The following is a 56196-nucleotide window of genomic DNA, read 5'->3' as shown; positions in this document are numbered from 1 at the left end:
GTGATGAGGTGCACGCCCGCGTCCACCGTCGTCCCGATGAGCACCGGGATGACCAGGATGTTGAGGTAGTTGAACTCCATGTGCAGCAGCGGCATCAGCCCCAGCACCGCGAACAGCGACACCACCGTGGGCATCAGGCACAGGAGCGCGGTGCGCAGGCCGCCCAGCGTCATCCACATGGCCAGCAGCACCATGAGCGTGGAGCCCAGCAGGATGAACGGCGCCTCGTGCGACACCATGTTGAAGATGTCCGCCTGCACCATGGCCTCACCGGCCACCACCGCCGGCCGGCCATCCGGCAGCGTCATGCCGCGGACCTCCTTCGCCAGCCGGCGCATGGCCTGTCCGTCGGACTGGTCCGCGGACGGATACACCAGCACGAAGCCGGTGCCCGGGCCGCCGCGTCCCTGGAACTGCTGGCGCACGCTGGAGGGCAGGTCCGCCTCCGTGAAGGGCTTCGAGCGCACCTGCCTGCGCAGCTCCGCCAGCTGCCCGCGCTGCTCCGGGGTGAGCTGCCCTTCGGGCACGTCCTCCACCAGCTTCCCGATGTCCTTCAGGATGGCCTGCTTCTCCGCCTGCCGCGGGGGCACCAGGCTCGCGAGCGCCGCGACGAAGTCCACCGTGGAGTCCTTGCCCCGCTCCCGCTTGCGCTCCTGGAGCTCCCGGACGACCGCGGCCTCCTCCGCGCGCGAGCGCGTGAGCACCACCAGCGGCACCTGCGAATAGCCGATGAGCTGGTTGACGGCGCGGTCCAGCACGAACGAGCTCAGCCGCTGGTCCTGAAGCGAGCCGATGTCGTAGTCGAACCGCAGGCGCGGCAGCTGCGTGAGCAGGCCCGCCACGACGAGCGCGGACACGGCGGTGAGCAGCCCTCGCCGGTGCATGATGACGCGGCCCAGCGGCGCCTCCGTCGTCTCCGTGGCGTTCGCGCGCGGCCTCCAGCGCCAGCGCGCCCCCAGCCCCAGCACCGCCGGCAGCACCAGCACGTACGCGAGGATGAGCACCAGCATGCCCACGCCCGCGATGACGCCGAACTCGCGGAACGCCGTGAGCTTGGACGTGCCCAGGACGAAGAAGGTGAGCGCCGCCACCAGCGCGGACACCAGCGCCGCGCCGCCCGTGTGCGTGAACGATTCCCGCGTGGCCTGCTCGGAGGTCCGGCCCTCGCCGCGCAGCGTGAGGTAGCGGCCCAACAGGTGGATGCCGTGCTCCACGCCCAGGCCGCCCAGGATGGCGCCCAGGAAGGCCGTGAGCAGGTTCACGCGGCCGTACGCCACGGCCACCAGCCCGTAGGTCCAGGCGAGGCCCGCGCCCACCGGCGCCAGCACCATCCCCACCGCGAGCGCGCTGCGGAAGTGCAGGAACAGGTAGAGCAGCACCAGCACCGTGGCCACCGTGGAGGACACCGCCACGTCGCGGGTGATCTGCGCCTGTTGATCCATCTTCTTCTGGAACGAACCGGTGATGGCCGTGTGGAAGCCGGGCCCGTACTTCGACAGGTCCTGCTGCCGCAGGACGCCCTGCACCTCCTCGACGATCTTCGTGGAGAAGGTGAGGTCCGCGGACGACACCTCCGGCTTGGCCAGCACCACCACGCGGCGCGCGGCGGGATCCAGGTAGTAGTCGCTGGGGTGGCTGGACAGGCGCGTCACCGCGTCGCCGCCGTACTTCTTCTCCAGGTCGGAGAAGTCCAGCGACGGGGGCGGGGCGTCATCCAGCGGCACGAAGAGCGGGTTGGCGCGCGCCTTCTCCCAGGTGAGGCGCGCGTCGATGCGGCGCTCCACCTCCTTCAGGTCCTCGGGCGACAGGAAGTAGAGCGCGTGGTCGCGGAAGAAGCTGCTGGGGCGGGTGATCTCCACGTAGCGGATGCCCGGCAGCGCCTCCAGCTTCGGCGCCAGGTCCTCCGCGAATCGCTGGAGCTGCGCCGGGTCCCCGTCCTCGCCCACCACCACCACCCACCCCTGGGCGCCGAAGCGCTCCTCCAGCGTGTGGATGGCCTGCACGCTTTCGAACGACCGGGGCAGCAGGTCCACCAGGTTCGCGTTGAGGGTCAGGTGTCGCGCGGACAGAAGCCCCACGACGGACAGCACGAGCGCGCAGACGAGCGCCGTGAAGGGCCGGCGGTGGTTGTGCGCGGCCAGCGCACCCATCGTGCGCTCCATCCGGAGCATCCACGTGCGCTCCGCTGCTGACGACGGGTTCGAGGCCATCGACCATGCCTCCCAGCGGCGCCTGCCTCCTGGCAGGGCCCATGTCGAAGCAGAAGCTGGCCATGCCGCGATCCTCCGACACGGCGGCCCGAGGGGTCGCTCCGCCCGTCCGCCAAGGCCGGAAGGGTGGGGCAAAATGCCTCAATCCCCAGAGGAGAAGCGGATCCCCTGGCGGGCTTCGCGCCCGGGCGGCATACATGGCGGCGTTTGTTGATGCGCCCCTTGTTCCCCATGCCGGGCATGCGGCCGGTGGAGGCCCCGGGCCGATGCCTGGACGCACGGTGGCCCGAGGCATATACGCGTGAGCGGCCCGGTTCGTTCGGGCTCAAGGTTGTCCCCGGCCGTCAGGCGCGGGCTTTCAGCAGGAAATCACATCCATGAGTGAGACGCGGTGGTCCGGACGGTTCGAGGCGGCGATGGGCTCCCTGGCGGCCCGCAGCCACCAGAGGCCCTGGGTGGCGTTGTTCGTGACGCTGGTCCTCACGGGCCTGGGCACCTTCTTCGCACGCGACCTGCGCCTCAACGCGGACCTGGCGAACCTGCTGCCCAAGTCGTTCCAGTCCGTCCAGGACCTGGAGAAGCTGCGCACGCGCTTCGGCGGCCAGGGCAACGTGGTGGTGGCCGGCATCGGCGCGGAGCCGGAGCAGCTCCAGCAGTTCGTGGATGACATGGCGCCGAAGCTGGCGACGCTGTCGGAGATCCGCTTCGTCAACGCGCAGCGGCCCAGCCAGTTCTTCGACGAGCGCGGCCTCTACTACGTGGACCTGCCGGACCTGAAGACCATCGAGCAGCGCATCGACGCACGCTTCGCGTGGGAGAAGGAGCAGGCCAACCCGCTCTTCGTGCGCCTGGAGGAAGAGGCGCCCCCGTCGCTGGACTTCAGCGACATCCAGAAGAAGTACACCGGCGGCGCGAACATGCGGCTCGCGGGGCAGGGGAGCACGTACTACCTGGATCCGCAGGAGCGCATGGTGGTGATGCTCCTCAAGGCCAGGGGCTCCTCCGCGGACCTGGGCTACTCCAAGACGGTCATCTCCCAGGTGGAGGACTACCTGGCGAAGCAGGACCTGTCGAAGTACGGCCCCGGCTTCCACACGGCCGTCACCGGCACGTTCAAGAAGAAGATCGACCAGCAGGCGGTCATCACCGGCGACCTGGCGCGCGCGTCCACGCTGGCGCTGGTGCTGCTGCTGGCCTACCTCATCTTCCACTTCCGCAGCGGCCTGTCCGTGGGCCTCACCATGGTGCCGGTGGTCGCGGGCCTCGCGTGGACCTACGGCTTCGTGGGCATCGCGTACGGGCAGGTGAACCTCCTGACGGGCTTCCTCGCGGCGGTGCTGGGCGGCCTGGGCGTGGAGCACGGCATCCACCTGTTGGGGCGGTGGGGCACGCTGCGCTCGGAGGGCATGACGTCCGAGGAGGCGGTGCGGGAGACGTTCCGGCACACGGGCTTCTCCGCGCTCATCTCCGCGCTGGTGGCGGCGCTCACGTTCCTCAGCCTGTCGTGGTCGGAGTTCAGGGCGTTCCACGAGTTCGGCGTCATCGCCGCGGTGGGCATGATGGTGAGCGTGGCGTCGTACCTGCTCATCCTGCCGGCGCTGCTGGGGCTGGTGTCGCGCTGGGGCTGGGTGCCGCGCGAGCACTCGTCGCAGTCCGGGCCCATGGCGATGCTCGCGCGCTTCCTGCCGCGCCACTACCGCGCGGTGGCCATCGTCATCGGCGTGGTGCTGGTGGGGCTCATCAGCCAGGCGTACCGGGTGAGCTTCAACTACGACTCCACGAAGCTGGATGACGTGTCGCTGCCGAGCGTGCGGCTGGACCGGCGCATCGACCACATCCTGGGCTATTCGGCGACGCCGGTGGTGGTGCTGACGGACTCGGAGTCGATGGAGCGCGAGGTGGTCAAGCAGCTCCAGGCGCGCAAGGAGAAGTTCGGCAAGGACTCCACCATCGACTTCGTGGGCGCGCTGGAGGACCTGGTGCCCCCGCAGCAGGCGGAGAAGCACGCGCTGCTCCAGTCCATCCACAAGAAGCTCCAGCGCATCGACCCGGAGCGCGTGGACAAGGCCCAGCGCGACGACCTGGTGCGCGCGGTGAAGATGACGGCCGCGCAGCCCTTCACGCGCGAGGACCTGCCGGTGGGCCTGCGACGCCAGTTCGAGCCCGCGGCCGGCCAGAAGGGCGGCGTGGTGCTCGTCTACGCGAACGTGAGCCTGTCGGACGGCGCGGGCACGCGGCGCTTCACCAAGGAGGTCCGCAACCTCCAGATGCCAGACGGCAGCCAGGTGTCCGCGGCGGGCGAGGCGCTCATCCTGGCGGACATCCTGGACATGGTGGCCTCCGAGGGCCCGCGCATCCTGGTGGCCGCGGTGGTCAGCGTCTTCCTGGCCATGTGGCTGACGCTGGGCTCCCTGCGCAACGCGGTCATCTGCATGCTGCCCACGCTGCTCTCCATCGCGGCGCTGGTGGGCCTGATGTCCCTCATGGGCCTGCAGTTCAACTACCTGAACATCGTCGTCATCCCGGTGCTCATCGGAACGACGGTGGACGCGGGCGTGCACCTGATTGAGCGCCTGGGCGAGCCGGGCGCGGACTTCGTCACCGTCTACGCGGAGACGGGCCGGGCCATCACGGGCGGCCTGCTCACGAGCGCCATCGGCTTCCTGGCGCTCGTGTTCGCCAAGCACCCGGGCCTCAACTCCATTGGCGACCTGGCCAACCTGGGCTTCGCGGTGAACATGGTCATCGTGCTGGTGGGCTTCCCCGCGCTGCTCCTGCTGGTGGACCGCTGGCGCAACAAGCACAGCAGCGCCACGTCCACCCCGGCGCCCGGCGGCGACGAGAGCCAGCGCCCCGCGGAGAGCTGATCCGCGCGAAGCAGGCCCGTGCAGGCAGGAAGGCCCCGGCATCGTACGCCGGGGCCTTTTTTCATGGCGTCCGGAGGGGCCGGGGCCGGTCCGCAAGCCGACACCGCGGAGGGACGGACGGGCATGGGCACCCGGCTGTCTCCGGCCCAATCTTCACCCGGTATGGGGCGCCCATACTTCAGGCATCAATCCGGCCGGATGTTCGAGAACGCCTTCATGGAGGCAGCCTCGAAGCTGCACCCGGCGGTTCCGGTCCTCCTCTACATCCCGCTCACGGTGGGCCTGCTCGCGTGGGGCCTCTGGGGGGGACGGACGACCGTGGGGATGAGCGTCCTGTTCATCCCGTTGGGCCTGCTGACGTGGATCGTCATGGAGTACGGCATCCACCGGTTCTTCTTCCATTGGGAGGGCAAGGGCCCGCTCACCCAGCGGGTGCATGAGATTGCCCACGGCTACCACCACAAGTACCCGGACGACGCCCAGCGGCTGGTGATGCCGCTCATCGTCACCGTCCCGCTGTCGTCCCTCATCGGGGTGTCGCTGTGGATGGTGGGGCGTCCGGCGCAGATGCTCCCGTACTTCGTGGGCATCGTCTGGGGCTACGTGACCTACGACACGCTCCACTGGGCCACGCACCACCGCACGCCGCGCACGGCCTGGGGCAAGGCGCTGCGAGCGCACCACATGGCGCACCACTTCGCGACGCCGGACCGCAACTTCGGCATCAGCAACCGGTGGATGGACTCGCTGATGGGGAGCGGCGGACGGCGGCCCGCGAACGAAGCGTCGCGCGGCGAAGCGCCTCCCAAGGACGGCGCCGGCGTGAGGCCCTGAGGCGGGGAGCCTAGGCGGCCTTCTCCGGCACGCCCGTCCACGCGGCCACGAAGTCCGCGAGCCCCCGCAGCTGCCGGTCGTTGAGGGTCGCCTGCCAGCGCGCGTGGCGCACCGCCCGGTACGCCTCCGGCGCGTCCCAGCCGCGTGCCACCATCACCGCCAGCCCCATCAGCGGCCCGCGTCCCACGCCGTGCTCGCAGTGCGCGTACAGCACGCCGCCCGCGTCCAGCCGGGGCAGCGCCCAGCGCACGCCTTGCGACAGCTGCTCCACGGACGGGGGATAGCGGTCCGTCACCGGCAGGTGGAGCAGCTCGATGCCCAGCGCCGCCAGCGCCTCGCGGTCGTCCCAGCGCTCCGCGCGCAGGTCGATGACGCAGGTGATGCCCCGGGCCTTCAACTCGCCGTAGCGCGCGCGGGACACGCTGCCGCCCACGTGCAGCCACGGGTTCACCTGGGACACGTTGAGGGCGCGCTTGCCGGGCAGCTTGGTGGTCCACTCCACCCCGCGCGCCACCACCCGCAGCACCTGCTTGCGCACGAACCCCCGGACCCCGGGGACGTGATGCACCGACCGCAGCAACGACTCGCTCACGCTGAAAACCCCTGCTCCGCTACTCGCCTTCCAACGTCACTTCCATCAGGCCGTCCACCGGCGCCTTGCCCGGACGCTCCATCACGCCCCGCAGCAGGTACGTCACCGGCGAGCCCACCACCGGCCGCACCAGCCCGCTCAGCACGCCCAGCGACTCCACCGGCGCGCTGCGCTGCAGAAGGGAGGTGCCGCGCAACGTCATCGCCGGCTTGCCGTCGCGGTCGGTGAGCTCCGCCCGCCACGTGCTCTTCTCCTTCGCTCCCGTCTGCGTGAGCGTGAAGGACTCCAGGAGCTTCGCGGCCCCCTTGTCCTCCCAGACGTACACGGGCGCGTAGTCGCCCTCCTGGCCCTCGCGCCCCAGCACCACCGCGTGCTGCGGCCCCTTGAGCGCACGGAAGCGCACCCAGCGCTTCGCGAGCTTCGCCGGCGCCACCGTGCTGCGCGAGTGGTCCGCGTACCCTCCGCCCGTCAGCACCACCGCCGCCGTCTTGGGCGCCTGGAGCGTCACCTTCACGGGGCTGCCGCCCAGCAGCACCTCGTGGCGGTAGCGGTCCTTGCCGTTCTCCACCACGGAGCCCTCCGGCGACCACGGCTCGGGCTTCTTCGCGTACTCCAGCGTCACCCGGCCGTTGTCCAACGCCGCGTCCACCGTCAGGCCCGTGTCCGTCGCCCGGGCGGAGCACGTGCCCAGCTTCAGCGTGTCGCTGTCCGGGTCGTAGCTCCACTCCTTCGCGCCCAGGCGCGTCTGCGGCGCCCAGGCCGCCTTGCCCGGCCGCAGCACCGTGGCGCGGCAGATGCCCGTGCGCGACCCCGGCCCGATGTTCGTCACCGACAGGTTCACCGTCACGTAGGTGCCGTCGTCCGCGTCCGCGACGAAGGAGAAGCTCTCCCCGTACCGATCGCTGGAGTCCAACGACACCTTCAACACGCCACCCGCCGCCGCCACCCCTGGGAGCGAAAGCAGGGCCCCCACCAGCAGGGCCCTCAAGCCGCGGGCGAGCGCGTCACGCCGCATGGGGCCGCTGCTCCAGGAGCTCGTCCGAGGTGTCGTTGAAGACGTAGTCGCGCTGCAGGGGCAGGTTCCACGCGAAGTACACGACGCCGCGCACCACCCACCAGCCCAGCGCGTACGCCAGCTGCGGGTGCAGCGTGAGCAGCGCCACGCCGCCCGCGTTGAGCAGGGCGCTGGTCGCGCTCACCAGCGTGTAGCGCGCCAGCTGCGGCGCCACCGCCCCCTGGCTGCGGAAGGTGATGAGCCGGTTGAGGGTGTAGTTCACCACGCCGCCCAGCACGCAGCCGGCCACCGTGGCCCACACCGGGGAGAGGCCTCCCCACTCCACCATGCCCAGCACCGCCACGAAGTCCACCGCCGTGGCGATGGCGCCCGCCGCCGCGTTGAAGCCGAACAGCGCCACGCCCGAGCGCTGCTTCACCGGCTTCTTGGGCGTCAGGGCCCGCACCAGCGTGCGGAAGCGCGACACCGCCGTGACGTTGCTCAGGATGGCCACGAAGACGAGGCCCGCCACCGCCAGCCAGTGCATGGGGTGCTTCTCCTGCGGCCAGAACAGCGCCTCCAGGATGGGGGACAGCGCCGTGCCCACGCCCAGGAACAGCACCCGCTCCAGCCGCTGCATCGCGCCGTCGCGCACGCTCACGCCCAGGCCTTCACCCTTGGCGCGCACGTACGGCACCAGCGAGGAGCCCATCAGCGCGCCCAGCGCGGGCAAGAGCACCCAGGTGTCCCGGTAGTACCAGGCCAGGCCCATCAGGATGGCGGAGTCCACGTAACGGTCCAGCACGGAGTCCAGCGCCGCGCCCGCGGGGTTCGCCTCCTTGCGGGTGCGCGCCACGCGGCCGTCCATCACGTCCAGCACGCCCGCGAAGAGGAACAGCCAGCCGCCCAGCGCGAAGCGGCCCGCCGCCACCGCCACGCCGGACGACACGCCCAGCAGGCCCGACAGCATGGACAGCGCGTTGGCCGGCAGGCCCGAGCGCAGGAGCACCGTCCACAGGGGCTGGATGACCCAGAAGAAGTAGTGGCGCAGGAAGAAGCCCACCAGCACCGATTTGCCGCGCGTCAGCGTCTCCGCGTCCCGGGGGATGCCCTTGATGGCACACCGGATACAGAAGAGCACCAGGCCCACGAGGAAGTACGCGACCGCGAACAGCGCGGGCGCGAGCGCGGTCCAGATGCGCGCCGAAGGGGACAGGTCTCCACTCAGCAAGGCCAGCATGTTGTCATGCACGGGTGTTCCCTCCAGACGGCAGGGTCACGGGCGCCACTCCAGGCGCTTCCATGGCCCGTCTTGCGAAGACAGCCCTCACGACGACGAAGGCCACGACCGCCGCGGTGGCTCCCGCGAGCACGTCGAGGACGTAGTGGTGCGTGAGATACACGGCGGAAAAAGCGACGAGCAGCGCGAACAAACCTGTGCCCACGCGCCACGCGGGGCCCTTGTGCCAGAGGACGAGCACCATCATCAGCGGGTAGGCCGCGTGCAGCGACGGCATGGCCCCGAAGACGTTGGGGTTGCGGCCGTAGAAGTTCGCGAAGTAGTGGATGCCGAAGAAGGCATCGAAGCGCGCGGTGCCCGCCGGACTGGGTGGCGCCGCCAGGTTCGCGAGCCCCGGCCCGTACTTCAGGATGTACCAGGGGGGAGCCGCGGGGTAGATGACGTAGGTGACCACGCCAATGGCGTTCACCAGGAAGAAGGCCCAGCACAACTGTTCGAACCGCGCGTCCTTCTTGAAGAAGAACCACAGCGCCACGAGGAAGACCTCGTAGATGTAGGCCGCGTAGGCCCAGCCGCACAAAAGGTCCAACGGGGTGTTGGGGTGACGCGACCACCACTCGGGCCAGTGCGTGCCGCCCGGGGCGGGGAACAGCAGCTTCTCCAGGTTCCACAGGTCGCCGGTGTGGATGGTGCCGCGCACCCCCAGCCACAGCGCCTGGCTGTCCAGGATCATGCCGGTGAGCCACAGCGGAAACGCGCCGCGGAGGAACCGCCGCGGGCCGGCGCCGGCCCAGGCCAGCACCACCAGCAGCAGGTCCGCCGCGACGTGCTCCCACCGGACCCTTCCGGTGGAGACGACCAGCGCGAAGTGGCCCGCCGCCATGACGGTGACGAGCCACTTGAACGCGGAGTCCTTCTTAGCGGGAGAGCGGGAGGTCATCCCCGTAGTAGTCCATCCCCAGGTGCGTGATGGGCTCTTCGCCCGCGACGACGCGCAGCGTGTTCTTCAGCTTGGTCAGCTGGATGAACAGGTCGTGCTCCACCGGCAGGCCCGGGTGGGCCATGGGGCTCTTGAAGTAGAAGGACATCCACTCCTGGATGCCCCGCCACTCCATCCGCTTCGCCAGGTCCAGGAACAGCGCGATGTCCAGCACGAGCGGCGCCGCCAGGATGGAGTCGCGGCAGAGGAAGTTGACCTTGATCTGCATCGGGTAGCCCAGCCACCCGGTGATGTCGATGTTGTCCCAACCCTCCTTCGCGTCGCCGCGGGGCGGGTAGTAGTGGATCGACACCTTGTGCGAGTACTTGTTGTACAGCTCCGGGTACAGGTCCGGCTGCAGGATGGTGTCGAGCACGCTCGACTTGGTCACTTCCTTGGCCTTGAAGGCCGCCGGATCATCCAGCACCTCGCCGTCACGGTTGCCCAGGATGTTGGTGGAGAACCACCCCTCCAGGCCCAGCATGCGCGCCTTGAGCGCGGGCGCGATGACCGTCTTCATCATCGTCTGGCCGCTCTTGAGGTCACGGCCCGCGACGGGCGCGCCCTCCAGCCTGGCCATCTCCTGCAGCGCGGGCGTGTCCACGGAGGCGTTCGGCGTCCCGTTGGCGAAGGGCACGCCTTCCTTGATGGCCGCGTAGGTGTAGAGCGCTGTGGGGTTGATGTCCGGGCTGTTGGCGTCCAGCGCCTTCTCGAAGTTGGCCAGCGACTGGAAGGCCTCCGGCAGTGGGCGGAAGGTCTCCACGCTGCTGCACACCACCATCACGGCGCGCTTGGCGTTGAGCTCCTTCTTGAAGTCCCGGATGTCCTGGCGGATGGCCTCGATGCTCTCGCGGTGCGTCTTGGTGGCCTTGATGTGGTTCGCGGCGATGCGGCGCACGAACTCCGGGTCGTGCACGCCCGGCTTGGGCTTGATGCCCTGGAGGAAGGGCTTCACCTGCTCCAGGTGCTTGTCCGTCAGCACGCCCGAGCGCACGGCCACCTGGTAGGCGTCCTCGCTGATGATGTCCCACGCGCCGAAGACGACGTCATCCAGGGTGGCCAGCGGCACCAGCTCGTTGAGCTTCACGGTGCGGCCGTCGGTGCGCTTGCCCAGACGGGCCGTGCCCATCTGCGTGAGCGAGCCGATGGGGGCGCCCTTGCCCTGCCGCGCCAGCTCCACACCCGCCATCAGCGTGGTGGAAACCGCGCCCAGGCCCGGGATGAGCACCGCCAGCTTGCCCTCGGGCTTCGCGACCTTCTTCTTGTTCTCCATCGTCCTGATTCCTTCGAAAGGCGGGAAATTCGCTCCGCCCGTAATGAGCGTCTCCGAGTCCGTCCATCCGGTGCCGGCAGGCTGCCGGACGGAAGGTGGAAAATCTCGAAAGCGGATGGTTGATACTCTAAACCGTCTGTCACTTCAACGTGATGTGTGGACGGTGTCCGGCTCGTACCACGGCGGCGCCCGGCTGCATGACTCGGGCCGGGGCCTCGCTACAAGCCAGGACGAACGGCGCTGTCAGAGAAACAGCGACCATGTGACAAAAGTCTCGCCCACCACGGCGGGCCCCCTCGGGTGCGCCTGCCGGGTGGGCTGGGGTGGTACGGGTCTGAGGCTGTCCTGCTTTCACACACCCCCTGACACACGTGTCAGGCTTTGAGAGCCTGGGAGCCGCCGGGTTTCCGGCGGCCCCTGTCCGGCGTCCCGTCAGTTGTGGCGGGGGGCGCCCCGGTCGAGCTTCTGGTTGTCGCCCGGGTGGTACTTGTCGCCGGTGAGGACGGCTTTCACGAACCCGACCAACTGGACCATCTTGCTGTTGGGCGTGTCCCAGTACTCGGCCTTCTCGACGGAGACGCGCAGCAGGGCCAGGTTCGGATCATCCAGCCCCTGGGGGAACCAGGCCTTGAGGGCGGGGTTCCACAGCTCCTTGGCCTTGGCCTTGTCGTGGATCAGCGCGCAGCGGCCGCTGACGGACACGTACCGGTCCCGCGTGGGGTCCGAGTAGGCGAGGCTGACATGGTGGTCCTTCTGCACCTCGTCCACCTTGTGGGTGTGGTCGTTGGTGAAGAACCACAGCTCCCCGTCGAAGTCCTTGTCATAGGTCCACATCGGCCGGCTGCGCAGGCTGCCGTCGGTGTCCACGGTCGTCATCATCGCGACCTTGATGCCGTGGATGAGCTTGCCCAGGTGCTCCACCACGTCCTGCGGACTCTTCGTCGTCGTCGTCATGTGCTCGCCTCCCTTGGCGGTTGAAGGTAGGCAGCGGTTGGAGAGCGAACATCGTCCGCACCGCCGGGTCGGCACCCCGGCAGCCGGGCGTGTGATAGGGGGCGTGCCGGGCCCGCTCGCTTGTTTCGTCCTTCGGAACGAGGCGTGACGGCCGGGAGCGACAAGGGATGCTGAAGACCGCGTGGAACGAGTGGAGCCTGAAGGCGCTGCAACTGGAGACGGCCCTGCTGGCGCTGGAGGAGATTGAGCTGCCGGACGCGATGCACGCGCTCCAGGACGCGGCCCAGCAGAAGCTGCTGGAGCTGGCGCGGGCGTGGCAGAAGACGCAGCCGGCGAAGGAGCCGCGCCAGTGGACGCGCGAGGAGAAGGCGGGCGGCGCGCCTCGCGACGAGGAGCTGGCGGACCTGGTGAAGGGCTTCCGCGAGGACGGCAAGACGTGGACGCTCTACCGGCTCACCAGCGACAAGAAGGAAGTGGTGGAGACGGTGGTCTCCGAAGGGCGCGCGTGCATGGCCGCGGGCGGCGAGTACTACCTGGGCCAGTGGGACGCGGAGGACAGCGTGCTGGAGGTGGGGCGCGACGACGAGGCCGGCGAGCCCGGCACCGGGCTGGTGCTGGAGCCGGGCGGGGAGCTGCGCTACTCGCCTTCACCGGAGCTGGCGGACCCGTAGTCAGGACTCGAGGAGCTTCACCATCCGCGCGCGGAGCTTCTCGTCCGGCAGCCGTCCGAAGCCCGCCTTCACGTTGTCCTCCAGGTGGGCGGGGTCGGACGTGGCGGGGATGGGGCAGTTCACTGCGGGGTGGCCCAGGATGAACTTGAGGAAGAACTGGGCCCAGCTCGTGCAGTCGAACTCCGCGGCCCAGTCCGGCAGGGGCTTCCCCTTCATCTTGCGGAAGAGGTTGCCCTTGTCGAAGGGCTCCATGACGAGCACGGCCACGCCGTGCTCCTTCGCCGCGGGCAGCAGGCGCGCCTCGGCGTCGCGCATCGCGAGCGAGTAGGGCAGCTGCACGAAGTCCAGCTTGCTGCCTTGGATGTGCTTCTCCAGGTCGTCGAAGGCGCCGCGCTGGTAGTGGGTGACGCCCAGGTAGCGGATCTTCTTCGCGGCCTTCATCTCCCGCAGCACGGGCAGGTGCACGTCCACGTCCAGCAGGTTGTGCACCTGCATCAGGTCCATGCGGCCGTGGCCCATCTTCTGGAGGGACGCCTGCATCTGCGCCGCCCCTTCCGCCTTGCCGCGCGTCCAGACCTTGGTGGCGAGGAACGGGGTCTGCTCCTGGCCGGACTGCTTCAGCAGGTCGCCCACGACGGCCTCGGAGCGGCCGTACATGGGGGACGAGTCGATGAGGCGCGCGCCCGAGGCGAAGAACTTCTGGAGGACCTGGGCCAGGGGCGCGCGTTCGTTCGCGGCGCCGCCGACGTCGAAGGTCTGCCAGGTGCCCATGCCGATGACGGGCAGGGCTTCGCCGGAGCTGGGGATGGGGCGGGTGAGCATGCGGGGACTCCGGGCAAGGGCGGAGAGGGGCGGCGCGAGCGCGGCGCCGATGCCCGCCACCAGGACCTCGCGGCGGGACGGGTGGGGAGGACGGGACGGGCGCATGGGGAGAGCGTAGCGGCCGGGGGCGCCGGACACCGGGCTTCGTAAGGGGGAAGACGGGCAGGTGACAGTTCTGGAGGGCCGCGGTGTTCCCTTCGCCGAATCCCTTTTTGAGGAAGGTCCAGGCGATGAAGCGCAAGGTCGCGGTGTGTGTCGGGGTGATGGTCGCGGTGGCGGCGGGAGCGGCCGGGGCCGAGGAGCGGAAGGAAGGAACCGCCACCCCTGAGTCGTACGCCGCTCCCGCGCAGGAGACACCGGCGCCCACGGTCGTCGCGGTCCCGGTGTCCGCGCTGTCTCCCGCGCCCCTCGTGGAGGCGGCGACGGGCGGTGAGCCCGCGCGGCCCGCGGCGGTGGCCCAGCAGCGCTCGGACACGGAGGAGATCCACGTCCCGGTGGTGCTGATGGCCCTTCCGCACGTGAGCACGGCGGGCACGGCCACGGAGCGGTTGGTGACCACGTTCGCGCTGGGGGCGCTCGCGACGCATGCGAAGCGGGTGGACGGCGCGGCCATGTCCCTGGGCGCGAACTGGGTGGGCGAGGACCTGTCCGGCGTGCAGCTCACGCTTGGGGCCAACGTGGTGCGCGGCACCGCGTCCGGCGCGCAGTTCGCCGTGGGCGGCAACATCGTCACGGGCGAGCTGGACGGCCTCCAGGCCTCGGTGGGCCTCAACGTGGTGAAGGGCTCGGCGGTGGCCGGTCAGTTCGCCGTGGGCGGCAACGTGGCCGGCGGCGAGCTGGCTGGCGGCCAGTTCTCCGTGGGCGCGAACATCGCGGGCTCGGGCGGCGTGGGGGGCCAGTTCTCCGTGGGCGCGAACATCGCGACCGCGTCGTTCAAGGGCGCGCAGTTCTCGGCGGGCGCGAACATCGCTTCGACGATGTCGGGCCTCCAGGCCTCCTCGGGGCTCAACTACGCGGGCCGGATGGAGGGCGCGCAGCTGTCGCTCCTCAACGTGGGCGGGGACGTGTCCGGCGCGCAGGTGGGGTTGATCAACGTCGCGGGCAAGGTGGATGGCCTCCAGCTGGGGTTGATCAACGTCGCGCGGGAGTCCCAGGGCGAGGCGCTGGGCCTGCTCAGCTTCATCGGCAATGGCCAGGCGAACCTGCAGCTGTGGGCCAGCGACATCGCGTACACCAACGTCGCGGTGAAGTTCGGCGGCCGGCACTTCCACACGCTGCTGACGCTGGGCTTCAACCCGGGGACGGACACGCACCGCCGCCGTTACGTGGGAGGCATGGGCTTTGGCGCGCACATCCCCGCGGGGCCATTGTTCTTCGACCTGGATGTCATTGGCAGCGGCGTGCACACGGACAACCTCTTTCGCGATGGCGACGGCTTGAACGTGCTGGGACAGTTGCGGCTGGTGGCGGGCTGGCAGGTGGCGAAGCGGTTCGCGCTCATCGGCGGCGTCACCGGCAACACGCTCGTGACCTGGGACAACGGGGACCGTTGGGAGGAGCTGGGCATCGGGCCCGAGTGGCGCAGCGTCTCCGACGGGGGACGCACCACCGTGCGTGTGTGGCCGGGCGTCCTGCTGGGCGTGCAGCTCTGACGCGGCATCTGATTCGAAGTACGGGAGGGGAACATGTGGAAGCGTTTGGGATGGGCCGCGCTCGCGGCGGGGCTGCTGTCCGGCTGCTACTTCACGGATGAAATCCAGGGCGACGGCAACACCGTCACGGAGTCGCGCGCGGCGACGGACTTCTCCACCGTGGAGAACCGGGGCTCGCTGGAGGTGGTGATTCGTGAAGGCGAGGTGCCGGACGTGAAGGTCACGCTGGATGAGAACCTCCAGCGCCACGTGCGCACCTTCGTGTCCTCCGGCAACACGCTGGTCATCGAGACGGACGGCTCGTTCGCGCCCCGGGGCCCGGCGCGCGTGGAGGTACTCGTGCCGCGCATGATTGGCGCGACGCAGGACGGCTCCGGCTCCCTGCGCGTGGAGGGCTTCGAGCACGTGAAGGAGGACGTGCGGCTGGTGGCGAAGGGCTCCGGCTCCCTGAGCTTCTGCGGCGGGGTGCGCACGCTGGATGCGAAGCTCAGCGGCTCCGGGAGCATGGAGCTGTGCGCGGCCGGTGAAGGCCTGGCCGAGTGGGTGGACCTGTCCCAGTCCGGCTCCGGCGACCTGAAGTTCGAGGGGTCCGCGAAGCAGGTGCGCTCCCGGGTGGACGGCTCCGGCTTCACGACGCTCAAGGGCGCCACCAACCGGCTCGACGCCTGGCTGGATGGCAGCGGTGGGCTCGGGGCCACGGGCCTCCGGGCCGTGGACGTGAACATCACGTCGCGGAGCTCGGGCGCCGTCACCGCGTACGTGGACGGGGGCGGGGTGACCGTCGTGCTCGACTCGTCGGGGAACGTGGACCTGTACGGCCACGCGCTGTCGACCCAGGTGCGGGCCAGCGGCAGCGGCCGGATCACCTGGCACTGACTAGCTTGTCTTCGACACCCGTGACGTGCGCGGGTGGGGAGGCAGGCGGGCCATGGCGGCGACCATGCGGGCGATGGTGCTCCACGCACCTGGACAGCGCCTGCGGCAGGAGGAGCGGCCCATTCCGGAGCCCGGGCCGGAGCAGGTGCTGTTGAAGGTGCAGGCCTGCGCGGTGTGCCGCACGGACCTGCACGTGGTGGACGGCGAGCTGACGCGCCCGAAGCTGCCGCTGGTGCCGGGCCACGAAATCGTGGCCACGGTGGTGGCGGCGGGCGCGCGGGTGGAGGGCTTCGCCCCCGGGCTGCGGGTGGGCGTGCCGTGGCTGGGGTGGAGCTGCGGGCAGTGCCGCTTCTGCCGCTCCGGCCGGGAGAACCTCTGCGACACGGCGCGCTTCACCGGCTACGACATCGACGGGGGCTTCGCGGAGTACACCGTCGCGGATGCGCGCTTCTGCTTCCCGCTACCGCCGTCGTACCGCGACGTGGAGGCCGCGCCGCTGATGTGCGCGGGGCTCATCGGCTTTCGCAGCCTGCGCATGGCGGGAGAGGGCCCCAGGTTGGGGCTGTATGGCTTTGGCGCCGCCGCGCACATCCTCATCCAGGTGGCGCGGCACCAGGGGCGCCGCGTGCATGCCTTCACGCGCGAGGGCGACGCGAAGGGCCAGGCGTTCGCGCGGGAGCTGGGCGCGGTATGGGCGGGAAGCTCGGACACGCTGCCGCCGGAGCCGCTGGACGCGGCCATCCTCTTCGCTCCGGTGGGCGCGCTGGTGCCCGCCGCGCTGAAGGCCGTGGACAAGGGCGGCGTGGTGGTGTGCGGCGGCATCCACATGAGTGACATCCCGTCGTTCCCCTATTCGGTGTTGTGGGAGGAGCGTGGGGTGCGCTCGGTGGCGAACCTCACGCGACAGGACGCCATGGACTTCCTGGCGTTGGCGCCGCGAGTGCCGGTGCGCACGGAGGTCCAGGTGTTTCCCCTGTCCGCCGCCAACGAGGCGCTCCAGGCCCTGCGCGAAGGCCGCGTGCGAGGGGCCGCGGTCCTGGACATGGCGCTTGCGGAGTAGGGCCGCGCTGGAGCGAGTGCCCGCGCGCCTGTCCGCCTGGATGCTTCGAACGCGAGGGAATGCACAGCTTTGGCGGCACGGAGGATGTGCACCCCATGAAAGCGATTCAGGAGACGGGACCGTTCGAAGGGTATGACCTGGAGAAGACGCACCCGCTGGGCTCGTACGCCATCTTGCTGGGGACCTTCAGCACGACGGTGCTGGGCTTCCTGGGCTGGATGGGGGCGTCGGGGCGGAGCCTCCCCGAGCGGTTCAGCGGCTCCGACCTCGCGCTGCTTGGCATCGCCACGCACGTCGTCACCCGGGTGGTGGCGGCGGACAAGGTCACGGCGGTGGTGCGCGCCCCGTTCACGCGGTTCAAGGGCAACGCCAGCGCGGGAGAGGTGAGTGAGCAGGCCCGTGGCACGGGGTTCCGTCGCGTGATGGGCGAGCTGCTGGACTGCCCCTTCTGCCTGAGCCCGTGGGTGGCCGCGTCCTTCCTCATGTCCGCCACGCTGCGTCCCCGTCAGACGCGGTTCGTGGCCTCCATCTTCGCGCTGAGCGGCGCGTCGTTCTACCTCCACCGGGCCTATGAATGGCTGGGCGAGAGCCTGCACCGCACCCGTTCGCAGGCGCAGATGCTGGCGAAGCGGCAGCAGCGCGAGGCCGAGGCCGACGCCGACGTGCAGCTCCCCGGGCGGGGACCGCAGGTGGTGGAGCCGGGCCGCGCGCCCATCCCGTCCCCGAGCTGACCTCCGGAAGGTGGACCGCGAGGATGTTTGGAGTTTGGATGCCGCGCGTCCGTGATGACTGTTTCGGTCCGACAGCGATTGTGGGAGCAGCTCCTGCTGCCGGGGCTGGTGCTGTCGTGGCTGGGCGTGGTGGTGATGCCGGTATGGCTTCAGGCCGCGCGCCTCTGCTTCGCGAGCTATGACCTGGGCATCTACACCCAGGCCCTGGCGCGTCTGTCCTTCCAGGAGCCGAATCCCTGGCTCAGCGTCCGGCAGGTCCACGTGTTCGCGGACCACTTCGACCCGGTGCTGTGGCTGGCCCGGCCGCTCGTCACGGTGCTGCCCGCGAAGTGGGCGGGGCTCGTGGCGGAAGCGGCCTTCGTCCTGCTGTCGCTCGCGCCGCTCGTGTGGCTCCAGGCGCGAGGGCTGCTGGACCGGACCTCCACCGCGCTCCTGGGCGCGCTGCTGCTGTTCAACCCGGGGACGACGGCCGCGCTCACCTTTCCCATCCATCCCACCACGTGGGCCATGCTGCCGTGGACGTGGCTCGCGGTGGCGTATGGCCTCAAGCGCACGGGGTGGATGCTGGGCGCGCTGGTGCTGCTGTTCGCGTGCAAGGAGGAGTTCCCCTTCGTGGGACTGGTGCTCGCCGGAGGCCTCTGGCTTCGCGGCGAACGGCGGGCCGCGCTGGCGGTGTTCGCGCTGTCCGCGGCGTGGCTCGCGTTCGTGTTCGTGGGGCGCTCGGGGTGGCTGGGGCAGACGGTGGACTACCGCTCGCGGCTGCTGCCGGAGCAGGGACAGGCGTGGGGCGCGTACCTGCGGGAGCGGCTGGCCGGAAAGCAGCTCTCGCGCATGGGCACGCTGCTGGTGGCCTTCGTCCCCTTGAGCCTCTGGGCATGGCGCCGCCAGTGGAGGCCGGATCCGCTGTGGCTGGTGCTGCTCCTGCCCATGCTGGCCATCCGCTTCATGGGCATGGCGTGGCGGTTCCAGTACGGCGCGCCCCTGATGGCCGCCGCGGTGATGCTGTTCCTGCCGCTCCTGCGCCAGCACCGTCCACCGGCCTGGGTGCTGCTGACGACGGGACTGCTGCTCTACACGACCAACGACAACACCGTGCGCTCCGCGTGGCGCACCACCTTCACGCCGGAGGTCTTCCCCGCGCACTGTCCGGCCACGGGCCCGCGCCTCGCGAGCGTCCAGCAGGCGCTGGACGTCCTGGCCGCGAATCCGGGAGGCCGGGTACTGCTGGAGGGCCAGTTCATCGCGGAGGTGGGTGCACGGGACGACGTCTTCGCGGTGGGCGGACCGCAGCTCGATGATCTCGTCTACGACCTGGTGCTGGTGGAGAAGCCCCCTGCTGGCAGCATCTGGCCGCTGCCCGCCGGACGCATGGAGGAGCTCATCGACGTGTGGCGCTCGGGGCCGGGCACCCAGGTGCTCATCGACGACGCGCACGTCTTCCTCGCGCGAGGACACTTCACCGCGAGTCGCTGAGGCCCGTTCGCAGGCAATGACCTCGTGGACCGTGCCGTAATGGGGACATGTCTCTTCCCCTGCTAGTGGGTGCCTTGCTGACGGCCGCGGCCCCCTCCCCGTACCTGGACTCGCGGACCACCGGCGCCGCGTATTGCTATGACCCGGAGAGCCCCTTGCTGCACGAGGCCTTCCGCCGGCCGAAGCCCACGCCCGACACGCGCGTGGACAGCGCCGCGCTGGCGGAGGACGTGCGCTTCCTGCACCAGCTCCTGCGCACCACGTACTCCGGCTGGCCGGAGCTGCTCGCGCACCGCGGCTTTGATCCGGATGCCTTCCTCCAGGACTGGAGCGCGAAGGTGGCCGCGTCCGGGCCCACCGTGTCCTTCCAGGACGGCGTCCTCACGCCCACCATCGCCATCCGCGAGGCGCTGACGGACAACCACTTCGGTCCGTCCGGCCTCCTGAGCCTGCTGCGCGAGGAGCCACGGCTCGCCTTCCGCGAGTACCAGGCCGACGCACCTCCGGGGCTCCCGCTCACGTCCTGCGACGCGAACACCGTGGCGGGCGCGCAGGTGGACACGCTGCGGGTGGCGCCGGTGCTGAAGCCGGAGGGCACCCGGGGACAGCGGCTCACGGTGTCCGCGCGAGGCGGGGGCGATGCACGGACGCTCCAGTGCGGTGACACGTCCGTGGCGCTCACGGTGCGCCCCGTGACTCCGTCTCTGACCTTCGAGCCGAAGGACACCTATACGTACGAACCGAAGGGCGACGTGGGCATCATCACGATCCGCCGCTTCTCAGGGCCGCCCGAGGCCGAAGCCGGGCTGCGCCGGTTCGTCGCGGACGCGCCAAGGCACCGCAAGCACAAGCTGCTGGTGTTCGACCTGCGCGGCAACAGCGGCGGCAACGACGGCTATGTGTACGAGTGGCTGGACGCGATGGTGCGCGGGCCGTGGTTCTCCTCGGGGGAGGTGTGGATGCACGGCGCCTTCTATCCCTGCTTCGAATGGAACTCGCGCGTGCAGCGGCAGGCCATGGATGGCCGGTTGGACACGCCGGAAGCGAAGGCCGAACGTGAAGCCCTCCGTGCGAAGTGGCCGGTGAAGCCAGAGCCCTCGCGGCCCGTGTTCGACAGCGGCCGCGTGGAGGGCCACGCGAAGACGCCCTTCACGGGGCGCATCGTGGTGCTGGTGGACCGGAACTCCGCGTCCTCGGGAGAGAGCGGAGCCTACGCCCTGCACCGCGCCACGGGCGCACCGATGGTGGGCGAGCGGACCGGAGGCTTCCTCACCTACGGCAACGCGCCAAGCTTCGTGCTGCCGCGCACGGGTTTCGCGTGGGTGGTGCCTACCAAGCGCAATTATTTCGCCGACCCCGTGGAGGGCGTGGGACACGCCGTGCAGGTGTACCTGGACGCGGAGGACCTGGGCCGGCCCGTGGCGGAGCTGCTGCCCCGCTTGCGCAAGCTGCCGTGAGTCAACGTGCCCCACGCACCGGGGCGCGTGTCCCGTCATGCCCCGGTGGATGGGGGCCGTTATAGGTATTTCCGTGGGCCCGGGACGTTGGCCGGGCTCATGCAATGCCTTGAATCCACACCGGCTCCAGAGCACGGAGCCCTACCCGAGGCGGACGATGAAGCGCGCACTGCGAATCACCTACCGGGGCATGGAGACGAGCGACACCCTCAACGAGCACATCCGCGACCAGGCGGAGAAGCTGGAGCAGTTCCACGACGGCATCACCGGCTGCAACGTGGTGGTGGAGGAACCCCACCGCCACCACGCCCAGGGGCACCGCTTCCACGTGCGCGTGGAGCTGCACGTGCCGGGCAGGGACATCATCGCGGACCGGGAGCCAGCGGAACTCGCGGCCCACGCGGATGCCTACCAGGCCGTCACCGACGCGTTCGAGGCCGCGCGACGCCAGTTGCAACACCACGCGGACCGCCAGCACGCGCACCACCGCTAGTCATCGCAGGCTGACCGTGGGGCCTCCGGGCTCCACGGCCGGCGCGCTCCTGCCGAGGGACAGCGCTCCTCGGAAGACGATGACCCACCGCGAAACACGGGCACCGGACACTGACCCGGCCCTGGAGGGCGCGATGGCGCCGGGGCGCTTGCCGGTAGCGTCACGGGGGACGGACACCTCCCAGGAGTCGCTCGGAATGAAGAGGCCTTCCAGCCGGGGCTGGCTGATGCTCGCGGGAGCGCTGTGGGTGGGCGGAATCGGCACGGGCGTCGTGGCGCTGGCCCGGTACTCGATGACGCCGGGCGCCGCGCCCGCGACGGCGGAGACGTGGCCCGAGGGAACGCGGCTGACGCGGCGGGCGGGACGTCCGGTGCTGGTGATGCTCGCGCATCCGAAGTGCACCTGCACGCGGGCGAGCCTGTCGGAGCTGGCGGAGGTGCTGACGCACGGGGAGGGACGCGCGGACGCCTTCGTCCTGTTCCTGCGTCCGGAGGGACTGGAGGATGGCTGGGAACAGGGCGACCTGTGGCGCACGGCCGCGAGCATCCCGGGCGTCACGGTGCTGAGCGACCCGGACGGCGTGGAGGCGAAGCGTTTCGGCGCGACGACCTCCGGGCACGTGGTGCTCTACGGCGCGGACGGGCGCCTGCGCTTCAGCGGAGGCATCACGGTGGCGCGAGGGCACGTGGGTGACAGCCCCGGACGCGAGGCGCTGGAGCGCGTGCTGCGAGAGGACGGCGAAGGTGGCGGCACGCCGGTGTATGGCTGCGCGCTGGAGGAGCGCCGGGAGCGCTGAAGCGCGCGGATGTCCTGCGTTGAGCGGTTGGACGCGGGAGCATGTCTGGCGTTGGACGTCCGGGGCAGGAGCGGTTGGCGTGGTGGAGGCGTCTGGGATTGGCTCCGCGCGCTTTCCCATCCCCGAGGAAGACCGCCCATGTCGCTCGACCACTACGTCACCCTGGGCCGCTCCGGCCTGCGCGTCAGTCCCTTCTGCCTGGGCGCCATGACGTTCGGCGAGGACCTGGGCTGGGGCAGCAGCGTGGAGACCTCCAACGCCATCCTGGACCGCTTCATCGAGCGGGGCGGGAACTTCATCGACACGGCGAACGTGTACACGTTCGGGCACGCGGAGAAGATCATCGGGGACCACATCGGGAAGCATCCGGCGAAGCGCGACCGGGTGGTCATCGCCACGAAGTTCTTCGGCAACCTCTTCGAGAGGGATCCGAACGGCGGCGGCGCGGGCCGCAAGTCGGTGATGGCGGCGTGCGATGAGTCGCTGCGCCGGCTTCAGACGGACTACATCGACCTGTACTGGATGCACGCCTGGGACGCGAACACGCCCATCGAGGAGACGATGCGGGCGCTGGACGACCTGGTGCGCTCCGGAAAGGTCCGCTACGTGGGCTTCTCCGACACGCCCGCGTGGAAGGTGGCGCAGGCGCAGGTGACGGCCTTCTTCCGGGGCTGGGCGCCGCTGGTGGCGTTGCAGATCGAGTACTCGCTGCTGGAGCGCACGGTGGAGGGCGAGCTCATCCCGATGGCACGGGAGCTGGGGCTGGGCGTGACGCCGTGGTCGCCGCTGCGCAGCGGCGTGCTGAGCGGCAAGTACACGCGGGAGAACGCGGGCAAGCAGAAGGCGGACCGGGGTGCGTGGGCGGAGGCGTCGCTCAACGAGAAGACCTACAGGCTCATCGACGTGCTCCAGCGCGTGGCGAAGGAGCAGAACACCTCGGTGGCGCGAGTGTCGCTGGCCTGGGTGCAGGGCCGGCCGGGCGTGGCGTCCACCATCCTGGGGGCGCGCACGCTGGAGCAGCTGGACAACAACCTGGGCGCGCTGGACGTGAAGCTGACGCCGGAGCAGGTGAAGGCGCTGGATGACGAATCCCAGCCCACGCTCAACTTCCCGGCGGCCTTCCTCCAGGGCGCGCCGTCCTTCATGCACGCGGGCCTGCGCGTGAACGGGGTCCAGGCCCCGCCCAGCAACCTGACGCCCAAGGCAGGCGCCCCCCGGTACTGATCATCTGGGGAAAGCCAGACCCTGTCGGCACACCGGCGCACAGTGTGGAGTGCGGGGCCTTACGTTTCGGGCCTCGCGCGGGGGCAAATGGCCGCTGAAGCGTTCACGGGCGGACGCTCGCGGTAGCGCGGACGGGGGTCGTTCCTAACATCGGCCCCCTGGCAGTGAGTCGGTGGTTGGGGCGGTCTGGCGCGGTACGGGCGGCGGGGAGGGTGGCGTGAGCGAGCTACTGACAGGTGATGTGTCTTCGCGGGCGCAGGTAGGCGGTTCGGATTTCTCCCGCGACCCCGAGACCTTCGAAGCCGAGCTGGATGCGTGCCTGGATCGCGCGCTCTCCTCCGAGACCTCCGAAGAAGAAGAGATCATCGTGCCGGAGTCCTTCGCGACCGGCCCGCTGCGCGCGCTGCTCGACCTGGCCTCCACCGAGGAGACCTGGCTCCAGTCGCTGCCGCCTCCCTCCAACGACGACGTCGAGCCCCAGCTCACGCTGTCCGCCGAGGCCGCGAACGTCGTCATCCCGGAGTGGCTGCGCGCGGACGAGTCCACGTCTGACGCCTCCTGCGGCGCCGTGACGTCGTGGGATGCCACGCCGCCGTCGCCCGCCTGGGCCACGCCCGGCTCTCCGGCCGAAGCCTACGCGCCGCAGCCGTGGATGCCGTACGCCCCCGTGGCGCCCGAGCCTCCTCCGCCCGCCATCGCCGATGCGTCCACGCGCATCCTCGGCATGAGCCCCATGTCCTTCGTCAGCGCCGTGGCGATGGGCGCGCTCGCCGCGGGTCTCCTCGTCGTCGCGGGCCTGCGGCTCACGTCGAAGGATGAGACGCAGCTCATGCCGCAAGCGCAGGTCCTGACTGGCACCGTGGCCGCGCCGGGCACGCAGGGCTCCGCTACGGGTCAGCAGGGCGCCATGTCCACGCAGGGCTTCTACGGTGTCCCCGGCATCCAGGCGGGTACGCAGGACCTCTCGCAGTCCATCGCGGGCGCCGTGAACACGCCCGCGCTGACGGACGCGCAGCGCGCTGCGCAGGCCCTCACTCCGAACACGCCTGTCCTGTCGGGCCCCGCGAGCGCGGGCCTGACCACCGGCCTGCACACGCTGGCCCCGGACCCCACGCCGTCCACGAAGCCCGCCGCGGTGACGCCGAAGAAGGCCCCCGTGGCCCAGCGAGCGGCCACGCTCGAAGCGCCCGAGGACACCGGCGAGGTCCGCGAGATGTCCTTCGGCAGCGAAATCTCCGAGGAGGAGATGGCCCTGGCCCGTCAGGCCGCCGCCGAAGCCGCGGCCGAAGAGGCCGCGCCGCCCGAATCCGAAATCGACGAGGACTTCGCCCGCGAGCTCGGCTTCACCGACGAAGCGGAGTCCCCGGAGGCCTCCGCCCCGAAGCAGGCCCAGGAGAAGACCGTCTACATCCCGCCGGCCCCGACCTCCGAGCGCGAGCAGCTCGCGCCCTCGGACATCACCAACGTGGTCGTCACGAACCAGCCCGCCATCGCCGCCTGCGTCCAGAACTTCAAGACCGGCACCGCCCTGGAGAACGGCGGCCGCTTCCAGCTGCGCTGGTCCGTGGACCCCGCCGGCACCGTCTCCGGCGTGTCCATGGAGACCGAGGCCCTGAAGGGCTCCCCGCTCGCCGGCTGCATCGAGGACCAGGTGCGCGGCTGGAAGTTCCCCGTGCACCGCGTCGCCATGAACGCCCCCGTGCACTACCCCTTCGTCTTCTAGCCCCCTGGACAATCAAAACATTCACGAATATGTATATACACGTCCATGAATGTTGACGTCTTCCAGACCCTGGCCGACCCCACGCGCCGCCGCATCGTCGAGGCGCTGAAGGGCGGCGAGCTGTCGGTGAACGACCTGGTGGCCCGGGTGGACATCCAGCAGTCGGGTGTCTCCCGTCACCTGGGGATCCTCCAGGAAGCGGGCTTCGTCCATGTCCGCCCCGAGGGCACGAAGCGGCTGTACTCGCTTCGCCCGGAGCCCTTTCAGGAGCTCGATGCCTGGGTCACCGGGTATCGCGGCCTCTGGGAGGCCCGCCTCGACCGGTTCGGTCAGGCGCTCGAGCGAAGACGCAAGGCACGCACGGACGCCCCCAAATCCGAGGAGGAACCCCCATGACGACCCAGGCCGAGACCACGAAGCGCAGCACCGTCACCTTCGAGCGCAGCTACACGGCGACGCTCGACGAGGTCTGGGAGCTGTGGACCACGAAGGACGGCTTCGAATCCTGGTGGGGCCCCGAGGGCTTCACCGTGAAGGTGCACGAACTGGACGCGCGTCCGGAAGGCCTGCTGCGCTACGACATGATCGCCACCGCGCCGGAGCAGGTCGCCTTCATGAAGCAGGCGGGCATGCCCCTCTCCAGCCCCAGCAGCCTCACGTACACGGAGCTGACGCCGAAGACACGGCTCGCGTACCGGCACGCGGTGGACTTCATCCCGGGCGTCACGCCGTACACCGTCTCCACGGTGGTGGACTTCGAGGCGAAGGGCGGCACCGTACGGATGACCGTCACGTCCGACGCCATGCACAGCGAGGAGTGGACGAAGCGGGCGTCCATGGGCATGCAGAGCCAGCTCAACAAGCTCGACAAGCGGTTCCAGCGTTAGATTGGCGCATGGCCGCGCGGGAGGACCCAGACCCCATCGAGTTGCACCTGTGTCACCGTTGCCTGATGCGGCTGCCGGTGGACGCGGGCGGGGTGGACCTTCCGCGCCGGGTGCGTGAAGCGCTCAAGGCCCACGGCCTGGCGGACAAGACGCAGCTCATCCCCGCGTCCTGTCTGGGTCACTGCCCCACGGGGAAGGTCACCGTGCTCGTGGTCCCCGACTCCACGGCGCGGGGCACGCACGCGAAGCTCATCGACCCGAAGGAGGACGGCGAGGATCTCGCGAAGCACCTGGAGTCACGGCTCGTCCGGGGCCCGTCGAAAGCCGGGCCGCCTTGAGCAGGGCCTCCATCATGGGCACGCAGCTCGCGGTCCCCGTGCCGGCAATCGCATAGGCGGTGCCGTGGTCCGGGGACGTGCGAGGCACCGGCAGGCCCAGCGTCACGTTCACCGTCCGCTCGAAGTCCAGCGCCTTGGCCGGGATGAGCCCCTGGTCGTGGTACATGGCCAGCACCACGTCGTACTTCGCGCCGACCTCATCAGGCCGCGCGAACAGTCCGTCCGCGGGGATGGGCCCCTGCGCATCCACCCGCTTCGCCCGCGCGAGGCGGACGGCGGGGCCAATCACCTCCACCTCCTCGCGCCCCAGCATCCCGCCCTCGCCCGCATGAGGGTTGAGCCCCAGCACGGCGATGCGCGGCTTGCGGCCCACCACCGGCTCCAGGCTGCGCGAGAGCAACTGAAGCTGCGCCACCAGCTTCTCCACCGTCAGCAGCTTCGGCAGCGCGGAGATGGGGACGTGGTTCGTCGCCAGCGCGATGCGCACGCGAGGCCCGTCCATCATCATCAACACGTCCACGCCGAACGCGTCCGCCAGGACCTCCGTGTGGCCCATGAACGGGATGCCCGCGCGCGAAATCTCCTCCTTCGACACGGGCGCGGTGCACAGCGCGTCCACCGTCCCGGCGCGCATCGCGTCGATGGCGGCCCGCACGTACGCGTACTGCGCCTTGCCACCTTCGCGCGAGGGCTTGCCCGGCACGCGGTGCTTCGGCGGAAGGTGCGTGACCTCCACCACCGCGGGCCCTGTCGTGCGGCCCAGGTCCTCCAGGGCCACGCGAGGCCAGCGGCGGAAGAGGGGAAAGCCCTCCAGCGTGGGCCCGTCCCCGAACACCACCGGCACCAGCGCGCGGCGCACCGCGGGCTTCGCCAGGGCCAGGGCCGTCACCTCCGGCCCGATGCCCGACACGTCCCCCAGCGAGATGCCCACGCGGGGGCGCGCGTCCGCCGTGGTCACCGGGCGCGGGCTCACATCTTCACTTCGACGTTGGCCTTCGAGCGCAGCTCCTGGACGTACTGGTCCAGGAACTTCTCCGTCTTTTCGTTGAGGAGCTTGGACTCCAGCTTGGGCTTCATCTCCTCGAAGGAGGCCACGGCGATGTTGCGGCGCTCCTCCACCTTGAGGATGTGCCAGCCGAAGTTGGTGCGGATGGGCTCGCTGACCTCACCCTCCTTGAGGTTGAAGGCGGCCTTCTCGAAGGCGGGCACCATCACGCCGCGCTTGAAGTAGCCCAGGTCACCGCCGTCCGACGCGCTGGGGCCCTCGCTGCGGGCGCGCGCCAGGGCCGCGAAGTCCATGCCCGGCCGGCGGGCCTCCTGCGCGATGCCCTCCGCCTTCTGCTTCGCGGCGGCCACCTGCTCCGGCGTGGCCTTGGCGTCCACCTGCACCAGGATGTGGCGGGCGTGCACCTCCACGTCCTCGCTCTCCATGCGCGTGTACTGCGTGTACGCGGCCTTCAGGTCCTCCTCGGTGACCTTCACCTTGGGGCCCACCTTCATGCGCAGGAGCTTGTCGCGCACCACGCGCTTGCGGAGCATGTCCTTGTAGCCGGCGAGCGTGAAGCCCTCGTTCTTGAGCAGCTGCTCGAACTGGCTCATGTCGCTGACGTTGTTCTGCTTGAGCACGTCCTGCACCAGCTCATCCACCTCCGCCTCGGTGGTGGTGATGCCCAGCTGCTGGGTCTCCGACTCCATCAGCTTCTCGCCGATGAGCGTGTCCAGCGCGGTCTTCATCAGCTGCGCGCGGGCCTCGGCGCGCTTGTGCGGGTCGATTTCGGAGTTCACGCGCTGGAGCTCCGGCGCGGCGCGCTGCTGCACCTCCGACAGCGGGATGATGTCGCGGTTCACCACCGCCGCCACCTTGTCCACCAGCTCCGCGCGGGCGGACGTCGCCCCCGTGAAGAGCATCACCGCCGCCAGGAACGCCACCAGGTTCTTCATCGCAACGACCCTCTTGAGACAAACGCCGGGAGCCCAACAGGCCCGCTCCCGGAAAAGTCCTTCACTTCGCCGCCTGCGGCGCCGGCCGCCCGCGGATGGTCTGCAGCGTGGCCTCGTTCACCACCACCTGGGCCTTGTCGCGCAGCTCCTTCTCGAAGGCCTCCTGCGCCGCCGCCCGCTTGGCCTCCAAGAGGCGCCCCTCCACCTTCGCGCGCACCTCCACCAGCTCCCGCTTCCTCGCCGACCTGCGCTCCAGCACCTTGAACAGGTGGTAGCCGTACTCCGTGGACACCACGTCCGAAACCTGCCCCACCCCCAGCTTGAATACCACCTCGTCGAAGGCCGGCGGCATCTGTCCCCGGGGGAAGAAGCCCAGGTCGCCCCCCACCTTGGCGTCCGCGCTGAGCGAGTAGCGCCGCGCGAGGTCGGAGAACTTCTTGCCCGCCTTGAGCTGGGCCTGGAGCCTGCGCGCCTCGTCCAGCCCCTTCACCACCATCTGCGCGGCGTGGACCTCCTCCGGCTCCTGGAAGTCCGCCTCGTGCGCCGCGTAGTACGCGCGCAGCTCCTCCTCCGTCACCGCCACGCGCGAGTAGACGTGGTGGGTGAAGAGCTTCTCGATGGTGAGCCGGCTCGCTTCCCGCGCGCGCAGCTCCGCCATGGACAGCTGCCCCTGGGCGAGCACCTCATTGAAGTTGCCCGCCGGGTAGTCGCCGGACAGCCGCAGCACGCCGCGGTCCACCTCTTCGGGGGTCACGGCGATGTTGTTCTGCTTCGCCGCCTGGAGCAGCAGCATGCGCTTCACGAGCGTGTCCACGAGCGCCCGCTTGAAGGGCTCCACCTCCTCGGGCGTGGGCTCCGGCCCCTCCGTGGTGGCCAGCTCCCGCGCCAGCTCCTGTTCGAAGTCCGTCCGGCTGAGCGACTCGCCGTTCACGGTGGCCACCACCGTGGGGTCCGGCCCCTCCTGGGCCTGCGGCCGGCAGCCCGTCAGCCCCAGGACTCCCAGGGCGAGCCCCAGGCTCAGGACGACGGACCGCGAAAGCAGGGAGGCGCGGAAGGAAGCGGGACGCATGCGCTGGGGCCTCGGGGGAGGGGACAGGGGACCTTCCACGGTGGAGCGGTGCCGCCGGGCTTTCAAGCGGGACATCACGGCCGGGATGGGAAGCGAACGGATGGGCCCATGGGACGGCCTCCCGGGTAGCACGCCGGGAGGGTCCGGACAACCCGCGCTCCGGGAGGGCGCTTCCCCTACAGCGGGGTGGCGTTGGAGGACAGGAAGGCCTCCACCTGGGGAAAGATTTCGTCCGGCGCCTTGCGGCCCAGAATCAGGTCCGCGTGGCCGTAGTCCGCCGCGAAGCCGTGGCCGCGCCCGGCGACCAGCATCTTCACGGGGCCGCCCAGGTGCTCCTTCGCCCGGGCCACCGCCAGGGGCGGCGCGAGCAGGTCCCGGCTGCCGGCGATGAGCAGGAAGGGAATCTTCACCCCGGCGAGCGGCTCGCGGTAGTCGAAGCTCCCGTCGAACGTCGTGAACTGGCTGGTGGTGATCCACCGGGCGAACTGCCGCCCCACGCCCCCGGCCACGTCCGCCGGCACGTTGGCCAGCGCCCAGCGCACCACCTGCGGATCCATGTTGTCCGCCAGCATCATGTACCGGGTGAGCGGCCCCGGCGGCGCCCCGAAGAACGCGATGCTGGTGACGCGCCGGGTGGGGATGACCTTGAGCTTGAGCACGGGCTCCACCCGCTGGACGAACGCCCGCAGGCCCGGCTGCACCGCGAAGGTAAAAGGTGCACCCAGGGACACCGCCGCCTTCACCGGCGCCTGGGGGTTCCGGGCCAGGTGGGCATAGAGCATCAGGCCGCCCTTGGAGTGGCCCACCCAGAGCACTTGCTGGGCACCGGTGGACATCACGGTGCGCAAAGCGGTTCTCACATCGTGTTCAGCCTGATCATCAAAATTCCAGTCCGCGCACGCCCCGGCCAGGCCCCGGCCGCGCAGCTCGATGACCCAGGTCTCGAACCCCGCCCGCGCCAGGTAGCGCGCCAGGCTGTACTGCTCGTTGAAGTCCATGTGGAAGCGGTTGGCTCCCAGCCCGTGGCACAGGAGGACCGGCTCCGCGAACCGGCGCTCCCCTCGAGGGTGGTAGCGCCCCAGCGCGATGGCCGCTCCGTCGTCCGTGGGCACCCGGTACAGCTCGTCCGGCTTGAACGTGAGGGTCAGCAACCCCTCCTTGCTCCTCTCCACCGCCTTGGTGAAGAGGTCCGCCATCCGGCTCAACCGGGGTGCTGATGCCTGTCGTGATGTCACATCTTCAGTCTACGCCCTACGCCCGGACGATGCCGGAGTGTCGCGGGCGGACTTTCGCGGGACGGCAGGACAGTTGCAGGGGATGTAAGTCCATCGCGGGGAGGTCGTGGAAATGGGGCAGGGCCGGGGTTTCAGGGAAGCGTTGTCGTCCTTCATCGCCACAGTTTTTCCCACAGACACACTGCTGGGTGCCTTGAAGGTGATGGAGCGGCACCACGTGCAGGTGGTGGGGGTGGTGGGGGCGGGGGGCAGTCTGGTGGGCGTGGTGCACGAAACGCAGGTCCTGGCGGGCTGGCGCACGGATCCGCTGGCGCAGGTGTCGGACGTGATGGCGCGCGTTCGCAAGACGCATGCGGTCCGCAGCCAGAAGCGGCGGCTGGCGCGGCTGCACGGCAGGCGTGGGGACAGGCAGAAGCTCTTCTGAGGGGCGGGGGCCAGGCGGTAGAGTGGGGCCCGACGTGTCGGAAGCCCCGCCCACCGCCTGGACCGTGTACATGCTGCGCTGCCGGGACGGCACGCTCTACACGGGTGCCACCAACAACCTGGAGCGCCGCCTGGCCACGCATGGCCGGGGCAAGGGCGCCGCGTACACGCGGGCCCGGCTGCCGGTGACGCTGGTGTGGAGCGAGCCCGCCCAGGACCGCGGTGCCGCCCTGCGCCGCGAGGCCGCCATCAAGCGGCTGACGCGCGCGGACAAGTTGCGGCTGTTCGCGCGGCGCCCGGGACGGCGGTGACGCACATGCCCCGGGCTTGTTTGCGCGAAGGGGTTGGCTTCACGACGCGGGATGCGCGCCGCGCGACAGTTGGCGCGGCGCTCGCGGGTGTTTCATCGCCTGCTGATGAGTCGGCCGGGGCCCCCGGGTGGGTGTACGGAACGCCGGGGGCCGAATTAGGGTGTGGCCGTTCCTAGCAGGGGGAAGTTCATGTCGCGTTCTCGCTCGTTCATGTTCGCTTTGCTTGCCTTGGGTCTGGGGAGCGTGGGGTGCGGCGCGCCCAACCACCAGCCCGTCATCACCGCCGGACCGCGCCCGCTGGGCTCACCGTCCACGCCGGGCGGCCTCAAGTTCGAGGAGGGCACTGTCATCCAGCTCCAGCTGGAGGTGACGGACGCGGACAACGACGAGATCTTCTACCGCTGGACGCAGAACCCCTCGAACGCGGGCGGCGTGTTCAGCGACCCCAACATCGCCACGCCCACCTGGACGGCGCCGGCGCCGCCGGAGAACCCCAACCAGCCCATCTACCTCTACGTGGAGGTGGAGGACCACAACGGGGGCGTGCTGCTGGGCCAGTCGCCCCCGCTCTACATCCTGCCGAAGCAGCAGTAGCGCGCCCCGGCTTCAGGCGGCGGTGGCCGCGGGCGGCGGAGAGCCCGGACGCTGCTTCGCGCGGCTCCGGGCGCGCACGGCGAAGAGGATGGCGGCCACCAGGCCCACGCCCGCGCCAATGGCCGCGCCCATCAGCTGCGAGTGCATCAGCGACGCCGTCACGCTGCGCACCACCTCCGGCAGGTTGCACATGGTCTGCGTGGCGAGCGGCGTGCTGTTGTTCCACTCGATGTAGGAGGGGGCCGCCAGCGACGCGACGAAGGTGCCCAGCAGGGTGCCGGCCAGGATGAAGATGAGGAACGTCTTGAGCATCGGCATGGTGGGGACCTCCTCGGAAGGTGGGCGGCGGGCCGTCCTTAGTATGTGCACGCCCGCCGCGAAAGGGGCGAAGGCGTGCTAAGGGGGCGGGTGTGCCGCTCCTGCCACTCGCCATCCTGTTCGGGGTCGTCTCGCTCGTGTGCGCGGCCCTCCTGCTGACGCACGCCTTCCGCCGCAGCGTGGGCACGGGCGTCATGGTGCTGCTCATCCCCTGCTACATGCTCGTCTACGCGTTCAGCCAGTTCGAGCACCCGCGCAAGAACCTCATCGTCGCGGGCTTCGTGGCCAGCACCGTGCTGACGGCGGTGTTCCTGGGCATGGGCGCGCACGGCATCGCGGCGGTGATGGCCCGCACGCCGCCCCCCGGCTTCTAGGTGACGCGCGGATGAGCGCGAGCCCCACGGGTGCCCGCTGTGGCCAGCACCCGGACGCGGCCGCGGTGGCCCTCTGCGCGCGCTGCGGCGGCTACCTGTGCGGCGCGTGCACGGAGGTGGTGGAGGCGACGGCGTACTGCGCGCCGTGCGCGGAGCGGCACCTGCGCCACACGCGTCCGTCGCGCGCGGTGCGGTGGGCGCTCCTGTCCAACGTGCTGGGGCTCCTGGCTCTTGGCGCGCCCCTGGTGCACGCAGGGTCGGCCTACCGGCGGTGGGCCGGAGGCTGGGGGATGATACTCGCGCTGGTGGCCACGCTGGCGGCGGCGGTGGCGGGCACCGTCATCGCCACGCGCAAGCTGCGGCGCCGCGAAGAGGTGGGCGACCGCGGGCTCGCCACCGTGTTGCGCGTCCTGGCCGCGCTGAACCTGCTGGGGCTGCTGCTGTATGGCGCGCTCACCGTCTTCGTGCTGGCCCTGGTGCGGCGGGAGCACTGAAGGCCGGGGGCCGCGTCACACGCCGCGCTCGTTGGGGTCCCAGAGGTACTTGTGCATCTGGAGCTGGAAGCGCACCGGCAGCCGGTCCTCGATGATCCACTCCGCCAACTGGCGCGGGTGGAGCTTGTCGAAGATGGTGGAGAACAGGACGCTGTAGGGCTTCCGTCCCAGCTGGTGCTCCTGCACGAGCGCGCGCGCCCACTCGTAGTCCACGCGTGAGCCGATGACGATCTTCAGCTCGTCGTTGGCGTTCATGGACGTGAGGTTGCGGTAGTCGTTGCGGTCGCACTCGCCGGACGACGGCGTCTTCATGTCCACGATTTTGTGGACGGCCGGGGGCACGAGCCGCACGTCGATGGCGCCGCTCGTCTCCAGCAGCACCTTGAGGCCCGCGTCCAGGAGCGCCTCCATCAGCGGGTACACGCCAGGCTGGAGCAGGGGCTCGCCGCCCGTCACCTCCACGGTGGGCGTGTTCCAGGCCAGCGCCTTCTCGACGATGTCGGGAATCTTCATGCGGCTGCCGCCGTGGAAGGCGAACTCGCTGTCGCAGTACGTGCAGCGCAGGTGGCAGCCGGTGAGGCGGATGAAGCCGCACAGCATGCCGGCGTGGGACGACTCGCCCTGGAGGGAGAGATAGAGTTCCTTCACCACGACGGAGTCAGCGGTGGGGACGCGGCGGGGCTCGATGTGCGGGCGTGCGGCAGGCATGGCGTGCGAAGGGGCGCATCAAGCGCACCCTTGGGGGGAGGGGGTCAAGTCCGGCGGGCCTTCACCCGGTCAATGAAGGTGTCGATGAGGTGGCGCGCGATGCTCAGGCGGGGCGGGATGCGCGGCAGGTCGTCCACGCCGAACCAGCGCGCCTCGGCGATCTCCTTGCCGTCCACGACGACGTCGCCGCCCGCGTACTCGGCCATGAAGCCCACCATCAGCGAGCGGCCGAAGGGCCACGGCTGGCTGCCGAAGTAGGTGACGTTCCTCAGGTCCACGCCCACCTCCTCCTTCACCTCGCGCAGCACGGTCTCCTCCAGCGACTCGCCAGGGTCCACGAAGCCCGCCACGGTGCTGAAGAAGGGCTCCGGGAAGGACGCGTTGCGCGCGAGCAGCATCTCGTCACCCCGGGTGATGAGGACGATGACCGCCGGAGCGATGCGCGGATAGAACGGCGTGTGGTCCACCGGGCAGCGGCGCGCGCGCTCGCCGGGCACCAGCTGCGTGGCCGTGCCGCACTTGCCGCAGAAGCGGTGGTTCAGGTCCCACTCGCAGATGGAGAGCGCGCGGCCCGCCACGGCGAAGGTTGCCTCGTCCACCTGCTTGTAGAGCGAGCGGGCGGGCACGAACTTCAGCCCCTCCGGCGGCGCGAAGTCCCCGGGCAGGGGCGCCGCGTAGCAGTCCGTGTCGTCGAGCATGCCCAGGAAGTGGGCGCTGGCCGAGACCTCCGGCAGGGCGGAAGCCCGGGGCAGGTCGAGGCGGCCGTCGCGCTCGGACACGAGCAGGTCCATGCCGCGCGCGGCGAACAGGAGCGCGGTGTCGCGCGGGCGAGCGGGCGGTTCTTGGCCGGGCTGGAAGCGTTTGAGGGGGCTCACGGGGCCACCTTAACGGACGGCGCGGCGGGGCGCCGCGCGCTATGCTCCAGCCGCCCGTCACCGGGCAATGCCCGCCTGGGAGCTTTCGACCGTGAACGCCCTCATCCTTCGCAGCGTCTGCGGACTGCTCTTCGCCGGAATGGTGCTGGGCGTGGTGTCCCATCCTCCGCAGGACCTCACGCAGGGGCTGGGCATGATGCTGCCCGCGACGATGCTGCTGGGCGTGGCGCTGAAGGGGCCGAAGGGGCGCTCCACGATTCCGAAGAAGCGCTCGCCTCCGGCGCCGCCGCTGTCCGGGGGCACGCCCGGCGTCTGAAGTCCACGCCGGGGCCCTCCGCGGGAGACGGCGTCAGAAGACGTTCATCAGCTCCACGTCGAAGACGAGCACGGCGTTGCTGGGGATGACGGGCGCGGAGCCGCGCGAGCCGTAGCCCAGGTCGGAAGGGATGACGAGCTTGCGCTTGCCACCCACGCGCATGCCGACGAGCCCCTCCTCCCAGCCCTTGATGACGTTGCCATTGCCCAGAACGAAGTCGATGGGCTCACCGCGCGCGCGGCTGTTGTCGAACATGGAGCCGTCCGGCAGCCAGCCCGCGTAGTGGACGTACACGTAGCTCTTGTTCACGGCCTCCTTGCCGGTGCCCACGACCAGGTCCTGCGTGTAGAGCCCGGACTCGCTCTTGTTCATCGCGGACAGGTCCACGCCCAGGGACTCGGCGTAGGTCACCTTCGCGGGGTCACCCGAGGACGATGAGTCGTCATCACCACAGCCGGCCAGGGCCAGCACCGCGCACAGCAGAAGGGAACGAAGCATGGCCCGCAGCCTGCCGCGCGCGAGCCCCGTGGGGAAGGGGGGCACGCATGGCCTGCCCGCCCGGACGGTGATGGGCGCGCACGTCCTGCTTGAAGCGCGTCCAGGCGGGGCATATCCGTTGCGCCGCCCGCCATGCAGACGCCCTCTGAACCCGCGCCTTCCGCTTCGCTTCGTCCCTCGCTCGTCTGGCTGATGGCGGTGGCCGGCGCCGTCACCGTCGCGAACCTCTATTACAACCAGCCCCTCCTGGGAGACATCGGCCGGACGTTGGGTGCGGACGGCAGCGCGCTGGGGCTGGTGCCCACGCTGACGCAGGTGGGCTACGCGGTGGGCATGCTGTTCCTGGTGCCGCTGGGGGACAGCCTGGAGCGCCGCAAGGTCATCCTCCTGTTGTGTGGCTGCGTGGGCGTGGCGCTGGTGGCCGCGGGGCTTGCTCCCAGCCTGCACGTGCTGGTGGCGGCGAGCTTCGCCATCGGCGTCACCACGGTGGTGCCGCAGATGCTCATCCCGTTCGCGGCGCAGCTCGCGGCGCCCTCGGAGCGCGGACGCGTGGTGGGCATGGTGATGAGCGGGCTGCTCATCGGCATCCTCCTGTCGCGCACGGCGGCGGGCTTCGTGGGCACGCACCTGGGCTGGCGCACCATGTTCTTCATGGCCGCGGGGCTGATGGGGGTGACGGGCGTGGTGCTGCGCTTCACGCTGCCCTCGGCGCCGCCGGTGGCCGCCATGCCCTATCCGCAGTTGATGCGGTCGCTCATCCACCTGGCCCGCACGGAGCCCGTGCTGCGGCTGCACGCGCTCCTGGGCGGACTGACCTTCGGCGCGTTCAGCGCCTTCTGGGCCACGCTGGCGCTCTATCTGCGCTCGCTGCCCGGGCACTACGACGCGCAGGTCGCGGGCCTCTTCGGCGTGGTGGGCGTGGCGGGCGCGGTCATCGCGCCGCTGGTGGGGCGCTTCGCGGACCGGGGCGCTGGCCGCCGCATCAACGCGCTGGCCATCGCCGTGCTGCTGGCGTCCTTTGGCGTGCTGTGGCTGTGGGGGCACTCGCTGTGGGGCATCGCGCTGGGCGTGGTGCTGCTGGACCTGGGCGCTCAGGCGAATCAGATCGCCAACCAGGCGCGGGTGTACTCGCTGCGGCCTGACGCCCGGAGCCGGCTCAACACCCTCTACATGGTGACGTACTTCGTGGGCGGCGCCGCGGGCGCGTGGGCGGGCATGTCGGCGTGGACGCGCGCGGGCTGGCCGGGCGTGTGCGCCGTGGGCGCGGCGATGTCGCTCACCGCGCTGGTGGCCGTGCTCTGGGGCGCGCGACGCCTGCCGGCGACCCACGCCCCCGCGACCTGAAGCCTCAGAGGTCGCGCTGCATGTGACGGTGGGGGATGCCCACCTCGACGAAGGGCTCGCCATACACGGCGTAGCCCAGCCGCTCGTAGAAGGGGACGACGGGGCCCCGCGCGTGCAGGTGCACGTGGCCGAACCCGCGCTTGCGCAGCTCGTCCTCCAGCGCGCGCACCAGCTTCGCGCCCAGGCCCTTGCCCTGCAGGGACGGCAGCACCGCCATCTGGAAGAGCCGGCCGCCGCGCGCGTCCTCCGGGTTGAAGAGCACGCAGCCCTGCACGACGCCGCCCGCGTGGGCCACCAGGTGGAGGCTCTCGTCCTCGAAGGGGAACTTCACGTCCTCGCGGGCATGGCCCAGCGGCTCGCGCAGCACGCGGAAGCGCAGCTCCAGCTCCCCCTCGTAGAGCGGGTGGCGGGGGTCGATGAAGTCGAAGCGGAGGTCATTCATGGCGCGGGAGTCTGTCAGAAGCTGCCGGTGAGCTGGAGGTTGAACGTGCGGCCGTACTGGGGCACGGGTCCCGCGGACACGTCATCGCTCACGACGAAGGCGTAGCGCGAGTCGAGCAGGTTGTTCACGCCCGCGAAGTAGCGCAGCCGGCCGTAGTCGCCGGACACGCCGAAGCCCACGAGCAGCGCCTCCCCGCTGGCCGCGCCGGCGACGCTCGGCACCCGGGCGCTCTGGTAGGTGGCCTGCGTGGCGATGCGCATGTCGCCGTTGCCCACGGGCAGCAGGAAGCGCCCGGAGGCCAGGTGCGCGGGCGCGGCCTCCACCACGTCCTGCGAGGCGTTGCGCAGCGTCACGTACGAATAGCTCAGGTCCACCAGCAGCCAGCGGCCCGGCTGCCAGTGCAGCCCGGCTTCCGCGCCCCACGCGAGCGTCTCGCCGGAGTTGTTCGCGTAGACGAGGCACTGGGTGGGCGCGCTCGCGGTGCCGCAAGCGGGCGTGGCCGCGGACTCGGTGGTGAGCGTGACGAGCTGGGAGATGCGGTTGTGGTAGCCCGCCACCGTCAGGCGCAGCTCGTGCGTCAGGTCGTGCGAGTGCTCCACCTCGAAGGTGGTGATGGTCTCCGGGTTCAGCTGCTTCGCGGGGCGCTGGGTGAGGAGGTTGTCCTCATAGAACAGCTCGTAGACGTTGGGGGCGCGGAACGCGCGGCCGATGACGAGCTTGGTGAGGCCCTGCTCATACGGCCGGCCAATGACCGCGAGCCGGGGCGTGAGCGGCAGCGAGTCCAGGTCGGAGTACTTGTCCACGCGGAAGCCCAGGGACAGGCTCAGGCGCGGGTGCAGGCGCCACTCGTCCAGCGCGTACACGGACACGAGCGAGCGCGTCCGCGAGCCCAGCGACGCGGCCACCGCGGGGCCCACGCTCTTCTGGTCCACGCGCAGCTGCGCCTGGCCCTCCACGCCCACGGTGAGGCGGTTGGCTTCGGACAGGACCGCCAGCAGGCGCGCCTCGCCGGTGAGCCAGTCCGCCGCGCCGGAGTCGGTGTTCGTCACCGCGTTGTCGCCGCCGTCGTAGTTCCAGTGGCCCTTGTAGCGGCTGAGGTCCAGCGCGCCGCGCAGGGACAGCACGAAGCGCTCGGACAGGGGGCGCTCGTACTTGGCCTCGGCGAAGCCGCGCACGTCCTGCACGCGCGTGCCCTGCGCGCCCACCACGGTGCCATAGGGCGCGGTGGGCACGTCCTTGCTGCGCCCGTGCAGCCGGGCCACCAGGGACAGGTTGCCCAGGCGCGCGCGCAGCGAACCGGTGCCGGCGCGCTCGCCGTCCAGGCCGGTGACGATGGGGCCCGAGTCGCCCAGGCGCGTGGTGTCCGCGCCGTGGGCCTTCATGCCCGCGAGGCTGAAGAGGACGGAGCGCTGCGGGTCCTCCCACGACGTGGTGGCGTGCACGCGCGTGGCGCCCAGCGCGCCCACGGCGCCGGTGACTTCCAGCCGCCGGTCCAGGCCCAGCGACTCGCGCGGCACCACGTTGATGACGCCGAAGAACGCGCCCGTGCCGTACAGCGCGCTGCCGGGGCCGCGCACCACTTCGATGCGCTCCACCTCTTCCAGGTCCACGCTGAGGTCGTGCGCCGCGTAGCCCTGGCCGGCCCACACGTCGTTCATCGCGTGGCCGTCCCAGAGGATGAGGATGCGCGTGTTGAGGTCGCCCGGCGGCGAGAAGCCGCGCACGCCCAGGTACGTGTACGTCCGGTCGTCGGTGAGGAAGAAGCCGCGCACGCCCGCCAGCGCCTCCGCCAGGGTGCGCCAGCCGAACGCGCGCAGCTCCTCCGGCGTGAGCACGGTGGTGGAGGCGGGGGCCTCGTCCACGGACAGGAGGCGCTTGGACGCCGCACGCACCGGGGGCGGCTCGTAGCGCAGGGTGGCGTGGACCTTCACCTCCTGGTCGGGGATGACGGTGACCTTCTGGCGCACGGGGCGCACGTCGCGGCTCTCCACCTCCAGCACGTGCTCGCCCTGCGGCAGGGTGACGACGGTGGGGGTGAAGCCCGCGGGCCGGCCGTCCACGCGCACGGTGGCGCCGTCGTGGTTGGCGGTGACGACGACGCGGCCGCTGGGCGCCGTCTGCGCGGTCAGCGTGACGGCGAGCGGCAGGGTGCCTTCCGCGGGCACGTCGATGACGTACTGGCCGGGCGCGTGGCCGGGCGCGCGCACGTGCAGCACGCGCTGACCCGGAGACAGCCGCAGCTTCGCGGGGATGCGGCCCAGCACCGGGCCGGTGGGGCTGTCACGCAGCTCCGCGCCCTCGGGGGAGCCGGTGATGTCCACCAGGCCGGTGATGAGGGCCAGGTCCAGGTCCACCGGCACCTCCCGGCCCCGGACGAGGGTGACGCTGGCCTCGGTGGGGCGGTAGCCGGACTTCTGGACCAGGACCTTGTGGCGGCCCGGCGACAGCGCGAGCGTCTGCGGCGAGCGGCCCCGGCTGCCCAGGTCCGCGCGGTCCACGAAGACCTCCGCGCCGCGGGGATTGGTGGTGACGCGCACCAGGGCGACCTTGGGACGCAGGCGCTCCAGGGAGCGGCTGACCTCCGACGCGTCCTCGGCCGGCAGGTCCTCGCCGAGCAGGTCGTTGTAGTAGCGGTACGCCTCGTTGAACTTGCCCAGCGCCTCGAAGCAGCGCGCGATGTTGAAGAGCACGTTGCGGTTGGGTACCAGCCGGTAGCTGGTGAAGTACGAGCGCAGCGCCTCCGTGTAGTTGCCGTGGGAGTACGCGTCGTTGCCCAGCTCGAAGGCGATGTCCGCCTCGTCCGCGTTGTTGTCCGCGAGCGCGGGACCGGCGGTGAGGAGCCAGAGGGACAGCAGCCAGGGGCCGAGGGCGGACGCACGCATGAGGACGCGTGCATTCTCGCCCCGATGCGGTGTCAGGTCCACGACACTGACCTCGCACGGACGGGCACCGCACGCCCGGCGTGAGTCAGCGGGCGAGCGCCGCCGCCAGCCGCCGGGCCGCGGCCTCCAGCGTTTCCGGCGGCAGGTGCTCCGCCGGGGCCGCGTCGAAGGCGCCCCGACCCCGGAGGTGGGCCGGGGTGTCCGCGAAGCGGGGGACGAGGTGCAGGTGGAAGTGGCGGAGCACGTCGCCAATGGCGAACGCGTAGACGTGCTCGGCGCCGAGCACCTCGCGCTGGGCGCGCATCACCCGGGCGGCGAACGGGCCCAATTCCCGCGCCGCCGCTTCGTCCAGGTCATACCAGCCGCGCACGTGCTGATCGCTGGTGAGCACCACCCAGCCCGGGACGGGGCTGGGGGACGCCACCCCGTGGAGGACCAGCCCGGGCGCCCGCGCGAGCACGCCACCCGGTGGGTGGACCGCTCCGCGAACGATGGCGCAGCCCAGGCAGGGGTCGTTGACGTCTGACATGGCGAGTCATCCTCTTTCAGGGCGCTTGGAAGCCCTTGGGTAGAATTCACCCCACCTTGACGGCGTGGGCCCGGGTCAGGGAGTGTCCGATTTCCGCCCTTTGGATGCAGCTGGGGCGTGAAAATTCCGTCATAAATTCAAGGTGGGGACGATGAAGAAGCATGTGCTGATGGCCGTGTTGCCGCTGCTGGCCTGGGGGTGCGGTGACGCGACTGACGCGGACAACGATGGTGTCGCGGACGGCATCCGTGATCCGAACAACGTGTCGGTGGTGGTGCCTTCCACGCCGAAGGGCACGGTGTCGGGCCAGGTGCTGAGCACGACGCTACAGCCGATGGCGGACGTGACGGTCGCGATGACGATCGGCAGCCAGCCGACGGGCAAGTCGGCGACGACGGACGCCAGCGGCAACTTCGTGATGACGGACGTGCCGGCGGCCGCGCAGGTGCTGCTGACGTTCAGCAAGACCGGCTACGCGACGCTGCGCGCGACCTCCACGGTGCCGGCGGCCGCGGGTACGGTCCCCATCAACAACGGCAACGCGAGCTTCGGTCCGGTGACGCTGGCGCAGCTGAACGGCTCGCTGGCCGTCACGGTGGTGACGCCGCAGGGCCGTCCGGCGGTGGGCGCGAAGGGCGTGCTCGAGGTGGACAAGGCCGGCTCGGTCATCCTGAGCAACTACGACTCCGTCGCCTCCGTCATCAGCAAGGTCTACGTGGAGGCCACGGCGGACTCCAATGGCGTGATGACCTTCAGCGGCATCCCCTCCGGCGTGGAGCTGGCGCGCCTGGGCGGCACGTACAACCTGTGGATCGCGCCGCTGGACACCAACGGTGACGGCCTGGCGGACACGGGCGGTTACACGAAGAGCTACTCGGGTGGCTCCATCGTGGGCACGCAGGCCACGACGCTCGCGCAGCTGAACTTCTCGAAGCCGTCGGGCGCGGGTGCGCTGACCATCGAGGGTGGCAACGTGTCCAGCCTGAAGGGCGCCGCGGAGGTGGATCCGCTCCGCAACATGGTGCGTCCTGGCGAGCCCATCTACGTGTACTTCAACCAGCCGGTGCAGCCGGGCTCGGTGTTCGTGCGCCTGACGGATGAGTACGCCAAGGAGTCGCTGCCGGTGACGGCCCAGGTGAACGTCGGCGGTTACTCGGCGACCATCAACCCGGGCAACGGCATCGTGCAGGAGGGCAAGGAGTACAACATCTTCGTGCGCGCCGTGGCCGCCGAGGGTGGCAGCAACTACAGCCGCACGGGCTTCTTCTTCGGCGGCGACCAGTCCGCGCCGAGGGCGATCACCATCGCGGAGCTGCGGTACCAGGAGACCGAGCGGCCGCCGGCGATTGGCGCGTTCCAGCTCAATTCCACTGAACTCGTGTACGTGAGCTTCAGCGCGCCCATCGCGAAGCAGGTCGGCCAGTCCGTCCAGGTCCTCCTCGGTGTCGACATCGACGGCGTCGGCGGCGTGGGTGGCAACTCCTTCGGTGAGATTGGCAATAGCAGTGGCCAGGGCTTCCCCCTGGAGATGGCCGAGCCGACGAAGCCCATCCAGACGCGCACGCCGGCCGAGCTGCCGGTATTTGGCATCCAGCCGTCCGGGTACAGCACCCGCTATTACTTCACCTACAGCGGCAATGCCCTCGTCGGTCTGAACACGATTCCTATCCGGGTGGTGTTCAGCAACCTGGCGCCCGTCCTGGGCACCAACGACGTCTACGAGTCCATCTGGGGCCAGCCGATCAACGCGGACCTGGAAATGACGGGCATCATCCAGCAGCCCCCGCCGGCCCTGCCTAATTGAGCCTGGCTGCGTCATCCTGACGTAGGAGGTTGACTCCTCCTGGATGCCCCCGTGAAGCCCATGCTTCGCGGGGGCATCTTCGTTTCAAGCTGTCCCCGGGGAGGGATCCTCCCGTCTTGAATGGAGACGTGTCCCCGCGTCACTGGACGCGCAACGTCCCGAGGATGCATACGGATCGGGTCCACTTCCGGATGGACTCCTTCTTGCTAAGCCGCGTCACCATGAAAAATCTCAGCTTCATCTGGATGACGATGCTGCTCATGCCCGCGGCATGCATCCAGATTCCCGAACTCGCTGCTCCCCCCGCGACGCCTCCAGGCAGTGATGCAGGAACGGGCCCGCAGGAGCAGGAGCCGATTGGTATCCAATGGATGTCGCCTGTTGAAGGGGCAAGGGTCGGAAGCACCGCGAGACTTCAGGTTCAACTGACGGGATCCGCACCGGACCGTGTAGAGTTGCTCGTGGATGGCGCCACGGTCGCTAACTTGGAAGCGCCGTTCGTCCTGGACTGGGAAACGCAATCCATTTCAGAGGGTCCGCATGCGTTTGTCATCCGCGCGCTCCGGGAGGAACAGGAGTTCTTGAGCGCCCCACGCCAGTTGGTGGTGGACCGGACGAAGCCCCGCATGGTCACCCGAGTGCCCGTCAATGGTGCCCCAGAGGTTTCAGTCCTGGCACCCATTGAGGCCACCTTCTCGGAACCCTTGGACCCGACCACCGCGAATGGACAGTCGATACAACTCATGACGGAGACCGGGCGCTTGGAGGCGACGGTCATTCTTTCGGAGGATGGAACGACCTTGACCTTGCGCCCGGCTTCGCCGCTACCGGTCAATCAGCAGGTCCGAGTGGTGATGGCGGGTACGGTCGTCGATCTCGCCGGAAACCAGTTGGATGCGCTGTCTCAGGATTGGGCATGGTCCGTGCCTGCCTATCTCCAGTGGGGTGAGCCTCAGTTCGCAGGAAAGCTTGAAGAGAGTTACGTTGGAGAGACGTCACTTCGGGTGGGAATGGATGCCCTTCCCATTGTGGCCTGGACGCAGAACAGTTCGGTTCATGTGAAACGCTGGCGTGGCGAGGGTTGGGAGTATCTGGGCGGTCCCCTGAACGGAGGCGCGAACAACTCCGCCTGGGGCAATGCACTGCAGATCAATTCTGACGGCAGCCCGATGGTGGCTTGGTTGGAGTACGCCACAGGCCTCGGCCAGAGTCAGGTTCATGTCCGCAGATGGAATGGAACTGCATGGGCCTCCATGGGCACATACATGACGACCAGCCTTACGCAGAGTGCCATCCCTTGGATGGGGTTTACTTCCAGAGCCCAGCAGCTTCCGGTCGTGGCATGGCACGAAGAGAATGCTTCACAGGCACAGGTTGTCTTCCGCCAGTGGGATGGAAGCAATTGGGTGGCAAAGGCCGCGCCACTGCCAATCAAGAAAGGCGCGAACATCAATTACCTGGGGTTCGACCTGGATGCCTCGGAGAGGCCCATCGTCTCTTTCACGCAATACGAAGCAGCCACTGGCGAAGTGGGGCGAGTGATGCGGTGGGATGGGACTTCCTGGACGGAAATCTCCACAGGGCTTGGCTTGCTGCCAGTCACCCGTTGTTTTGGAAGCGATGGGCACTTGTTTGTGGGAGGAACCGCCTGGGTCAATGGCGCCTGGGCAGGGCTTGTCAGGAAATGGAGTGGGAGCGCCTGGGCGACGGTCGGCGAACCGTTGGCGGACATCGCCGGTGGAACGGCTCGGCGTGTGGATGCCATGGCGATGGGCTCCCAAGGGGCGTTGATCGTGCTCGCGAGCGAAGCTCCCTCCGCGACTGAAACGGCCAGCCGCATCGGGCAGGCGCGGCGCTGGACGGGAACCCAATGGGAGTCCTTGGGTGGCATCTTGAAACCCAACCTGGGCAGCTTGCTGTGGGGTCTCCCCGACTTCGCCCTCGCCGGGGATGACGAGCCCATCGTGTCCTGGACGGAGAAGGTCGAGTCGGCCGACACGTTCAACTGGGCCGTCGGCGTCTACCGACTCAACCATTGAGCCCCACTCCCAGTCCCTCCGCCCACCTACACTGTCGTCCGCTGTGTCCCTGTCGCCCGGCCGACATCGGACCTACCCTGGGATACGTCCAGGGAAATCTTGCGAGAACGGGCGCTTTTCGGTGGACGTGTTTAGATTCGCTCCGCCCCTCCCCTGCATGCGAGGCCTCTGCTCCATGAAGAACGCGGTCCTGACATCTCCAGAGGGTGAGCCAACCGCGAGCGGTGGGCCCGCTCCCGTGAACTCCGCCAAGCAGCGCGTCCTCGTCGTCGACGACTTCGACGACGCCCGCGAGATGTACGCCGAATACCTGGAGTTCTGCGGGTTTGAGGTGGACACCGCGAAGAACGGCCTGGAGGCCGTGGAGAAGGCCCAGGAGGGGGAGCCGGACATCATCCTCATGGACCTGTCCCTCCCCGTCATGGATGGCTGGGAGGCGACGCGGCGCATCAAGCAGGACACCCGCACCCGCGACATCCCCGTGATGGCCCTCACCGGCCACGTGCTCGCCGGCAACGCCGAGCACGCCCTGTCCGTGGGCGCGGACGAGTTCGTCGCCAAGCCCTGCCTTCCCCAGGACCTGGAGAACAAGATCCGCAACATGCTCAAACCCAGCAAGGCGAAGCCTCGCTCGGGTCAGGAGTAACCCGGGCTGCCGCCTCGCAGTGTCCATGGGTGGACACTCGGATGCGGCACCCTGCGCCGGGACGGGCTCCCGCGGGCCCCCCGGTTGACCCCTGGACGCGGGAAACGTAGGCAACCCTGGTGGGCTCTCCCGCCTCGTCCTCTCCACCCGACGCGTGGACTCCTCCCGAGGAGTTCGACGAATACCGCATCGTGCGGCCGCTCGGACGGGGACGCACGGGCCGGGTGTACCTGGCGCACGACACACTCCTGGAGCGCCCCGTCGCGGTGAAGTTCATCCCGTCGCTGGGCTCCAACGCGCTGGCGCGCTTCCTGGTGGAGGCCCGCGCCGCCGCCCGCATCCAGCACCCCAACGTCGTCACCCTGTACAGGGTGGGACAGCTGGAGGATCAGCCGTACCTCATCTCGGAGTTCATCCGGGGCGTCAGCCTGGACCGGCTGGCCCGGCCCGTGCCCTGGGAGCGCGCGCTGGGCATCGGGCGGGACCTGGCCCGGGGGCTGGGCGCCGCGCACCGCCGGGGCGTGCTCCACCGCGACATCAAGCCCGGCAACGCCGTCCTCACGGAGAGCGGCGAGGTGAAGCTGCTCGACTTCGGCCTGGCCAAGCTGCTCGACCGCGCGGAGGCCGGTGAATCCACCCCGCCGCGCGCGCCCCTGCCGCCGCCGGAGCTGCCCGCGGACTGGGACCCCGAGTCCAGCCCCGCGCTGGGGGCCCGCTCGCTGGACGGCGTCTTCCTGCCGTCCCTGCCGCGCGGCGCGCTGGTGGGCACGCCCTACTACATGTCCCCGGAGGCCTGGGCCGGCGAGGAGCTCACCGCTCGCAGCGACGTGTACTCGCTGGGCGTCGTGCTCTACGAGCTGTGCGCGGGCCGGGGCCCCTTCCGTGACGTGCCCTGGCGCGAGCTGTCCGAGGCCGTGCGCACCCGCGACGTGCGCCCCCTCCTGGAGGTGGCCCCGTCGGTGGACCCGGGCTTCGCCGCCGCCATCGACAAGTGCCTCCAGCGCGACCCGGCCCAGCGCCACGCGTCCGCCGCGCAATTGCTCGACGCGCTGGAGGCGCTCACGCGCGAGGAGCTTCCGGCCGTCATCCCGGAGGGCAATCCCTACCGCGGCCTCCGCGCCTTCGAGGCCGAGCACCGGGGCCTCTTCTTCGGCCGCCGCCGCGAGCAGCGCGCCGTGCTGGAGCGGCTCAAGGCGGAGGCCTTCCTGCTGATGACGGGCGACTCCGGCGTGGGCAAGTCGTCCCTGTGCCTCGCGGGCATCCTCCCCGCCGTGGCGGACGGCGCGCTGGAGGACGGCCGGCGCTGGCGCACCGCGCGGCTCGTGCCCGGGCGCAGGCCCGTGTCCGCGCTGGCCGTGGCGCTCGCGCCGGTGCTGGAGGTGGAAGAGGAGCCGCTCGCGGAGACGCTGCGCCAGGACCCTACGTCGCTCGGCCGCAGGCTGCGCGCGAAGCTGGGCACGCAGGGCGGGCTGCTCGTCTACATGGACCAGCTGGAGGAGCTGGTGACGCTGTCCCCGCCGGAGGAGGCCGCGCTCGCGGGCGCCGCGCTGGGGTCGCTCACGGAGGCGGCCGGGGGACTGCGGCTGCTCGCCACCGGCCGCAGCGACTTCCTCACCCGCCTCACCGCCGTGCCCGGCCTGGGCCCGGAGGTGCCGCACGCGCTGTACCTCCTGCGCGCGCTCACGCCGGAGGAGACGCGCGAGGCCATCGTCGGCCCCGCGCGCGTGAAGGGCGTGCGCTTCGAATCCGAGGCCGTGGTGGACGCGCTCGTCGCCTCCACGGCGGCCTCCGACGGCGGCCTGCCGCTGCTCCAGTTCGCGCTCGCGGAGTTGTGGGACGCGCGCGACGAGTCCCGCGGCGAGATGACCCAGGCGGCGCTGGACTCGCTGGGCGGTGTGTCCGGCGCGCTCGCCCGGCACGCGGACGCCGCGGTGGCCCGCCTGCTGCCCGACCAGCGCTCGGCGGCGCGCGGGGTGATGCTGCGGCTGGTGACGGCGGATGGCACCCGCGCGCGCAAGACGGACCGCGAGCTCGTGGGCGACGACCCCCGCTACCGCGCCGCGCTGGAGGCCCTGGTGCGCGCGCGCCTGCTCGTGGCGCGCGAAGGCGAGGGTGGCACCGCTTACGAGCTGGCCCATGAAGCGCTCCTCACCGGGTGGGCCACGCTGGCGCGCTGGCTGGTGGAGGCGGGCGAGCGCCGCGAGGTGCAGGCCCGCCTGGAGGCCGCCGCCGCGCAGTGGGAGCGCCTGGGCCACGCGCGCGAGTCGCTCTGGGGCCCGCGCCAGCTGGCGGAGACGGAGCTCCTGGAGCCGTCCGAACTCACCCAGCGCGAACAGTCCTTCCTCAGCACCTCGCGCCGCACGGGCGTGCGCAGCCGCCGCCTCAAGGTGGGCCTGGCGCTGGGCTTCTTCGTGTCGCTGGGGCTCGTGTACGCGGGCCTCCAGTGGCGTGAGCGCCGCATCCTCGATACGCGCGTGCGCGGTGAGCTGGCCTCGGCCGGGTCGGAGATGGAGGCCGTGCGCCGCGAACGCGACGCGCTCCAGGCCGAGCGCGCGGAGGCCTTCCAGCTCTACGACACCGGCCACAAGGCGGACGGCGACCGGAGCTGGGCGAAGGTGGCGGGGCATGGCGCCCAGCTGTCGCACCACTTCGACGCCGTGGCGGACCGGCTGGAGCGCGCGCTGGCGCTGGCCCCCACGCGCACCGATGTTCGCGACGCGCTGGCGGACTTCCTCTACGAGCGCGCCCTGTGGGCCGAAAGCGAGCGCGAGCCCGTGCTGCCCGCGCTGCTCCAGCGCCTGCGCCTCTACGACCCCGACGGCGTGCGCTGGAGCCGCTGGAACACGCCCGCGCACCTGTCCCTCCAGGTGGACGCGCCCGGTGCCTCCGCGGAGCTGCGCCCCGTGTCTCGCGAGGCCACGGGGCCGGAGGTCGTGGGCGAGCCCCTGCCTTCCCCGGGCGCGCTCCCCTGGACCGGCCTCACCGTGCCTCCGGGGACCTACCAGCTCACCGTGCGCGCCCCGGACCACGAGGCGTCGGTGCAGCCGCTGCTGCTGACGCGCGGAGAGTCCCGGAACGTCGTCCTGCCGCTCGTCCGCGCGGGTTCGCTCCCGCCGGGGTTCGTGTACGTGCCCCCGGGCGACGTGCGCTTCGGCAGCGCCGCCGAGTCCAGCGTGCGCGACTTCTTCAACGCCACCCCGCTGCACACCGTGCCCGTGCAGGGCTTCCTCATCGCCCGCCACGAGACGACGTACGCGGACTGGCTCCAGTACCTGGCGGCCCTGCCCGCGGGCGAGCGCGCCGCGCGCCAGCCCCGCGTGGGCACGGGCGGCTACGCCGGAGGCCTGGCGCTGGAGCCGGACGGCAATGGCTGGCGGCTGCGCTTCCAACCCGGCGGCGTGCGGTACACGGCGCGGACGGGCGAGCCCGTGCGGTACGCCCGGCGCTCGCAGCGCACGGAGCAGGACTGGCGCCAGTTCCCCGTGAGCGGCATCAACTTCGCGGACGCGGAGGCCTACGTGACCTGGCTGTCCACGTCCGGCCGGGTGCCGGGGGCGCGGCTGTGCTCGGAGCTGGAGTGGGAGCGCGCCGCGCGCGGCGTGGACGGCCGCGAGTACCCCCACGGCAACCGCCTGGGCCCGGACGAGGCCAACGTGGACGTCACCTACGGTAAGGACCCGGGTGGCTTCGGCCCGGACGTCGTGGGCAGCCACCCCGCGTCCCGCAGCCCCTTCGGCGCGGACGACATGGCCGGCAACGTCTGGGAATGGACCCGCTCGTGGCTGGAGCCCGGCCGCCCGGTGGCCCGCGGGGGCAGCTTCACCTTCAACGTGACGAGCGCGCGGTCCTCCAACCGGGAGCTGCCGGAGGCCTCACTGCGCGACGTCACCGTGGGCCTGCGCGTCTGCGCGGACGCGCCCGTGTCCGGCGGCTGAGCACCACCGGACACTGAAACCCCCGGGAACCGCTGGACTCACCCTGGGGTCTCCACCAACTGGAAGCCACTGGACGCTGCAAGTGCCCGGACGGGCCGCGCGCGGTTGCCGCTCCCACCCACCGGACTGACCTTGTGCCCTGTAACGCGGTGCGGGTCGGGGTCGGGGCAGGGAAGGGGCATCCAGATGAGGACGTTGCAGCGAGTGGTCGCGGCGTGTTTCGCCGTCGTGGCGGTGGGCTGTGGCACGGAATCGTCGGAGCCCGAGGCTCCCTCCCTGCGCACGCAGGTGGCGGAGATGGTCTCCCCCAACGGGCGCAACCTCAATGGACGCAACCTCAACGGCCGCAACCTGAACAACGGCGAGCTGGGCGGCATGCTGGTGTCCGTGGCGTACGCGGGCGCCACCTCCGCCTCCGGCAAGACGCTCACCAACGTGCGGCTGCAGGGCTCCGTCTTCGTCGGCCTGGACGGCCTCAACCCCGTGACGGGCACGGGCTTCACCGGCGCCGTCTTCGTCGGCAAGCTGGGTGACGGCTCCACCCTGCCCGTGCGCGTGGACAGCATCACCCAGGGCAGCGGCGGCGACAGCGACCTGTGGTCCTACCAGGTCTCCTACCAGGGCTCGGACGGCAGCTGGCGCGCCGTGTGCCAGGACGCGAACGGCGGGGCGCTCCCCGCCATCGCCGTGGCCAACCGCTGGAACTACCTCCAGGGCGTGGCGGGCGGCGGCGAGAAGATTGAGGACTCCACCGCCTTCACCTTCGCCTGCGAGGGCGCCGCCATCGCGAAGTGCATGCACTTTGGTTACAAGCCCTGGGCCACCGTCAACGGCCAGAGCCTCGCGGGCCACCACCAGGCCTGCACCCGCATGGTGCGCGCGGACTTCTGCGGCGACGGCGCGTCGCACACCACCGACGGTCAGTGGGTCAACCTCTACGACAGCGTGGGCATCCAGGCCGACACCGAGTCCTGGAGCGTGGAGGCCGAGTGGAGCGAGGCCGGCGCGCGCTGCTTCACCTCGGAGACCCGCGCCCACGCGCCGGTGACGTGCGCGGGCTTCAACCCGATTCCCGACTGCGGCAGCACCAGCCACTTCCAGTCCGGCACCCGCCTCATCAGCGAGTCGCCCTACGGGGTCAGCGGCCTGTAACCTGTCAGGCTACAGCAATCCCAGACTTGTAACGGCTTAGGTTACAAAATCTGGAAGTCGATAAAAGTCAGAGTTTCATGTTATGAGAACGCTCCATTCGCCTCCGCGTCGCAAGGACCGGAGGCACGTGGGGCGTTTTCCGCATTCACGGAGGGGGACGGGGCCGGTGTGTCCGGGGCTCCGCGCACGGTGAGGGGGAGGGTGCCCCATCGCGAGCCTGTCGTCGCGGTATCCCCGTCGTGAGTGGAGCACACCCCATGAAGCCTGAGCTGTCCCTGCTGTGGAAGCATTCCCGGAAGCGCCTGCCGTTCGCGCTGCTGGCCTCGTCGCTGGCGGTGGGCTGTGGCCAGCCCGCCCCGGAGCCGTCCGAAACCCCCGCGCCCTCCGCGCCCCAGGCGGACTCCTCCGCCCAGGCCGTGGACCCGTCCGGCAACCTGGAGGTGGCGCTCGGGACGACCCTGCAGGCCCTGGAGGGGGACGCGGCGCGCCCGGTGGTGGAGTCCCTCTTCGCCATTCCGCAGGGCACGGCCAGCAAGTCCACCGCCACGGTGTTCCAGCTGACGCTGAAGGCGAACCGGGTGGAGAACGAGGCGTTCCGCGGCGGAACGCTGTCGATGGCGGACGGCGCGCAGCAGTTGACGTTCCGCGACGACGGCCAGGGGGGCGACGCGGTGGCGGGGGACCTGCTCTTCACGGCCTCCGGCACGTTCGACTTCGTGGCGCTCCAGGCCCAGCAGCAGCGCATTGCCCAGGCGCAGTCCCAGTCGCCCACGCAGCTGACCACGGCGGTGTTCGAGAACCGCCAGCTGGTGCGCACCGTGCCGGTGACGGCGCTGGGCACGCAGTTCCCGGTGGGCCAGCCCGTGCCCATCCAGCCCATTGGCCTGGCGTCGCTGGTGGACCCCGCGCGCTCGCTCATCATCCGCGCGCCCGCGGTCGTGAACGACGTGACGCGCACTTATGACCCGTGCACCGGCGCGGGCAACCCGACCGGCAAGTGGACGTTCAACTACCTGATGACGGAGATGGCCAACCAGCCCTTCACGGGCGTGGCCCCCTCCACCTTCGTGCGCGAGTGGCTGCGGCAGTGGGAGCAGCCGCGCACCATCAACGGCTTCGTGAACCCGCCGCGCTCGTCCATCGCGGGGAACCTCATCGGCCCCTGGCCGAAGCTGTCCACGGGCGAGCTGAACCTGGCGAAGTCGCCGTTCAAGCTCATCGCCATCGTGAACCGGCTGGACCTGGCCGGCAGCAACCCGGCCTACGGCGCTGGCAGCGCGGGCGAGGGGCGCTTCATCTTCGCGGCCACCACGGGCTCGGGGTCCAGCTGCTACACGGTGCCCTTCCTGGTCATCCTGGAGTACGGGGTGGACAAGAGCGGCTGCGCGGCCATCAAGACCTACGCGCAGCAGTGGCAGGCCCTGTCCGGGCTGGCGCTGGGCAGCGCGTCGTACAACGCGGCGCTGGAGGCGCTGACGGAGCAGTTCGCCAAGCGCGACCTGTCCCCGCGCAAGCCCAACCGCAGCTCCATCAACCAGGTGCGCACCAACGACGACTGGCTGGCCAGCCCCTGGGAGCTGCGTGAGTTCCGCCTGTGGAACGGCTCCATCAACCCGAACTCGTACTCCACCACGCCGCCGCCGGTGCTGGGGCTGCTCAACAGCCACACCGTGGCGCAGACGCCGGACCGCACGCGGCAGACCACGCTGTTCCCGGCCTACGTGAACGCCAACACGGGGCCCATCATCGCGGGCACGTACTCCGTCCCGCTGCCGTGGGCCGGCGGCAACTTCCGCTCGGGCCGCGCCGTCGTGACGAACCCCGTGGCCACCCCGCCGTTCTGGAGCCTGCCGGCGTCCTCCATCCCCAACCGTCAGGCGCGGCACGTCTTCTCGCTCAACACCTGCGACGGCTGCCACGGTGACGAGCTGGGCACGAACTTCACCCACGTGAGCTGGACCGGCGCGCTGTCGCCCTTCCTCAGCGGCGCGCTCACCGTGCCGGACCGCGCGGACGGCACGCCCGTGCGCACCTTCAACGAGGTGCTGGCGCGCCAGACGTTCCTGGACCAGATGGCCAACCAGAGCTGCCTCACCACGGCGTTCGTGACCGCCGCGCCGAGCGTCCACTGAGCGTCGCTCGAAGCTGAAGTGAAGCGCGGCCTCCGTCCCCTCGCGTGGGACGGAGGCCGTCGTCCTTCCAGCCGCCGTTCGCATGCCTCCCCGCCTGTCAGGGCGACAGGCCGGGCGTGTTCTCCAGGTTCACGCACGGTGGTGGCACGACTTCCCCGGCCGGGGGGGCGGCACCACGTTTACCCGGCCCCGGGGACCGCCCCGGGTGGAACTCCAGGGCCAATGGCCCCTGGGGGCCGGGGAGGCAGGCCGTGGGACGCACCGAAGAGACAACGGGCCTTCGAGCCCGGCGCACGTTTTCACGGTGGGGGGCCGTGCTGGCCGTTGCCTGGCTGGCGGGTGCCTGCGGCCAGCGCTCCGAGGCGCCCGCGCCCACCGCGCCGACGGTGGTGTCGCTGGGGCCGGAGAACGTGGTGCGCGTGGAGCCCATGAAGCTGGAGGACGGGCCCGTCATCTCCGGGACACTCCAGGCCCGGCGGCTGGCCAGCGTCCGCGCGGAGGTGGGGGGCAGCATCCTGGACGTGACGGCGGACCATGGCGAGACGGTGAAGGAGGGGCAGTTGCTGGCGCGCGTGGAGGAGCACACGCTGCGTGAGCAGGTGCTGGCGGCCAGTTCCAATCTGCGCGTGGCGCGCAATGCCTTGCAGGTGGCGAAGGCGGATGAACAGCGCAATCAGACCCTCGTCAAACAGGGCGTCATCACCCGCCGCGACTTCGAGCGCACGCAGCTGTCGCGGACGCAGGCGGAGGGGCAGCTGGCGCAGGCGCAAGCGCAGCTGAAGCTGGCGCAGGACCAGCTGTCGCGCACGAAGGTGGTCGCGCCCTTCACGGGCGTGGTGAGCGAGCGGCAGGTGAACGCGGGCGACATCGTCCAGCCGGGCGCGCCCCTCTTCACGGTGGTGGATCCGGAGACGTTGCGGCTGGAGGCCTCCGTGCCCTCGGCGCAGCTGGGCCAGGTGAAGGTCGGCACGCACGTGGACTTCCGGGTGAATGGCTACGAGGGCCGAGCCTTCAAGGGCGAGGTGGAGCGCATCAACCCCGCGGTGGACCCGGCCACGGGGCAGGTGCGCATCTACGTCAGCATCCCCAACAGCGAACAGACGCTGCTGTCCGGCCTGTTCGCGCTGGGGCGCGTGTCGTCCCAGTCCAAGGAGGCGCTGGCCGTGCCGGTGGACGCGCTGGACACGCGCCAGGAGCCGCCCACCGTGCAGCGCATCTCCAACGGCAAGGTGGAGGAGGTGGCGGTGACGCTGGGCCTGCGGGACGACGTGGAGCAGGCCGTGGAGGTGCGCTCGGGGTTGAAGGCCGGGGACGTGGTGCTGCTCGGCTCCGCGCGCGACCTGACCAACGGCACGCCGGTGAAGCTCACCGCCGCGCCGGAAGGGCCGAAGAAGCAGCGGCCCGCCTCTCCACCGGAAGCCCAGCAGGGCGTGGGCGGCGCGGGCAACGCGTCCGGCGGCGGTGGCCCTGGACCGGCTCCGGCCGCGGCCGGGACTTCCACGCCCCCGGCCCAGGCACCCGCGAAGTAGCACCGGGCGTCTCCACTTCTTGAAGAAGCACCGCAGGAGTCGTCCGTGTTCATCTCCGACTTCGCCATCAAGCGCCCCATCATCACCATCACGGCGATGGTGGCGCTCGTCGTGTTCGGCATCGTCGCGCTCATCAACCTGGAGACGGACGAGTTCCCGGACGTTCAGCAGCCGGTCATCAACGTCACCATCGCGTACCCGGGCGCATCACCAGACACGGTGGAGCGCGAGATTGTCGAGCCCATCGAGGACGCCATCTTCGCCATCTCCGGCGTGGACGGGAAGAAGACCACGTCCAGCGCCACGGACAGCCTGGCGAACTTCACGGTCTTCTTCGACTTCGAGAAGGACGTGCAGGAGGCGTCCCAGGACATCCGCGACGCCATCTCCAGCAAGCGCGCGGACCTGCCGCAGGAGATGGAGGAGCCCATCCTCACGCGCTTCGACCCGTCGGACCAACCCATCGTGTCGCTGGTGCTGACGTCGAACGCGCTGGACGTGCCCGCGCTGTCGCTCATCGCGGACCCGATGGTGGTGGGGGATTTGCGCTCGGTGCCGGGCGTGGCGCAGGCCACGGTGGTGGGCGGCGTGGACCGGGAGATGACGGTGCAGGTGCGGCCCGCGGCGCTCCAGGCGGCGGGCCTGTCGGTGGCGCAGGTGGTGGCGGCGCTCCAGGCGCAGAACCTGGCGGCGCCGGTGGGCCGGCTCAATACCGAGCTTCAAGAGAAGACCATCCGGCTCAAGGGCCGCCTGGAGACGCCGGAGGACTTCGCGCAGGTGCCCATCGCGGAGCGCAACGGACGCACGCTGCGGCTGGGGGAAGTGGCGGACGTGTTCGCGGGCACCGAGGAGCCGCGCACCCTGTCGCTCTACAACGGCGCGCAGGCGGTGGGCATCGAGGTCATCAAGGCCAAGGGCTACAGCACCACGGAGGTCGCGGACGGCGTGCGCGAGCGGGTGAAGACGCTCCAGCAGCGGCTGCCCGCCAACGCGAAGCTCGAAATCGTCCGCGACGCGGGCACGCGCGTGGAGAACTCCGTCATCAACGTGCAGCAGGCGCTGATTGAAGGCGCGCTGCTCACGGTGCTGGTGGTGTTCCTGTTCCTCAACTCGTGGCGCTCCACGGTGATTACGGGCCTGGCGCTGCCCGTGTCCGTGCTGGCGTCGTTCGTGAGCGTGTGGGCCTTCGGCTTCACGCTCAACACGATGTCGCTGTTGGGCCTGACGCTGGCCATCGGAATCCTCATCGACGACGCCATCGTGGTGCGCGAGAACATCGTGCGGCACGTGGAGATGGGGAAGGACCACTACACGGCGGCGCGCGAGGGCACCAACGAGATTGGCCTCGCGGTGGCGGCGACGACGTTCTCCATCGTCGCGGTGTTCGTCCCGGTGGCGTTCATGTACGGCGTGGCCGGGCAGTGGTTCAAGCCGTTCGCGCTCACCATCGCGTGCTCGGTGCTGGTGTCGCTGTTCGTGAGCTTCTCGCTGGACCCCATGCTCAGCGCGTACTGGCCCGACCCGCAGGTGGAGAAGGGCGAGCGGCGCAACTTCATCTCGCGGGGGCTTGCGCGCTTCAACCACTGGTTCGACCGGCAGGCGGACCGCTACAAGGGCGTCATCGCGTGGGCGCTGGACCACCGGCTCGCGATGGTGCTGCTGGCGGTGGGCTCGCTGGTGGGCGCGGTGGCGCTGCAGGGCGTCTTCGGCGGCGCGGGCTTCGTGCCGGTGAGCGACCGCGCGGAGATTGAAATGCTGGTGGAGACGCCCGCGGGCTCCAGCCTGGACTACACGCGGCGCAAGGTGGAGGAGGTGTCCCGCCTCACGCGCCAGCACCCGGAGGTCGCGTATACGTACACGACCATCGGCGTGCCGCTGCCGCTGCGCTCGCCGGGCGTGGACCAGGCGCTGGTGTACGTGCGGCTCAAGCCGAAGACGGAGCGCAAGGCGAGCCAGGAGGTGCTGGGCAAGACGCTGCGTCAGGAGTTGCTCGCGGTGGGCGGCGCCAACGTGTCGGTGTTCACCAGCGGCTTTGGCGGGGCCATCAAGTCCATCCAGCTGGAGCTGCGCGGGCCGGAGTCCAAGGGGCTCAACCAACTGGCGCAGCAGGTGATGAAGGAGGTGAAGCAGGTGCCGGGCGCGGTGGACGTGGGGCTGTCCACGCGCGGTGAGAAGCCGGAGCTGGAGGTGGAGCTGAACCGCGGCGTCGCGGGCCAGCTCAACGTGACGGTGGGGCAGGTGGCGCAGTCCCTGCGGCCGGCCTTCGCGGGCCTCGACTCCGGCGACTGGGTGGACCCCATTGGCGAGACGCGTGACGTGATGGTGCGGCTGGCGCCCCAGTTCCGGGAGACGCCGTCCCAGCTGTCGCAGCTACCGCTGGTGGTGGGCACCAGCCCCACGGGCACGCCGGTGGTGGTGCCGCTGGGACAGGTGGCGACGGTGAAGCAGACGGTGGGCCCG

50 protein-coding genes (2 of these 50 cut by a window edge) are annotated in these 56196 nt (G+C 70.4%); 31 read left to right on the top strand and 19 right to left on the bottom strand.

All coding sequences use genetic code 11. From position 1 onward, the window contains the following. A protein-coding gene (locus JYJ93_RS00970) for an MMPL family transporter (RefSeq protein WP_242543606.1) crosses the window boundary here: on the bottom strand, window positions 1-2162 show its 5' portion. It extends 286 nt beyond the left edge of the window; the window shows 2162 of its 2448 coding nt (coding positions 1-2162); it begins with the start codon at window positions 2160-2162; its stop codon lies off the left edge, out of view. 425 nt (window positions 2163-2587) lie between these two features. Here JYJ93_RS00970 and JYJ93_RS00965 point away from each other — a divergent pair, with 425 nt between their 5' ends. Continuing rightward, complete coding sequence (locus JYJ93_RS00965) at window positions 2588-5077, top strand: MMPL family transporter (RefSeq protein WP_206785862.1); 2490 nt, start codon at window positions 2588-2590, stop codon at window positions 5075-5077. A 198-nt stretch (window positions 5078-5275) separates the two neighbouring features. Then, the gene (locus JYJ93_RS00960; protein ID WP_206785861.1) at window positions 5276-5911 is read left to right on the top strand and encodes a sterol desaturase family protein; all 636 of its coding nucleotides are present in this window, start codon (window positions 5276-5278) and stop codon (window positions 5909-5911) included. A gap of 10 nt (window positions 5912-5921) precedes the next feature. On the opposite strand, the gene JYJ93_RS00955 is transcribed toward JYJ93_RS00960, so the two are convergent. The 6 genes from JYJ93_RS00955 to JYJ93_RS00930 all read right to left on the bottom strand — a co-directional run bounded on the left by JYJ93_RS00955 (window position 5922) and on the right by JYJ93_RS00930 (window position 11943). Then, window positions 5922-6503 (bottom strand): dual specificity protein phosphatase family protein, encoded by a 582-nt coding sequence (locus JYJ93_RS00955; protein WP_206785859.1) that lies wholly within the window; start codon window positions 6501-6503, stop codon window positions 5922-5924. 19 nt (window positions 6504-6522) lie between these two features. Beyond that, complete coding sequence (locus JYJ93_RS00950; RefSeq protein ID WP_206785857.1) at window positions 6523-7518, bottom strand: hypothetical protein; 996 nt, start codon at window positions 7516-7518, stop codon at window positions 6523-6525. Then, window positions 7508-8749 (bottom strand): GtrA family protein, encoded by a 1242-nt coding sequence (locus JYJ93_RS00945; protein WP_206785855.1) that lies wholly within the window; start codon window positions 8747-8749, stop codon window positions 7508-7510. Before JYJ93_RS00945 ends, JYJ93_RS00950 begins: the two co-directional genes overlap by 11 nt. After that, entirely contained in the window at window positions 8742-9677 is a 936-nt protein-coding gene (locus JYJ93_RS00940; protein WP_206785854.1) for a phosphatase PAP2 family protein, read from the bottom strand. Before JYJ93_RS00940 ends, JYJ93_RS00945 begins: the two co-directional genes overlap by 8 nt. Further along, complete coding sequence (locus JYJ93_RS00935) at window positions 9655-10989, bottom strand: inositol-3-phosphate synthase (RefSeq protein WP_206785853.1); 1335 nt, start codon at window positions 10987-10989, stop codon at window positions 9655-9657. The genes JYJ93_RS00940 and JYJ93_RS00935 overlap by 23 nt, the downstream gene beginning before the upstream one ends. A 432-nt stretch (window positions 10990-11421) precedes the next feature. Then, window positions 11422-11943, bottom strand: coding sequence for a pyridoxamine 5'-phosphate oxidase family protein (locus JYJ93_RS00930; RefSeq protein WP_206785852.1), 522 nt, complete (start codon window positions 11941-11943; stop codon window positions 11422-11424). 167 nt (window positions 11944-12110) lie between these two features. Here JYJ93_RS00930 and JYJ93_RS00925 point away from each other — a divergent pair, with 167 nt between their 5' ends. After that, on the top strand, window positions 12111-12614 hold the full coding sequence (locus JYJ93_RS00925) for a hypothetical protein (protein ID WP_206785851.1): 504 nt from the start codon (window positions 12111-12113) through the stop codon (window positions 12612-12614). On the opposite strand, the gene JYJ93_RS00920 is transcribed toward JYJ93_RS00925, so the two are convergent. Further along, complete coding sequence (locus tag JYJ93_RS00920; protein ID WP_206785850.1) at window positions 12615-13541, bottom strand: aldo/keto reductase; 927 nt, start codon at window positions 13539-13541, stop codon at window positions 12615-12617. It lies immediately after the preceding gene. Between the two features lie 125 nt (window positions 13542-13666). On the opposite strand from JYJ93_RS00920, the gene JYJ93_RS00915 reads away from it, so the two are divergent. From JYJ93_RS00915 to JYJ93_RS00855, 13 genes are all read left to right on the top strand, one after another. Next, window positions 13667-15088, top strand: a complete 1422-nt coding sequence (locus tag JYJ93_RS00915) for a hypothetical protein (protein WP_206785849.1) — start codon at window positions 13667-13669, stop codon at window positions 15086-15088. A gap of 33 nt (window positions 15089-15121) precedes the next feature. After that, a complete protein-coding gene (locus JYJ93_RS00910; protein ID WP_206785848.1) occupies window positions 15122-15964 on the top strand; it encodes a DUF2807 domain-containing protein in 843 nt (280 codons plus the stop codon). A 52-nt stretch (window positions 15965-16016) separates the two neighbouring features. Then, window positions 16017-17024, top strand: coding sequence for a zinc-dependent alcohol dehydrogenase family protein (locus tag JYJ93_RS00905; protein WP_206785847.1), 1008 nt, complete (start codon window positions 16017-16019; stop codon window positions 17022-17024). Window positions 17025-17119: 95 nt separating this feature from the next. Then, on the top strand, window positions 17120-17755 hold the full coding sequence (locus tag JYJ93_RS00900) for a DUF1360 domain-containing protein (protein WP_206785846.1): 636 nt from the start codon (window positions 17120-17122) through the stop codon (window positions 17753-17755). A 54-nt stretch (window positions 17756-17809) separates the two neighbouring features. Beyond that, window positions 17810-19228 carry a DUF2079 domain-containing protein gene (locus JYJ93_RS00895; RefSeq protein WP_206786096.1) on the top strand — a complete coding sequence of 473 codons (1419 nt, stop codon included), beginning with the start codon at window positions 17810-17812 and terminating at the stop codon, window positions 19226-19228. A 47-nt stretch (window positions 19229-19275) separates the two neighbouring features. Then, a complete protein-coding gene (locus tag JYJ93_RS00890; protein ID WP_206785844.1) occupies window positions 19276-20685 on the top strand; it encodes a S41 family peptidase in 1410 nt (469 codons plus the stop codon). A gap of 157 nt (window positions 20686-20842) precedes the next feature. After that, window positions 20843-21178 (top strand): HPF/RaiA family ribosome-associated protein, encoded by a 336-nt coding sequence (locus JYJ93_RS00885; protein ID WP_206785842.1) that lies wholly within the window; start codon window positions 20843-20845, stop codon window positions 21176-21178. A gap of 196 nt (window positions 21179-21374) precedes the next feature. Further along, the gene (locus JYJ93_RS00880; protein ID WP_206785840.1) at window positions 21375-21974 is read left to right on the top strand and encodes a RedB protein; all 600 of its coding nucleotides are present in this window, start codon (window positions 21375-21377) and stop codon (window positions 21972-21974) included. A 138-nt stretch (window positions 21975-22112) separates the two neighbouring features. Continuing rightward, complete coding sequence (locus JYJ93_RS00875; RefSeq protein ID WP_206785839.1) at window positions 22113-23198, top strand: aldo/keto reductase; 1086 nt, start codon at window positions 22113-22115, stop codon at window positions 23196-23198. Between the two features lie 217 nt (window positions 23199-23415). After that, window positions 23416-24921: an AgmX/PglI C-terminal domain-containing protein gene (locus JYJ93_RS40750; RefSeq protein WP_206785836.1), complete on the top strand. Its 1506-nt coding sequence runs from the start codon at window positions 23416-23418 to the stop codon at window positions 24919-24921. A gap of 45 nt (window positions 24922-24966) precedes the next feature. Continuing rightward, entirely contained in the window at window positions 24967-25317 is a 351-nt protein-coding gene (locus JYJ93_RS00865) for a metalloregulator ArsR/SmtB family transcription factor (RefSeq protein ID WP_206785834.1), read from the top strand. Continuing rightward, entirely contained in the window at window positions 25314-25808 is a 495-nt protein-coding gene (locus JYJ93_RS00860) for an SRPBCC domain-containing protein (protein WP_206785833.1), read from the top strand. The genes JYJ93_RS00865 and JYJ93_RS00860 overlap by 4 nt, the downstream gene beginning before the upstream one ends. An 8-nt stretch (window positions 25809-25816) precedes the next feature. Continuing rightward, entirely contained in the window at window positions 25817-26146 is a 330-nt protein-coding gene (locus JYJ93_RS00855; RefSeq protein WP_206785832.1) for a hypothetical protein, read from the top strand. Here JYJ93_RS00855 and pdxA read toward each other — a convergent pair. The 4 genes from pdxA to JYJ93_RS00835 all read right to left on the bottom strand — a co-directional run bounded on the left by pdxA (window position 26058) and on the right by JYJ93_RS00835 (window position 30352). Continuing rightward, entirely contained in the window at window positions 26058-27119 is a 1062-nt protein-coding gene (gene pdxA / locus JYJ93_RS00850) for a 4-hydroxythreonine-4-phosphate dehydrogenase PdxA (protein WP_269012939.1), read from the bottom strand. The two genes, JYJ93_RS00855 and pdxA, sit on opposite strands and share 89 nt — an antisense overlap. Next, a complete protein-coding gene (locus JYJ93_RS00845) occupies window positions 27116-28087 on the bottom strand; it encodes a peptidylprolyl isomerase (RefSeq protein WP_206785831.1) in 972 nt (323 codons plus the stop codon). The genes pdxA and JYJ93_RS00845 overlap by 4 nt, the downstream gene beginning before the upstream one ends. Window positions 28088-28148: 61 nt before the next feature. After that, window positions 28149-29156: a peptidyl-prolyl cis-trans isomerase gene (locus JYJ93_RS00840; RefSeq protein ID WP_206785830.1), complete on the bottom strand. Its 1008-nt coding sequence runs from the start codon at window positions 29154-29156 to the stop codon at window positions 28149-28151. A 176-nt stretch (window positions 29157-29332) separates the two neighbouring features. Further along, window positions 29333-30352 carry an alpha/beta fold hydrolase gene (locus JYJ93_RS00835; protein ID WP_206785829.1) on the bottom strand — a complete coding sequence of 340 codons (1020 nt, stop codon included), beginning with the start codon at window positions 30350-30352 and terminating at the stop codon, window positions 29333-29335. Between the two features lie 151 nt (window positions 30353-30503). On the opposite strand from JYJ93_RS00835, the gene JYJ93_RS00830 reads away from it, so the two are divergent. From JYJ93_RS00830 to JYJ93_RS00820, 3 genes are all read left to right on the top strand, one after another. Continuing rightward, entirely contained in the window at window positions 30504-30815 is a 312-nt protein-coding gene (locus tag JYJ93_RS00830; protein WP_206786093.1) for a CBS domain-containing protein, read from the top strand. A gap of 70 nt (window positions 30816-30885) precedes the next feature. Then, complete coding sequence (locus JYJ93_RS00825; protein WP_206786092.1) at window positions 30886-31125, top strand: GIY-YIG nuclease family protein; 240 nt, start codon at window positions 30886-30888, stop codon at window positions 31123-31125. 189 nt (window positions 31126-31314) lie between these two features. Next, entirely contained in the window at window positions 31315-31719 is a 405-nt protein-coding gene (locus tag JYJ93_RS00820; RefSeq protein ID WP_206785828.1) for a hypothetical protein, read from the top strand. 12 nt (window positions 31720-31731) lie between these two features. Here the strand turns inward: JYJ93_RS00820 and JYJ93_RS00815 are convergent, their stop codons facing one another. Next, window positions 31732-32037: a hypothetical protein gene (locus JYJ93_RS00815; RefSeq protein ID WP_206785827.1), complete on the bottom strand. Its 306-nt coding sequence runs from the start codon at window positions 32035-32037 to the stop codon at window positions 31732-31734. Between the two features lie 92 nt (window positions 32038-32129). On the opposite strand from JYJ93_RS00815, the gene JYJ93_RS00810 reads away from it, so the two are divergent. Both JYJ93_RS00810 and JYJ93_RS00805 read left to right on the top strand, forming a co-directional pair. After that, entirely contained in the window at window positions 32130-32411 is a 282-nt protein-coding gene (locus JYJ93_RS00810) for a hypothetical protein (RefSeq protein ID WP_120550141.1), read from the top strand. A gap of 11 nt (window positions 32412-32422) precedes the next feature. After that, on the top strand, window positions 32423-32905 hold the full coding sequence (locus JYJ93_RS00805; protein ID WP_206785826.1) for a hypothetical protein: 483 nt from the start codon (window positions 32423-32425) through the stop codon (window positions 32903-32905). A gap of 15 nt (window positions 32906-32920) precedes the next feature. On the opposite strand, the gene JYJ93_RS00800 is transcribed toward JYJ93_RS00805, so the two are convergent. After that, window positions 32921-33613, bottom strand: a complete 693-nt coding sequence (locus JYJ93_RS00800; protein ID WP_206785825.1) for a radical SAM protein — start codon at window positions 33611-33613, stop codon at window positions 32921-32923. Between the two features lie 44 nt (window positions 33614-33657). After that, window positions 33658-34488 carry an NAD(+) diphosphatase gene (gene nudC, locus JYJ93_RS00795; RefSeq protein WP_206785823.1) on the bottom strand — a complete coding sequence of 277 codons (831 nt, stop codon included), beginning with the start codon at window positions 34486-34488 and terminating at the stop codon, window positions 33658-33660. Window positions 34489-34579: 91 nt separating this feature from the next. On the opposite strand from nudC, the gene JYJ93_RS00790 reads away from it, so the two are divergent. Continuing rightward, window positions 34580-34804, top strand: a complete 225-nt coding sequence (locus tag JYJ93_RS00790; RefSeq protein WP_206785821.1) for a hypothetical protein — start codon at window positions 34580-34582, stop codon at window positions 34802-34804. 33 nt (window positions 34805-34837) lie between these two features. On the opposite strand, the gene JYJ93_RS00785 is transcribed toward JYJ93_RS00790, so the two are convergent. Beyond that, window positions 34838-35302: an FKBP-type peptidyl-prolyl cis-trans isomerase gene (locus JYJ93_RS00785; RefSeq protein WP_206785820.1), complete on the bottom strand. Its 465-nt coding sequence runs from the start codon at window positions 35300-35302 to the stop codon at window positions 34838-34840. Between the two features lie 132 nt (window positions 35303-35434). Here JYJ93_RS00785 and JYJ93_RS00780 point away from each other — a divergent pair, with 132 nt between their 5' ends. Then, the gene (locus tag JYJ93_RS00780) at window positions 35435-36646 is read left to right on the top strand and encodes an MFS transporter (protein ID WP_206785818.1); all 1212 of its coding nucleotides are present in this window, start codon (window positions 35435-35437) and stop codon (window positions 36644-36646) included. Between the two features lie 4 nt (window positions 36647-36650). Here the strand turns inward: JYJ93_RS00780 and JYJ93_RS00775 are convergent, their stop codons facing one another. The 3 genes from JYJ93_RS00775 to JYJ93_RS00765 all read right to left on the bottom strand — a co-directional run bounded on the left by JYJ93_RS00775 (window position 36651) and on the right by JYJ93_RS00765 (window position 40499). Further along, window positions 36651-37088 (bottom strand): GNAT family N-acetyltransferase, encoded by a 438-nt coding sequence (locus JYJ93_RS00775; protein WP_206785817.1) that lies wholly within the window; start codon window positions 37086-37088, stop codon window positions 36651-36653. 14 nt (window positions 37089-37102) lie between these two features. Then, window positions 37103-39970 (bottom strand): TonB-dependent receptor, encoded by a 2868-nt coding sequence (locus JYJ93_RS00770; protein ID WP_206785815.1) that lies wholly within the window; start codon window positions 39968-39970, stop codon window positions 37103-37105. 85 nt (window positions 39971-40055) lie between these two features. Beyond that, on the bottom strand, window positions 40056-40499 hold the full coding sequence (locus JYJ93_RS00765; protein WP_206785813.1) for an HIT family protein: 444 nt from the start codon (window positions 40497-40499) through the stop codon (window positions 40056-40058). Window positions 40500-40650: 151 nt separating this feature from the next. On the opposite strand from JYJ93_RS00765, the gene JYJ93_RS00760 reads away from it, so the two are divergent. The 8 genes from JYJ93_RS00760 to JYJ93_RS00725 form a co-directional block, all read left to right on the top strand. Beyond that, the gene (locus tag JYJ93_RS00760) at window positions 40651-42303 is read left to right on the top strand and encodes a carboxypeptidase-like regulatory domain-containing protein (protein ID WP_206785811.1); all 1653 of its coding nucleotides are present in this window, start codon (window positions 40651-40653) and stop codon (window positions 42301-42303) included. Between the two features lie 191 nt (window positions 42304-42494). Beyond that, complete coding sequence (locus JYJ93_RS00755; protein ID WP_206785810.1) at window positions 42495-44342, top strand: Ig-like domain-containing protein; 1848 nt, start codon at window positions 42495-42497, stop codon at window positions 44340-44342. A 175-nt stretch (window positions 44343-44517) separates the two neighbouring features. Beyond that, a complete protein-coding gene (locus tag JYJ93_RS00750) occupies window positions 44518-44988 on the top strand; it encodes a response regulator (protein WP_014393311.1) in 471 nt (156 codons plus the stop codon). A gap of 119 nt (window positions 44989-45107) precedes the next feature. Then, window positions 45108-48923 carry a bifunctional serine/threonine-protein kinase/formylglycine-generating enzyme family protein gene (locus tag JYJ93_RS00745; RefSeq protein WP_206785807.1) on the top strand — a complete coding sequence of 1272 codons (3816 nt, stop codon included), beginning with the start codon at window positions 45108-45110 and terminating at the stop codon, window positions 48921-48923. A 186-nt stretch (window positions 48924-49109) separates the two neighbouring features. Next, window positions 49110-50075 (top strand): ADYC domain-containing protein, encoded by a 966-nt coding sequence (locus JYJ93_RS00740; protein WP_206785805.1) that lies wholly within the window; start codon window positions 49110-49112, stop codon window positions 50073-50075. A gap of 257 nt (window positions 50076-50332) precedes the next feature. Then, window positions 50333-52207: a hypothetical protein gene (locus JYJ93_RS00735; protein WP_206785803.1), complete on the top strand. Its 1875-nt coding sequence runs from the start codon at window positions 50333-50335 to the stop codon at window positions 52205-52207. Between the two features lie 314 nt (window positions 52208-52521). Then, window positions 52522-53736 (top strand): efflux RND transporter periplasmic adaptor subunit, encoded by a 1215-nt coding sequence (locus JYJ93_RS00730; protein WP_269012940.1) that lies wholly within the window; start codon window positions 52522-52524, stop codon window positions 53734-53736. Window positions 53737-53781: 45 nt separating this feature from the next. Further along, window positions 53782-56196: the 5' portion of an efflux RND transporter permease subunit gene (locus tag JYJ93_RS00725; RefSeq protein ID WP_206785799.1), read on the top strand. It continues 771 nt past the right edge of the window; only the first 2415 of its 3186 coding nucleotides appear in the window; it begins with the start codon at window positions 53782-53784; the stop codon falls past the right edge of the window.

Source organism: Corallococcus sp. NCSPR001 (genome assembly GCF_017309135.1).
Classification (GTDB): Bacteria; Myxococcota; Myxococcia; order Myxococcales; family Myxococcaceae; genus Corallococcus.
This window is presented reverse-complemented; position numbering and strand designations above follow the sequence as displayed.

Bases quoted from the DNA above. Each gene is read 5' to 3' on its own strand.
- JYJ93_RS00965 (WP_206785862.1), top strand. From the start codon at position 2,588: ATGAGTGAGACGCGGTGGTCCGGACGGTTCGAGGCGGCGATGGGCTCC.
- JYJ93_RS00960 (WP_206785861.1), top strand. From the start codon at position 5,276: ATGTTCGAGAACGCCTTCATGGAGGCAGCCTCGAAGCTGCACCCGGCG.
- JYJ93_RS00950 (WP_206785857.1), bottom strand. From the start codon at position 7,518: ATGCGGCGTGACGCGCTCGCCCGCGGCTTGAGGGCCCTGCTGGTGGGG.
- JYJ93_RS00940 (WP_206785854.1), bottom strand. From the start codon at position 9,677: ATGACCTCCCGCTCTCCCGCTAAGAAGGACTCCGCGTTCAAGTGGCTC.
- JYJ93_RS00935 (WP_206785853.1), bottom strand. From the start codon at position 10,989: ATGGAGAACAAGAAGAAGGTCGCGAAGCCCGAGGGCAAGCTGGCGGTG.
- JYJ93_RS00930 (WP_206785852.1), bottom strand. From the start codon at position 11,943: ATGACGACGACGACGAAGAGTCCGCAGGACGTGGTGGAGCACCTGGGC.
- JYJ93_RS00925 (WP_206785851.1), top strand. From the start codon at position 12,111: ATGCTGAAGACCGCGTGGAACGAGTGGAGCCTGAAGGCGCTGCAACTG.
- JYJ93_RS00920 (WP_206785850.1), bottom strand. From the start codon at position 13,541: ATGCGCCCGTCCCGTCCTCCCCACCCGTCCCGCCGCGAGGTCCTGGTG.
- JYJ93_RS00915 (WP_206785849.1), top strand. From the start codon at position 13,667: ATGAAGCGCAAGGTCGCGGTGTGTGTCGGGGTGATGGTCGCGGTGGCG.
- JYJ93_RS00910 (WP_206785848.1), top strand. From the start codon at position 15,122: ATGTGGAAGCGTTTGGGATGGGCCGCGCTCGCGGCGGGGCTGCTGTCC.
- JYJ93_RS00905 (WP_206785847.1), top strand. From the start codon at position 16,017: ATGGCGGCGACCATGCGGGCGATGGTGCTCCACGCACCTGGACAGCGC.
- JYJ93_RS00900 (WP_206785846.1), top strand. From the start codon at position 17,120: ATGAAAGCGATTCAGGAGACGGGACCGTTCGAAGGGTATGACCTGGAG.
- JYJ93_RS00895 (WP_206786096.1), top strand. From the start codon at position 17,810: ATGACTGTTTCGGTCCGACAGCGATTGTGGGAGCAGCTCCTGCTGCCG.
- JYJ93_RS00890 (WP_206785844.1), top strand. From the start codon at position 19,276: ATGTCTCTTCCCCTGCTAGTGGGTGCCTTGCTGACGGCCGCGGCCCCC.
- JYJ93_RS00885 (WP_206785842.1), top strand. From the start codon at position 20,843: ATGAAGCGCGCACTGCGAATCACCTACCGGGGCATGGAGACGAGCGAC.
- JYJ93_RS00880 (WP_206785840.1), top strand. From the start codon at position 21,375: ATGAAGAGGCCTTCCAGCCGGGGCTGGCTGATGCTCGCGGGAGCGCTG.
- JYJ93_RS00875 (WP_206785839.1), top strand. From the start codon at position 22,113: ATGTCGCTCGACCACTACGTCACCCTGGGCCGCTCCGGCCTGCGCGTC.
- JYJ93_RS00865 (WP_206785834.1), top strand. From the start codon at position 24,967: ATGAATGTTGACGTCTTCCAGACCCTGGCCGACCCCACGCGCCGCCGC.
- JYJ93_RS00860 (WP_206785833.1), top strand. From the start codon at position 25,314: ATGACGACCCAGGCCGAGACCACGAAGCGCAGCACCGTCACCTTCGAG.
- JYJ93_RS00855 (WP_206785832.1), top strand. From the start codon at position 25,817: ATGGCCGCGCGGGAGGACCCAGACCCCATCGAGTTGCACCTGTGTCAC.
- JYJ93_RS00845 (WP_206785831.1), bottom strand. From the start codon at position 28,087: ATGAAGAACCTGGTGGCGTTCCTGGCGGCGGTGATGCTCTTCACGGGG.
- JYJ93_RS00840 (WP_206785830.1), bottom strand. From the start codon at position 29,156: ATGCGTCCCGCTTCCTTCCGCGCCTCCCTGCTTTCGCGGTCCGTCGTC.
- JYJ93_RS00835 (WP_206785829.1), bottom strand. From the start codon at position 30,352: ATGGCGGACCTCTTCACCAAGGCGGTGGAGAGGAGCAAGGAGGGGTTG.
- JYJ93_RS00830 (WP_206786093.1), top strand. From the start codon at position 30,504: ATGGGGCAGGGCCGGGGTTTCAGGGAAGCGTTGTCGTCCTTCATCGCC.
- JYJ93_RS00825 (WP_206786092.1), top strand. From the start codon at position 30,886: ATGCTGCGCTGCCGGGACGGCACGCTCTACACGGGTGCCACCAACAAC.
- JYJ93_RS00820 (WP_206785828.1), top strand. From the start codon at position 31,315: ATGTCGCGTTCTCGCTCGTTCATGTTCGCTTTGCTTGCCTTGGGTCTG.
- JYJ93_RS00815 (WP_206785827.1), bottom strand. From the start codon at position 32,037: ATGCCGATGCTCAAGACGTTCCTCATCTTCATCCTGGCCGGCACCCTG.
- JYJ93_RS00805 (WP_206785826.1), top strand. From the start codon at position 32,423: ATGAGCGCGAGCCCCACGGGTGCCCGCTGTGGCCAGCACCCGGACGCG.
- JYJ93_RS00800 (WP_206785825.1), bottom strand. From the start codon at position 33,613: ATGCCTGCCGCACGCCCGCACATCGAGCCCCGCCGCGTCCCCACCGCT.
- JYJ93_RS00785 (WP_206785820.1), bottom strand. From the start codon at position 35,302: ATGCTTCGTTCCCTTCTGCTGTGCGCGGTGCTGGCCCTGGCCGGCTGT.
- JYJ93_RS00780 (WP_206785818.1), top strand. From the start codon at position 35,435: ATGCAGACGCCCTCTGAACCCGCGCCTTCCGCTTCGCTTCGTCCCTCG.
- JYJ93_RS00775 (WP_206785817.1), bottom strand. From the start codon at position 37,088: ATGAATGACCTCCGCTTCGACTTCATCGACCCCCGCCACCCGCTCTAC.
- JYJ93_RS00770 (WP_206785815.1), bottom strand. From the start codon at position 39,970: ATGCGTGCGTCCGCCCTCGGCCCCTGGCTGCTGTCCCTCTGGCTCCTC.
- JYJ93_RS00765 (WP_206785813.1), bottom strand. From the start codon at position 40,499: ATGTCAGACGTCAACGACCCCTGCCTGGGCTGCGCCATCGTTCGCGGA.
- JYJ93_RS00760 (WP_206785811.1), top strand. From the start codon at position 40,651: ATGAAGAAGCATGTGCTGATGGCCGTGTTGCCGCTGCTGGCCTGGGGG.
- JYJ93_RS00755 (WP_206785810.1), top strand. From the start codon at position 42,495: ATGGACTCCTTCTTGCTAAGCCGCGTCACCATGAAAAATCTCAGCTTC.
- JYJ93_RS00750 (WP_014393311.1), top strand. From the start codon at position 44,518: ATGAAGAACGCGGTCCTGACATCTCCAGAGGGTGAGCCAACCGCGAGC.
- JYJ93_RS00740 (WP_206785805.1), top strand. From the start codon at position 49,110: ATGAGGACGTTGCAGCGAGTGGTCGCGGCGTGTTTCGCCGTCGTGGCG.
- JYJ93_RS00735 (WP_206785803.1), top strand. From the start codon at position 50,333: ATGAAGCCTGAGCTGTCCCTGCTGTGGAAGCATTCCCGGAAGCGCCTG.